Source organism: Colwellia sp. MB02u-6, from assembly GCF_014077095.1.
In the GTDB taxonomy this organism is placed as follows: Bacteria; Pseudomonadota; Gammaproteobacteria; order Enterobacterales; family Alteromonadaceae; genus Cognaticolwellia.
In genome coordinates this window covers 1-57,671 of record NZ_JACGVG010000015.1, presented here as the reverse complement: position 1 = coordinate 57,671, position 57,671 = coordinate 1, and the positions used below count along the sequence as shown (strand labels likewise).

The following is a 57,671-nucleotide window of genomic DNA, read 5'->3' as shown; positions in this document are numbered from 1 at the left end:
AAGTGAGGCTAATGCAAGGGTTATTGAGACCGTAGCGCAGGTTTCTATTAACAGTATCAGCAGGCCAGAAAATGCTAGGGGATAAGTGAGTAAGCTGCCTTCAAACCAAATAAGGGCTGTGCCTATGGTGATAAATACACCCAAACTAAGCACTAACAAAACACGTGCTATAGGAGAGGTGTAGTTAATTTGATAAGTATCACTTTGAAACAGAAGCACGCTAGCACCTGCCAACAAAGCGCCAGCTTGGAATGCACCACCAGGCTGATGGGCACCCGCCCAAAGTAAATAGCCGGCAAAAATAACCACAGCGGGTGCAATCCAACACTGCAGTGCCGATAGCACCAAATTTTGTTTATTTACTTCGATGCGTTTAAAGAATGGAGTATGGTGATCACGCGTTGGTAAAATAGCCAGCACAACCACTAGTAGCACGGCGATTTCAAGCAAGGTGTCGTAGGCGCGAAAGTTGAGTAACACAGCGGTAACTGGGTTAGTAACACCACTAAGCTCAATATTCTGAGTAATTACAGTGGCTAGGCCAGTGTTATGTCCCTTATCGCTAAGTACTATTGTTATCGTTACGGCTAATAAAAGCCCGGCAACCAATACTGAGGCAATTAAACTTAATGCACTTTTATCGACTGGGGGGCCGTCATATTCAATATCTAATTTGTTAAACATGCTCTTTAGTATCCTTTTGACTTGTCTTAGCGTTAGTCAGATTTGGCTCAATTGCTTTTGTGCGATGAGGCCTAATTCGATTCCATGCAGCCAGCAATAAAGCGCCAGTGATGCCTGCACCAATAGCGGCTTCGGCAATAGCGACGTCAAAGGCCCCAAGCTGTCCCCAAGCAATAGCGGCTAAAAGGCCTAAACAAACAAAAAATACGATACAGCGAAAAAGTGACAGAGAAAAAATACTCATCCAGCCAAGGGTGAGCATACTGAAGATTAACAGAGCATCAAAAATCACCACTAGGTTCACAATTTACTCTCAACTGAAGGTGGTACTGGTGTTTTTAAGGATTGCTCGTTAATTACTTGAGAGGCGATTAAATAGCTGCAAGCGGCACTGGAGAATATAACCAAGCCCCAAACAAGCACTAACTTAAAGCCATCAGTAAGTGAAGACAGTTGTGGTAATAATCCAATGACCATTAATCCAAGACCAAGATTGTCAGCCTTGGTTAGTGCATGTAGGCGACTGAGTACATCGGGGAATCGTATTAAACCAACCGTGCCAGCAAAGAAAAAAAATAGCCCGGCTAAGCTAAATATCACACTAAAAATATCCGCTAAATTCATTGAGATTTACCTCTAAGTTGGGTGAAAGTTACAATCGTTATCGACGTTAACAACGCAAGTACTAAGGCGACATCAAGCAGATAAGGCTGATCTTGAATAACCGACAGAAGTGCCAATATAGCAACACCGATAGTACCCACTAGCTGCGTTGTCAAAATACAATCTGCGTAACTTGGTGCGCGCAAGACAAACAGCAAACTTAACAGCAGTAAAATAGCTAACACTATGGTGGCAATTACTAATAGGGTTATCATCACTTTTCACCATCAATAAGCGGTTGAACACTAGTGCCTAAAAGCTGTTTAATACGTATTTGGCAATCGTCTATTTCGGCCTGATTAAAGGTGTTCATATCCAGCACATGAATGGTGAGTTCTTGAGCATTTTGTCTAGCACTTACGGTACCGGGCAATAAACTTAGTACCTGCATAAAGGTAAACACTTGCGAGTCATTGGCTAAATCTGTGTGATATTTTATAAAGCCAGGCGAAAGCTTTAGCTTGGGGCTAAGTGCCAGTTTAGTGATAGACCATCCGCCTCGCAGAGACTGAACATAGAAGTAATATAAAAATGATAGAATACTGAATGGTTTTTTTAGCCACTGATGTCGTTTTTTTTGTTGTGGCGCTAAATAGAGGCTAAGCACGCTAGCCATGGCAATAAAAACAATACCTAGGCCAAGAGAATTTTGCTGCCAACGGGTAAGTAAGCCCCAAAATAGGCTAAATAAAGCGAACCGAATCAAGAATTTCCAGCTGAATATTGAGCGAAAGTTGAACGCAGATGGTGAACTAGACAATTCATTATTTTGCTTGATAATTTTCATTTCTTCCCTAAATATCTAAGTCAATATTCACTTTATAAAAAGTTACGTTCAAGTTTATAATAGGTTGATATAAAGTTAATGTAGCGTTTATTTCAGATACATTGATAAAAATGCAGTTTCGGTCACAGAAGAGAAAATAAAAAGTCGAATTAAACGACATATTAAGTCGGATTTATCGAGTAAGAGTATTGCAACTGAAATTAATGCAGCAGTGAGGTGTTAAATAACAGCGTTAAAATTAAGTCTTAGTTGTAACTAATTATTGTCGCCTCAGATGAAATTAACTTGGCTATTCATATTTGGCGCATCAGGTTTTAAGGGGCAGTTGTTAGTAAAGTAGCTATTAGCTTTCAGTTAAAAGCAACAACTCAAAGTTTACTTTGTCTTTTGGTTTTTTTGCATCAAGTTATGCGTTGCTTGACCAATGTAGGGTGGACTTTAGTCCATAAGATTAAATGAAATTTAACTGGTTTTGGTCTAAATGGTGAACGAAAAAATAATAGCGCGCTGAAAATTATTTTTGACCCATAGCCTTAACCATTAGGCTACACGGTTTTCGGGCTACAAAGGGCCAAAAAAGGCCTATAAAAAAAGAGTTTTTATTGAGATAGAATAAATAAGGGATGGTGATTACAATTAAGCACATTATTGGACAGGCACAAGCTTTGAACAATGTTACTTAATTAGTCAATATGTACTCCAACTTGAAGTAGCACCGCTATTAGTAAAGCTTAATAACGGAAGATGCAGGTTCTTGCCGTTTTACAAATAGCTAAAACGGCAGGGTGGCTGACTTTACGCTCGGCCGAAATCGCATAAAACCTATGTTTTACATCATCAGTTTGGCCAATAATTTGCACACCAAAGTTCTGACAAACCTCATCGGCTATTGCTGTCGGCATAAAGAAAACACCAAGACCTCGTTGGCCGAATGACTTTATTAAAGCACTGTCATCAAACTGGCCAACAACATTAGGAAATATCTTCTGCTTATGTATCCACTGATCAAATAACTGCCTGATGCCAAATTGTGTTGTGGGTAGTAACATTGGCGCGTGGTGCAGAGATTTTGGAAAGTTTGGTGCTAAGCTTTCTTTCAATTCAGGTGCGCCAAAAAACGTCAAGCCAGATTCGCCAAGGTAATGATTAAAAACACTAGTTCCCAAGGTATTGTTAGTCGGAGCATCACTGATAACCATGTCTAATTTGTGCATAGACAGGTCAGCCAATAGACTTAAAACAGGACCTTCTGTGCTGATTAAGTTAAGACCACCAGGTATCAGCAATGCGGGTTCAATAATTTTACAGACAATAGTTTTAGGTAGCGAACTGGCGACACCGACCATAAACTCAGTCTGGTTACATGAAGCAGAACTTCGCATCACACCACCGAGCTCATGGCCTAATTTAAAAATTTCATCAGCGTATTTCAGCGCGGTTCTACCCGGTTCTGTTAACACCAAATTTCTGCCCTGTTTTTCAAACAAGGCGCAGCCCATGCGAGCCTCTAATAGTGAGAGTTGGCCACTAATGGTATGAGGTGTTATATGTAAGCGTTTACTTGCCTTAGCTATACTGCCTTCATGTGCTACAGCCCAGAAGTAACGCAAATGTTTATAGTTAATAAGCTCAGACAAAAGTAAAACACCTCAAGGCTTTTAATAGTGAAAATTGCAATATAACCAGCGCGATGACAAGGCTATTGTTAATTTAATAATAACTTATACTAAGGCTTCTATATTACAAAGTTTTAATTTTTATAAACTTAAATTTTCTTAACAAAATATGGCGGTTACTAAGACCTTAAATAATACATAAAACAAATCATTAGAAAATCTATATTAAATAGTTTGGGTTAATTTTTCCTTTAAAAGTCCTAGTATGACGCTAATTTTTTCTTAACATAAGCCATTTTTTGTGGCTCATGTTAACGATTTAACTCAGGACGCCTAAGGCTTTTTCTCCGCCATTATAGCACTCAAAAAGGTGGTGAAAATGCTAGCCTAGCTAAAGCCATTTCATTGTAGTAATAATCACGAATCTACTGGAGCTAGGTCTTTTAAATAACGTTGACCATTTTCAACATAGTGCATAGCTGATTTAGTGAACATTTCTTGGGTTGACTCATCAAGCACTTTAATGACTTTAGCCGGCGAGCCTAAAACGAGATGTCCGTCAGGCACTTGCATGTTCTCAGTAACCAAGCTGTTAGCCCCAATTAAGCAATTTTTGCCAATGTTAGCACCATTGAGTACCACCGCATTCATTCCCACTAGGGTATTTTCTCCTATGGTGCAACCATGCAACATCACTTTGTGGCCCACAGTAACATTGCGCCCTACGGTCATTGGGAATTGAGCGTCAACATGTAAAATTGAGCCGTCTTGAATATTGGTATTCTCACCAATGTTAATGCTAGCAACATCAGCACGAATGACCACGTTAAACCAAATACTAGTACTTTCGCCTAGGGTAACGTCGCCTATTAGTGTGGCATTGGGGGCTATAAAATTACTCTTATTTAAGTTGGGTACTAAGTCAGCCAATCGATAAATCATCTGTTTTTCCTTTTTTCGAATTTATCCCTTTATATTAATCTATTCCCGTTAGAGAGCAAATTAGACCTTTAAGCGATAATTATAATGCTTACGTTATACTAAAAATAACCCAGCTTGATGTATGAAGATTAAGCAATTAATGGTAAAACATTACAAGTAGTTAGTAATAATAATAATTTTAACGTCCAGTCGGATGAGATACTTAACAAATAAGCTCAACAGATAAGACTATGTGCTGAGTTTATTATTAGGTGTTCCATGTCTAAATAAAGGTGATATATGATTATTGGTATACCGAAAGAAACATTGTCAGGTGAAAACCGAGTCGCTAGTGCCCCAACTGCAGTTGTGTCATTACTCAAGCTTGGTTTTGAGGTGAAAATACAAAAAGGTTGTGGTACTAAAGCAAGCTTTACGGATCAAGAATTTATTGACGCCGGTGCCAGTGTTGCGGTTAAGAAGAATGTTTGGCAGTCTGATATTATCTTTAAAGTAAATCCTCCTACACTTGACGAAATTGCTGCAATGAAGGAGGGGGCTTATCTCGTTGGTTTTATTGTGCCTGCACAAAATGAGGATATTTTAGCGGCGTTAAAAGATAAAAAAATCACCACCTTAGCCATGGAGATGGTGCCAAGAATGACCCGCAGTCAATCAATGGATGCGTTAAGCTCGATGGCCAACATTGCTGGTTATCGTGCCGTTATTGAAGCGACACATCAGTTTGGCCGTTTTTTAACTGGTCAAATAACCGCTGCTGGTAAAATGCCACCCGCTAAAGTCATGATTATTGGTGCTGGTGTCGCCGGTTTAGCTGCCATAGGGACAGCAAGTAGCTTAGGGGCGATTGTGCGAGCATTTGACACCCGCCCCGAAGTTAAAGAACAAATAGAAAGCATGGGTGCTGAGTTTCTTGAGCTTGATTATGAAGAGCCGGAAGACACAGGCTCTGGTGATGGTTATGCAAAAGAGATGAGCACAGCTTTTATTGATGCAGAAATGGCCTTGTTTGCTGAGCAAGCAAAAGATGTTGATATCATTATTACCACCGCTATGATCCCAGGCAAACCCGCGCCTAAGCTTATTACAACTGCAATGGTTGAATCGATGAAAACGGGCAGTATTATTGTTGATTTAGCAGCAGCTGGCGGCGGTAATTGTGAATTAACCCAAGCAGGTAAAGTAGTTAATGAAAAAGGTGTGAAAATAATTGGTTACACCGATCTAGTTTCTCGCTTACCGAATCAAGCATCACAGTTATATGCGAATAATTTAGTCAGCTTAGCAAAACTCTTGTGTAAAGAAAAAGACGGTACGCTTAATATTAATTTTGACGATGTCGTTATTCGCAATATGACCGTTGTTAAAGCAAATGAAATTACTTTTCCACCACCTCCTATTCAAGTTAGCGCTGCGCCTGTTAAACCTAAAGCTGAAGCAGTTAAAGCGCCTGAAGTTAAAGTTAAAGAACCGGTAAGCCCAGTAAAAAAATATAGCCTGATGGCTGCTGGTGCTTTGCTTTTTGCTTGGGTTGCCAGTGTGGCTCCTGCGGATTTTCTTTCTCATTTTACCGTCTTTGTTTTGGCCTGTGTTATTGGTTACAACGTGGTGTGGAATGTTAGCCATTCGCTGCATACACCCCTGATGAGTGTAACCAATGCCATTTCTGGCATTATTATTGTTGGCGCAATTCTACAGGTGGGCAATAGTAATCCACTAATACAAGTGCTCGCCGGTGTCGCAATACTTATTGCCACTATCAACATTGTTGGTGGCTTTGTTGTCACTAAACGTATGTTAAAAATGTTTAGAAAATAAGGGACACTTTAATGGAATTTTCTCAAGGTTTAATCAGTGCAGCTTACATTATTGCTGCGTTATTGTTCATTTTTAGCTTGGCAGGACTCAGTAAACAACAAACGGCTGAAACAGGCAATTGGTATGGTATTGTCGGTATGGCCATCGCGCTTATTGCGACCATTGCCGATCCTCGTGTCGACAATGTTTGGATTATTTTAGTGACTATGGTGATCGGCGCTATCATTGGCTTGCGGCTAGCGAAAAAAGTTGAAATGACCCAAATGCCAGAATTAGTGGCCATACTGCACAGTTTTGTTGGTTTAGCGGCGGTATTAGTTGGCTTTAATAGCTATTTTGAAATGGGCCATTCGGTAATGACCACCTTTAGTGACAGTCAACAAATGGCGGTTAATATTCATTTAGTGGAAGTGTTTCTTGGGGTATTTATTGGCTCGGTCACCTTTACCGGTTCAATTGTCGCATTTGCCAAGTTGCGAGGTATCATTAACTCAGCCGCACTCATGTTACCTCAGCGACATAAGTTAAATTTAGTGGCGGGCATCATAGCCATTGTTTTGCTAGTGACTTTTGTTCAACAAGGGGGTGGTGATAACACATTATATCTGATGACCTTCATTGCCCTAGTTTTTGGTTGGCATTTAGTCGCCTCCATTGGCGGTGCAGATATGCCAGTGGTGGTGTCTATGCTCAATTCATACTCAGGTTGGGCAGCCGCAGCGGCAGGCTTTATGCTTAATAATGATTTGTTAATTGTGACCGGCGCATTAGTGGGTTCATCAGGGGCTATTCTTTCTTACATTATGTGTAAAGCCATGAACCGCTCTTTTATCAGTGTTATCGCTGGGGGGTTTGGTACCAATGTCGTTATAGACACAGAGACTGATTACGGTGATCACATTGAAATTAACGCAGAATCGGTAGCCGATATGTTGAACGGGGCAAAGTCGGTTATTATTACACCAGGTTACGGTATGGCAGTAGCGCAAGCACAGTATCCGGTTTATGAAATGACTCAAGCTTTAAAGGCTAAAGGTATTGATGTGCGCTTTGCTATTCACCCGGTGGCAGGACGCTTACCTGGGCATATGAATGTGTTATTAGCCGAAGCTAAAGTGCCTTACGATATTGTGCTTAGCATGGATGAAATTAATGATGACTTTGCTAAAACTGATGTGGTTTTAGTGATAGGTGCAAACGATACGGTAAATCCAGCAGCGGCTGAAGATCCAACTAGCCCGATTGCGGGTATGCCGGTACTAGAAGTTTGGCACGCGAAAAATGTTATTGTCTTTAAGCGCTCAATGAACACAGGTTATGCTGGCGTACAAAATCCATTGTTTTTTAAAGACAACACTCAAATGTTGTTTGGCGATGCAAAAGACTCGGTTGAACAAATATTTAAGGCTTTGTAATTTGCTAGATTAAAGCGTCAATAAACAAGTGATGTTAAAAATGCCGATAAGCGATTATCGGCATTTTTTATGGATACGACCCAGTCCAACAATATAAAACATGCTAAAAACTGACCTTAGCTACAAGGTTACTAGCCATAAACTACTTTCTACGATACGAGTTGCCCTTGGTTTTAGTCGCTATGCTAATGATAAAGTTATATATCTCACAGATAATTTTGTTAAGCTACTGAAGATAAAAGCCATTACTCAGTTCATTTTGAGTTAATCAAGCGCTTTAGTTTTTTTATCGACTAATGATTAGCCTGCGTTGATGCTTTAGTATTAAATTCTTAAGCGATAGCTAATATTTACCTTATTAGCGTTATCTCAGAAGAAAAATTTATCTAAATAATAAAAATTTTCTTCCAACAATAAACAATTAATAGCAATTTTAATATAGCTAAACCTAAGCAGAGTGAATAGCTTTCGGTTATTCAATCTGCGCTATTACTAACCATAGAACCTTCGGAGAATAATGTGGTAGAAGCAAGTGTAATTGCACCCAGTGTCATTGAATTATGGGTCGGCACTATTAACGGTTATTTATGGGGCAGTATTTTAATTTATCTGCTGAGTGCTTGTGGGATCTGGTTTACGTTTCGTTTGAAAGGGCTACAAATCACGCGGTTTTTTCACATGTTTACTATTCTAAAAACCAGTCGTAAAAGCTCTAGCCAGGGTATTTCTTCTTTTCAAGCGCTGTGCACATCGTTGGCGGCGCGGGTTGGTACGGGCAACTTAATGGGCGTAGCCGTGGCTATTTCACTGGGTGGTGCCGGTGCTGTTTTTTGGATGTGGTTAATTGCTTTAGTCGGTATGGCAACAGCATTCGCTGAAAGTGCTCTAGGGCAGCTCTATAAAGAACGCGACAGCTTAGGTAATTTTCGTGGTGGCCCCGCGTATTATATGAGTAAAGGTTTAAAGAATAAAAAATTAGCTATCACCTTCTCACTTTGTTTATTTTTTGGTTATGGCTTTGTTTTTAGTGCTGTGCAGGCGAATTCTATTACCAGTGCATTTAATGGCTCGTACGGCTTTAATCCACTTTACACGGGTATCGTTATTACTATTGCCGCGGCTTTTATTATTTTTGGCGGACTAAAAAATATTGCCCGTTTTGCTGAGCTCACCGTGCCTTTTATGGGCTTACTTTATTTATTGGTTTGCTTTAGTGTTATTGGCTTAAATATCGAAAAAGTGCCGATGATTATTAGTGATATTTTCGCCTCAGCATTAGGTTTAAAAGAAGCTGGTAGTGGTCTGGTGGGTGCGGCGATAGTACAAGGGGTTAAACGTGGCTTGTATTCTAATGAAGCCGGTATGGGTAGCGCGCCTAATGCTGCCGCTGCTGCAGAGCCTTTTCCTCCGCATCCTGTTTCACAAGGTTATATTCAAATGTTGGCCGTATTCTTTGACACGATTGTCATATGTTCATGTACGGCAATTTTGATCTTACTTTTTAAAGATACTGGCAGCCAAGCGCAAGGCATTCAATTAACGCAACAAGCCCTTAGCCATCAAGTAGGGGCTTGGGGAAGCGACTTTATTACTATCGCCATATTGCTGTTTGCCTTTACCTCGATAGTGGCAAATTTCGCCTATGCCGATAATAATTTAAAGTATTTAAATATGGATAATTTTCTTGGACGATGGTTTTTACGTATTGGTTTTCTGTTAATGTTGGTCTTTGGCTCTGTAGCGACCTTACCTGAGGTGATCGCTTTAGCCGACTTGTCGACAGGATTAATGACCATTTTTAATGTTACGGCGTTATTTATGCTTTCTAAAGTGGTGGTGCAAATAACCAAAGATTATCACAACCAACAAGATAAAGGCCTATTACCCACTTACCAGCCTGATGAAGAGGAGCAACAACGCTTTAATTTAACCAAAGGCATTTGGCATGAAAAGTAGCTGAAAAAATTGGTATTGATTTAATACAGGCAAGTGTTAATAAAGCTGCTATACTGCGCGACTTAATATTTTGGCGTACTGCTTTATAGCAGGTGCGTTTTTACGATAATACAGAAATGGTGATGTGATGAGTGTGGATGCAATAGGTTTATCGGCTAACTTACTAAAAGCGGTAAAAGCATGCGGTTATAAAAATTTAACGCCGATTCAACAACAAGCTATTCCTGTTATTCGTACCGGTGTTGATGTTTTAGCCAGTGCTCAAACAGGGACCGGGAAAACAGCGGCTTTTACTTTGCCTATCCTTGATAGTTTAGCGAAAAAAGTGAAGCCTAATGTTGATGGATTTGACACTACAACGACTGTTAAAGCGCTCATTTTAACGCCTACACGTGAGTTGGCTGCACAAATTGCAAAAAATGTAGAAACCTATGGTGAGTTTTTACCCTTGCGCTCGGGTGTCGTTTTTGGTGGTGTTAATATGCCACCGCAAACTAAAATGCTTAAAAGTGGTGTCGATGTCTTAGTGGCAACACCAGGACGTTTAATTGAGCATCTTGAACAGCGCAACTTAGATTTGTCTCAAGTGCAGTTTCTTGTGCTTGATGAAGCAGACCGTATGCTTGATATGGGCTTTTATAACGACATAGAACGTATTGTGGCAATGATCAAGGCAAAACATCAAACCTTGATGTTTTCTGCGACATTTTCAAATAAAGTTAAAACGTTAGCAAAGAAAATTCTGAAAACACCAAAAACCATCGAAGTAGCACGTCAAAACTCTACTTCAGGTAAAGTAAAGCAATCGGTTTACTGGGTTTCTGAAACCCGTAAAGCTGAACTATTGTCGGAGCTTATTGGAGTTAACAATTGGCAGCAGGTATTAGTTTTTGCTGGCACTAAAGAAAGTGCGAATATTTTAGCGAATGAGTTGAAACTTGACGGTATAAAAACTGCCTTATGTCATGGTGATAAAACTCAAGGTGCGCGTAATAAAGCACTAGAGCAATTTGTTGATGGCAGTGTTCGGGTTTTAGTCGCTACTGATGTCGCTGCGCGTGGCCTTGATATTGTTAATTTACCTTATGTAGTTAACTATCATTTACCTTTTTTGCCTGAAGATTATGTACATCGTATTGGTCGCACAGGCCGAGCAGGTAAATCAGGTACCGCTATATCCTTAGTTAGCCCTAAAGATGAGCAGTTTCTTGATAATATTGAAGCGTTAATTGAGCGTAAGTTTGAGCGTATTGTCGTACCTGGTTATGAATTAGACCGACCTTTACCTGCACATTATGAGGGTAAAGAAGATGCGCCATTAAAGAAAAGCCGTTATAAAGCCACACAAGATAAGAATCAATTACTGGCGCGTAAAAAGGCTGAAGCCACACCAGCAGCTAAGCGCAGAGCAAAAGAGAAAACTAAAACTCAAAAAAATGCTCCAGTAAGTAAAACAGCAAATAAAAGACGTAAATAGTATTTTTAAGTGCTTTGATAATAACGTAGGTTAGTATTTATGCAGTTTGATAACACTGATATCGACGTCCCCTTTAACTATCGACATCACTGCTGGTTTTGTGCTGAGCCAGCAGGGCACTCTTTCACTTTCCCCCATTCAAAGCATTTAGTTTTTGACTGCTCGCATGACCCATTGACTTTACCTAGTTGTGCAGAATGCGCGCGTGCGGCTAACCAAGCCGAAGTGCGTAGCATTTGGCAAGTTGAAAAAATTGTCAAAGTGTATTTAATTGAAAAGTATCGTAAAGATCTCGCTATTGGACTGAATTGGACACAAGACGAATTAGCGAATGCTGGCTTTGAAGAGGGCAGCTTTGCAGGATTTCAAAAAAGCGCTTGGTTTATGTATGAAGTAGCAAGAGACCGAGTGAATTTTCATGGCTGGCCGTTAGCGCTTAATGGCATTGAATTGGTTAACGAAGATGTAGACCTAGCGTTTTGTTTTGATGGTGTGAGTTATCCTAGTATCGATCAGGCGATGGAACATTATAGTGTTAATTTTGCACTTGATTTGGCGTTTTTACGCCGAGTAATGGCAAAAGTTGGCCCAAAAAGTTTTGCTAAAGCAGTAAGGTTTTGCCGCTTATATGTGGGTGCAACAGCCAATGAAAAGTCACTTGCGTTACGTGAATTTAGTTAGTAGTTTTATGACTATTATTACTCAGGTAGTACTGATTTTATAGTGAGTATCCGTTAGCCCCCCAACCTAGACCTTTCCACTTCAAGCCGAGCGAATAAAATACTGAGATTAGCCTTTGAAAGCGAAACTAAAATTTTTGCGCATATAACGCCTGATCTGCACGCAGAAAAAAACGGTTTACACCGTCAGCTCTGTTCATAAAAGCTAAGCCTAGGCTACCGGCTACATTATACTTTGTTAATAATATATTTTTAGCCATGGCGCGTTTAATTTGTTCGTCAAAACTACGACGGCTACCTAACTGAGTTAAACTATCCTGCATCGCTTGATGATATTTACCGCGTTACTTAAAGGGTTGATTAATAAGTCATGCAGTTCACTCAAGACTTTATCATTAGTCATACTGATGGGAATGTTAACTGCATAAGTGATTATACCAAAAAATTGATCATTAAGTTTTAATTCAAACTGACGCTTTGCTTTAGTCTGTCGGCTATCTCTAGCTGTCGTATTTATATCAGGATATTTAAAATAAATACTTTTAAAATCAAGGTTTTTTTCTACTTCAACCGCAAAAATATTGATAAGTTATTTTACATTTAACGTGGTTTGTAATTGTTTAAGCAAGGCTAAATTACCTTGTCTCTCTTGTTTACTTTTTTAAAATAATGTAAGGACATTAAATGTAGAGTTAGGGTGATTAACAACATTAACTGTGGCGATAGTTTTCTTTGCTAATTTTGACATTAAACTTTTATTTTTATATTTGTAATTATCTCAACGCCAAAATCATACTTACTATGTAAATTAACAAATATTTTATTGATAGTTTAATGGATATTGTCAATTTACGTCGTTTCTAGCCATAGCTAGTTAATGCGATTGTAAAAAAATTAAAAATTAAAAAATAAGTTAAGTAACAGTTTTTAAGCGTTTTTTTACAAAAATATAATAAAATACTTTAGACAAAACAACCTACACAAGGCTACACTTAGTAGGAAAATACGATGTAAACGCTTTCAGTTTGTTCTATTTTGCGTTTCATAGCAGCCTCATTTGAATGTGCTGGGTATTAATTATAATTTCAACCAGTGCAATTCTGCAACTTTCAGTTTCATCACCTTCGAAGGAATACATGTGACAGGTCACCTTGAATTACTCGCTATATTGTCCAGTGCCGTTTTAATTGTTTGGCTTTTTCGACGCTTGCAATTGCCAGCGATTTTGGCGTATTTAGTGGCAGGTGTGCTGGTGGGTGACCATGGCTTAGCTATTGCTCAAGAACATGTTAATTATGAACATTTTGCTGAACTTGGTATTGTATTTCTACTTTTTACCCTTGGGCTTGAATTTTCATTACCTAAATTAGTTTCTATGCGGCATCTGGTGGTTACTGTGGGTAGCTTACAAGTGATTATTTCACTTGTGTTATTTATGTTGGTGGCGATGTTTTTAGGGCAAAGCCTAGATGCGGCAATAACCATTGGCGGTATATTAGCACTCTCTTCTACCGCTATTGTTATTCGCCAGTTAAGTGAAAGTGGCGGCATGAAGAAAAAGTCAGGCCAATTATCCGTGGCAGTGCTGCTGTTTCAAGATGTTGCTGTGGTGCCATTGTTAATTATTATCCCTTTATTAGCCCAAGGCGGCGATTCTTCTTTTATTATGGCGTTATTATTTGCATTAGTTAAAGGGGTATTTGTTGTTTCACTATTATTATTTGCTGGTAAATGGTTATTACCTAGATTATTCAATTTAGTGGCTCAAGTTAGAACTGATGAATTATTTGTCTTAACCACATTACTCGTGACTCTGGTGGCATCAGCATTAACACAATGGTTTGGCCTTTCGATGGCGTTAGGAGCATTTTTAGCGGGTATGATGTTAGGAGAGAGCCAATATAAACATCAGCTTGAAGCTGACATTAGACCCTATCGTGATATTTTATTGGGGTTATTTTTTGTCACTGTGGGCATGAAGCTCAATATCAATGTGGTTTTTTCTTCTCCTTTGATCATTATTTCGCTGTTAGTCTGTTTTATGGTGATTAAAGTGCTGGTGATTGTTTTACTAGCAAAACGTGCTGGAGAGTCTTCTAAAGATGCTTGGGCTGCCGGTATTATGTTGGCGCAAATGGGTGAATTTGGTTTTGTTTTAATTGCGTTAGCTAGCCAAGTTGAAGTGTTACCTGAAACCACGGCATCTATTTTACTGGGTACGGGTGTGCTGAGTATGGCAATAACGCCTTATATGATCAGTCATGCACGCAGCTGGGCACTTTGGTTGAGCCGTGAAAAACCACTGGACAGCCAAGCGTTAGAAGAATTACCTCAAAGTACAACACTCAGTGACCATGTTATTATTTGCGGCTTTGGCCGTATTGGACAAACCGTTAGTCGCTTCTTAAAACAAGAGTCGATCGACTTTGTCGCTATCGATATTGACCCCTTACGGACAAGCAAAGCCAGAGAAGCAGGTGAAAACGTGCTTTTTGGCTCTTCTAGGCAGGCTGAATTGTTGCATGCTGCAAAGTTATCAAAAGCTAAGCTGGTTGTTATCGCTTTTGGTGAAGATAAACAATCACTTGATGTTATTCAAAAAGTACGCTCTTTATCGCCTAACGTGCCTATTTTAGTGCGTACACGCAACGACGATCAGTTAGACGAATTACATGCGGCGGGTGCAAATGAAGTGGTTCCAGAGAGCCTAGAAGGCAGTTTAATGCTAGTGTCTCAAGTTTTGTCATTATCAGGCGTACCTTTTTCTAGAATTGTTCGCCGTGTGCAAAAAGAGCGTAAGAACCACTACAATCATTTGCATGGCTTCTTTCAAGGCGAGCATACTGATATGAGCCCTGATAGTATTGACCGTATTGAATTTGCGCATGCGATTATATTAGCCGATGATTCTTTTGCTAATGGCCATTCAATTGGTTCATTAAAACTACATGAGCGCCGTGTTATTGTGGTCGCATTACGTCGCAATAACATTGAAAGCGAAGAACCTGACGTTGGCACGATATTACAATCACAAGATACCCTAATTGTGCGTGGCAAACCTAGACGGGTAGAGCGGGCTGAACGTTTTGTCCAAGAAGGGCATTAGCTTATTTGATGGTATGAATGAGTTGATAAAGCAAAAAGCTTGTTTAAGGCTTTTAATTAACATAGCTTAGATATCAAGAAATTGGCGAATTTTAGTTTCTTGCTCAAGCGCGTCATTAAAGCCAAGGTCTATTAGTTCTTTACAATAGTTTTTTTCAAACAATAAGTAGCTGACTAAGCTAGATTCCGCATCATTGCTAATCCCCATGCTGCGTAATAATAGTCGAATCGACAAAGGCAGTTTATCGTAATACTTCACCGCAATACTGTTAAAGTTATGACTAGGATTAAGCAGGTAGGATTCAATGTTTTTTAAACCAGAAATATTTTTTTTCTTTTCATCTGGTATTAGCGATAAGGTGTTGTTAACCCTCTCCATGCGTTCAATATCACTTTGCAGGGTATCTGAGAAAACAGAATCAAGTAGGTGACTTGCGATTGCCGCTGTTGTTGGTGGATGTGGGTTATTTTCAACCGCATGAAGTGGTTCTTTTGGTTGCTCGACACCAACAATAAATATTTTCTCTGCTCCTAAGTGGATAGCAGGACTTAACGGAGACAATTGGTGAACTGAACCATCGCCTAAATGATGGCGTTGTATTCTTTCTGACGGAAACACCAATGGAATAGCCGCTGATGCCATTAAATGTTGGCTGTTTAATTGCGTAGGCTCGCCCCTTCGCTTTGATCTAAACCAAGGCGAAATAGACGCTTCTGATTGAAAAAAACTAATCGAGTCACCGCTGGAATAACTTGATGCTGTCACCGATACTGCGGAGAGATAACCGCGTCTAATATTGGTATCTATTCGGCTAAAATCTACTACAGTTTCAAATAGTTGCCTAAGCGGCGCGTTGTTTAATAAGCTTCGGGCACTTTTATTGGCATAATCTGCCTGAAAGTTACCTAAAACACCACCGATTAAGTGACTAAACACACGTATGGGGTCCGTATGATAAATTCTTTCAGGATCGAGATTTTTCCAGACCCACTCCAATTTCTTGACCGCCAACTGAAAACAGGAGGCGTAACAAGCTAACGCGGTTGAGTTGATAGCACCTGCTGAAGTACCACAAATGATTGGAAAAGGTACGCCATGATTACGTGGCATAAATTTAGCTATTGCAGACAAAACACCAACCTGATAAGCGGCACGTGCGCCTCCACCGGTTAATACTAAAGCGTTATTACTGTTGATGTAGCTACGTTTATTCGTCATTAATTAAACCGATGTTATTAAAGTCAAACGTGATTTTAATCAGTTTTTTATAGGGTGGCTAGTTGAAATGAATAATACTTGCTTGCCAGTGAGGGTTAATAGAAAAAAGGCCAACAAATGTTGGACTTTTAATGACACAAGAATTATTGACTAGTAAAACATTGAACTTATAGTCATTGATATAAAGCATTTCTCATGTACTTAATTCAAAAGCTATTACTTTAAGTATAAACGACTACAGGAAAATAAACGTCTAACCACTAACCCGTGCGTTTGCGGCGTCGATTAATGGTTGTGAGCCATGTTGAATAAGTGGCAAGTTTTCAGAAACAACGCTCTTTGGTAATTTACTAATCATCAAAGAGCCTGTCTCAACTGAACCCTTGGTAGCAGCAAATTCTAACAAGTTTTCACCATTACATTTGATCTCTGGAAAGATATTACGAATTTTTAATCTCTTCACCTTTAAGAATGAACGCATACGTCTTTTGTCGTCTGCAGCAATATACTCACATATACTTAGTGCAATGCCAGCGGCTTGCGCCTGCGGCGTTGATACAATAGATGTCATTGTCAAAGCAGTGATGGTAGTAACTAGTAATAATTTGTTCATTTTAATAACCTTTTACAGTACAAATAGAGTTAATAAAAGAAAAACCACAGGATGTATCTAATAACACGGAGACTCCGCTGCCATAGATAAAGATAGTATTATCCTTAGACCGGTGGTTTTGCGTAACACGTTTTCGCGTGTGTTGCCTTTTCTTTGTCAGTGTAATTATCACTAAACTTATAGTTAATTGCAACCCAATGGGTGAAACACTATTTTTGGCTTAGATCGTGATAAATATTTATCACGTATCAATAGAAGCGATGACAATGAGTGTGATTTCGGCTAATTATAATTCCAAACTGAATGTAAAGATAGGGGCCGCAGCCCCTTGTTTTATATGTTTTAATTCATTATCAACTGCTTGTTATCACTTTATAATTGCATCTCAGGCACGTCGCCTTCAACAACAAGTTCACCTTCAGTTAATGATATTATTTCTGCGACTGACACGCCAGGTGCACGTTCTAATAAGTAAAATTTACCATTTTTTATTTCAATAAAAGCCAGATCAGTTAACACTCTTTTAATACAGCCTTTACCGGTTAACGGCAGCGTACAATTACTTAACAACTTAGACACACCATGTTTAGAGGCATGGGTCATCGTCACAATAATATTGTCTGCACCGGCGACTAAATCCATCGCACCGCCCATACCTTTAATTAACTTACCAGGGATCATGTAAGAGGCAATATTACCATTTATATCAACCTCAAAGGCGCCTAAAACGGTTAAATCAACGTGACCACCTCTAATCATGGCAAATGATTGTGCTGAATCAAAAATTGATGCGCCTTTTGCCATTGTCACTGTTTGTTTACCCGCATTGATCAGATCGGCGTCAATTTCTGCTTCGGTGGGAAATTGTCCCATGCCTAGTAAGCCGTTTTCAGACTGCAGCATGACTTCGATCCCTTCAGGAATATAGTTTGCCACTAAGGTTGGAATACCTATACCTAAGTTAACGTAGTACCCGTCTTGTAATTCTTGTGCTACCCGCTGTGCTAGTTGTTCTCTTGTTAAAGCCATAAATTACTCCTTACTAACACTGATTATTCTGAGTCGCTACGAACAGTGCGCTGTTCAATGCGTTTTTCAAATGTACCTAAGATTAAGCGATTAACATAAATGCCTGGCGTATGAATGTGATCAGGGTCTAATTCGCCTGGTTCCACAATCTCTTCTACTTCTACTACGGTTATTTTACCTGCGGTTGCCGCCATAGGATTGAAGTTACGCGCGGTTTTTCTAAACACTAAGTTGCCATAACGATCGGCTTTCCATGCTTTTACAATAGCAAAATCGCCTTTAATTGCCGGTTCTAAAATGTAATGCCGACCATCAAACTCGCGTTCTTCTTTGCCTTCAGCTACTGGTGTGCCATAGCCTGTCGCTGTAAAGAAAGCCGGAATACCAGCACCGCCAGCACGCATTTTCTCTGCTAAGGTGCCTTGTGGTGTCAATTCAACTTCGAGCTCACCGTTCATCATCTGACGTTCAAACTCAGCATTTTCACCAACGTAAGAGGCAATAATTTTTTTGATTTGACGGTTAGGCAGTAAAATGCCAAGACCAAAATCGTCTACACCGCAGTTATTTGAAACCAGGGTTAAGCCTTTAGTACCTTTACGCTGAATTTCGCGTATTAAATTTTCAGGAATACCACATAAACCAAAACCACCAGCAATTACGGTCATATTGTCTTTAAGACCGGCCATTGCTTCTTCATAGCTTGACACTACTTTGTCAAATCCTGCCATTATTTGCTCCTCAATATTAATGTTTAATTTATATTTTATTCGCTGATCTAGGTAATGCTCACGATCAACGCCAGGTAATTCTTTAGTTAACTTTTTAGTTTATATCTTAGATTATTTTGCACGACAGGCTATCGAGACTTTTGATAACGGCGCCTTGCCTAATTTGTCGCTAATAAACCATCCTGCAGCCAGTAATTTTTCAAAATCAATATTAGTTTTTATACCTAAGCCATTGAGCATATATAACACGTCTTCAGTGGCGACATTGCCTGATGCCCCCTTAGCATATGGGCAACCACCAAGACCTGCAATAGCACTATCGACTACCTTTACGCCCATAGCAAGCGCCGCGTAAATGTTGGTCAAAGCCTGTCCATAGGTATCATGAAAGTGCACAGCCAACTTATCAACGGGGACTTTAGCACTAACAGCCTGTAACATTTTTTGGACACTGGCTGGCGTACCAACACCAATAGTGTCGCCAAGTGATATTTCGTAACAGCCCATTTTATATAACTTTTCTGCCACTTCTGCTACTTGTTCTGCTGCAATATCACCATCGTAAGGACAACCAACGACACAAGACACATAGCCACGCACACGAATGTTAGCGGCTTTTGCCGCTTGCATAATGGATTCAAAACGTTGCAAACTTTCATCAATCGAGCAATTAATATTTTTCTGACTAAAGGCTTCTGATGCCGCGCCAAAAATAGCGATTTCATTGGCATTCACCGCCATTGCTGCTTCAAAGCCTTTCATATTTGGCGTTAATGCGGCGTATGTAACACCGCTTTTGCGCTTAATCCCTTTGAAAACATCACTAGAAGTGGCCATTTGTGGCACCCATTTAGGTGAGACAAAACTGCCGCTTTCAATGTAGCTGACACCGGCGTCGGCTAACCTTTCAATTAACGCTATTTTATCTTCTGCGCTAATCTGTAGCTTTTCATTTTGTAGACCATCGCGTGGCCCCACTTCAACTATTTTTACTGAATTTGGTAATGAAAATTGAGCAATATCAGTCATTATGCCTCCTCTGCGGTAAAGGCAATTAATTCAGCACCGCCGTCAACCATATCACCATCTTTATAATATAGAGCATCTACAACACCATTACTTGGCGCGCGAATGGTATGTTCCATCTTCATTGCCTCCATGATCATCAAGGGTTGATTTGCAATCACATTATCACCGGCTTTTATTAATACTGACACCATGGTGCCGTTCATGGGCGCAACCAAGCCACCATGGTTATCATCAGTACTATTGTCGCCACAGTCAGGCAATATATGAATAAAATTAAACACACCATTTTGATGAAAAAGGCTAATTTGGTTAGCATTTTTTGCAATCGTTGCATGACTGCGGTAGCCGTCAATACTGGCGTATAAAGTCTCGTTTTCAATACGACCTTGGCAGTCAACGGTTTGGCCATCAACCGAGATTAAGTAATAACTACCACTACCTTGACGTTTTTGCTCGACTATAATCGGGTATTCTGTGCCATTATGAGCTAATACCATGTGATGAATATTCGCTTCATTTAAGCGCCAGGCATTCGTCATATTCCAAGGTGAGAATGGGTCGTTGGTTTTTGCGGCTTTTGCTCGTGCTTGCTTTGCTTGTGACAACACTAAATAAAGCGCCGCCATTGGCAGTTCGCCAGCAAGGGATTGTTCGTTGTCATGAAATATTATTGCTTGGTTTGTTTCAATAAAACTGGTGTCAATATCCGCATTAACAAATGGCGCACAAGTGGCTAAGTTATAAAGAAAATCAATATTGGTTGTTACACCACTAATACGATACTCCGACAAGGCTTTCGCTAGACGCTGTAAGGCTTTTTCACGGCTTTCATCCCAAACAATTAATTTTGCAATCATAGGATCGTAAAACACGCTCACTTCGTCACCCTGGCGTACACCGGTATCAACACGAACAAATTCACTTTCAACGGGGGGTTGTAAAAAGTCTAATATGCCAGTGGCAGGTAAAAAGTCATTATTGGGATCTTCAGCGTAAATACGGGCTTCAAAAGCATGGCCGTTAATTTTCAGTTCGTGTTGAGCTTTAGGTAATATTTCACCTGCCGCAACACGTAATTGCCATTCCACCAGATCTTGACCGGTAATTAATTCAGTCACGGGGTGCTCTACTTGTAAGCGAGTATTCATTTCCATAAAGTAAAATGAACTGTCAACATCAAGTAAAAACTCAACCGTACCAGCACCTTGATAACCAATAGCTTGTGCAGATTTTATAGCTGACTCACCCATTTGGGTACGTAGCTCTTCGCTCATACTAAAGGCTGGCGCTTCTTCAATTACTTTTTGATGACGACGTTGTACTGAACAGTCGCGCTCAAAAAGATAAACCGCGTTTTGATGATTATCACAAAACACTTGAATTTCAACATGGCGAGGTTGAGTTAAGTACTTTTCAACTAACATTCTATCATCACCAAAAGATGATTTTGCTTCGCGCTTAGCCGCGGCAAATCCTTCAGCAAATTCATTTTCATGCCAAACTTGCCGCATACCTTTACCACCGCCGCCAGCGGTAGCTTTGAGTAATACCGGATAGCCCATATCATCAGCGGCTTTTTTGATTACAGCCTCTGATTGGTCATCACCATGATAACCTGGCACTAAAGGCACTTGGGCCTTCTCCATAATATTTTTAGCAGCAGACTTTGAACCCATAGCTTCAATAGCAGCAACCGGTGGGCCAATAAAGGTAATACCTTCTTTGGTACACATACGACAAAATTCAGCATTTTCAGATAGAAAGCCGTAACCGGGATGAATAGCTTGTGCGCCGGTACGTTTCGCGGCTTCAATTACTTTCTCTGACAATAAGTAACTTTCGCGTGAAGGTGAGCCACCAATATGGATCGCTTCATCGGCCATATTGACGTGCAATGATTCAGCATCAGCATCAGAATAAACGGCGACTGTTAATATGCCCATTTTGCGTGCGGTTTTAATAACACGACAAGCGATTTCACCACGGTTGGCAATTAGTATTTTAGTAAACATAAATTTTATCCTTCGCCTTTATTTGTTGATGTTTTTGACTTGGCTTGCCAAGCAGGTCGGCGTTTTTCAAAAAATGCCGTGAGGCCTTCTTGACCTTCTGCGGAAACACGAATGGCTGCAATACGCTCACAGGTGTTTTTAATCAGTGCTTCGTCAATATCTTGGTAAGCTACATCAAAGGCTAGCTGCTTTGCTTGTCGCACGGCTAATGGCCCATTGGCTAATAGTGTGTTTACCATTTCAGTAACCGCGCTATCTAATGCGGTTAACGGGTATATTTCATCGACTAAACCAAGTTGCTGTGCTTTGTCAGCAAAAAATCGCTCAGCAGTTTGAAAATAACGTCTGCTGGATTTCTGGCCGATCGCGTTAACCACATAAGGGCTAATAGTGGCAGGAATTAAGCCTAATTTTACTTCACTTAAACAAAAACTCGCTTTGTCGCTGGCAAGAACGATGTCGCAACAACTTGCGAGCCCAACAGCGCCGCCAAAGGCAGCACCTTGCACTTTAGCAATGGTAGGCTGTGGTAAGAAGTTAAGGTTTTTCAACATTTGGGCGAGGGCGTTAGCGTCCGATAAATTTTCTTCATAAGAGTAAGATGCCATGCGCTGCATCCAAGCTAAATCAGCGCCAGCAGAAAAGTTTTTTCCGGTTGACGCCAGTACCATGACATTAATGTCATGGCATTGTGCTATTGCCTGAAACAGTTGATTTAGTGCAAAAATAATACTGTCATCAAAGGCATTATGCTTTTCAGGATTATTTAAGGTAACCGTTGCTACGCCGTGGCAATCAACATCGAACAATACTTGTTCACTAGGACTTTTTATTTGGTTATATGAAAACATCATCAATTTTCCCCTTACATTCTAAAGAGACCAAACTTGGTCTCTTTTATAGGTTTATTAAGTGATGCTGAAATGGCCAAACCAAGTACTTGACGCGTATCGGCAGGGTCAATCACGCCATCGTCCCATAAACGTGCTGAGGCATAATATGGATGACCTTGATGTTCGTAATTATCGATGATGGGTTGTTTGAAGTTTGCTTCTTCTTCTGCGCTCCATTGTTCACCACGAAGATCTTTTTGATCTCGTTTAACTTGGGCTAATACGCCAGCCGCTTGTTCGCCACCCATCACTGAAATACGCGAGTTTGGCCACATAAATAGAAAGCGTGGGTCGTAAGCACGGCCACACATGCCATAGTTACCTGCACCAAAACTACCACCAATTAAAATGGTAAATTTAGGCACTTGTGCGGTTGCAACCGCGGTGACCATTTTTGCGCCATGTTTTGCGATACCGCCTGCTTCATATTGTTGACCTACCATGAAACCGGTAATGTTTTGTAAAAATACTAATGGAATTTTTCGTTGGGCACACAGCTCAATAAAGTGCGCGCCTTTTTGTGCTGATTCGCCAAACAAAATGCCATTATTGGCAATAATGCCGACTTGGTAACCATAAATACGGGCAAAGCCACAAACTAAGGTGGTGCCATAAAGCGCTTTAAATTCATCAAATTCACTGCCGTCAACCACACGGGCGATAATTTCACGCACATCATAAGGTTGACGAGAGTCTTTGGGTACAATGCCATAGACTTCTTCTGTGGCATAAGCGGGTTCAACAACTTCTTTAATGGCCATTTGTACGGGTTTAACCCGATTTAAATTACCAATAGCGCTACGAGCAATTTCTAAAGCATGGTGATCATTTTGCGCATAGTGGTCGGCAACACCTGAGGTACGACAATGCACATCAGCGCCACCTAAATCTTCAGCACTGACTACTTCACCGGTTGCGGCTTTAACTAATGGCGGGCCTGCAAGGAAGATAGTACCTTGTTCTTTTACGATAATAGATTCGTCAGCCATAGCTGGAACATAAGCACCACCAGCGGTACATGAACCCATCACTACCGCTATTTGTGGAATGCTTTGCGCTGACATATTGGCTTGGTTGAAAAAAATACGACCAAAATGTTCTTTATCCGGAAAAACGTCATCTTGATTCGGTAAGTTTGCACCACCTGAATCGACTAAATAGATACAAGGTAAGTTGTTTTCTTGCGCGATAGCTTGGGCACGCAAATGCTTTTTCACCGTTAACGGGAAATAAGTACCTCCCTTTACGGTCGCGTCATTGGCAATAATAAGACATTCTTGACCACCCACACGGCCAATACCTGTGATGATACCTGCAGCGGGAACGTTATCATCATAAACTTTAAAGGCGGCTAATTGTGATAATTCAAGAAATGCAGAGCCGGGGTCGAGTAGGGCATAAACTCGATCTCTAGGTAATAATTTACCACGTGATAAATGACGTTCTCGACTGCGTTCACCACCACCCAATTTGATCTCTTCTAACTTAACTTTTAAATCATCAACTTGTAGTTGCATATGGGCAGCATTTTCGATGAAATCAGGGCTGCGGGGATTAATTTTTGATATTATCTTAGCCACGGTATAACCTTATGTTTTGTTAAACTCTTGCTTTGTCAGCGCATATTGATATTGTTTTCGATTCACTAATATTAAATCTGTGCTTAATGAGTGATGAGTATTCAATAGCAATAGTCACTGAAGTATTTTATAGCTTGTTCTTTTTTTGAGCATCGAGCTAATCTCGAAGCCAATAGCGCAAGTGCAATAAAAAACACCTAGCATAGTTGCCTATCTGGGTGTTTTTATGTAGAAATCGCGTCATTAGCAACGAAAAAGCGAAAGTGAGCTTTAAACTGATTCGTTAAACAGTTCGCGGCCGATTAGCATACGGCGAATTTCTGAGGTACCAGCACCAATTTCATATAACTTAGCATCACGTAACAAACGTCCAGCAGGGAATTCATTAATGTAACCGTTGCCGCCAAGTAATTGAATGGCGTCTAAAGCCATTTTTGTGGCTAGTTCTGCTGAATATAAAATAACACCCGCGGCATCTTTACGAGTTGTTTCACCGCGATCGGCTGCCATTGCACACAAGTAAGCATAAGATTTAGCCGCATTCATTTGGGTGTACATGTCGGCAATTTTTCCTTGAATTAATTGAAATTCACCAATGGCTTGACCAAATTGCTTTCTGTCATGAATGTAAGGTACAACTAAGTCCATACAAGCGTCCATAATACCTAGCGGGCCGCCAGTTAATACGATGCGTTCATAATCTAAGCCTGACATTAATACCCGAACGCCTTTGCCTTCGCCGCCTAAAATGTTTTCAGCGGGCACCTCACAATCTTGGAAGACTAATTCACAGGTATTAGAGCCGCGCATACCTAATTTATCTAATTTTTGATGACGTGAAAAACCTGGATAGTCACGTTCAACGATAAAGGCAGTAATACCTTTAGAACCTGCACTAGTATCAGTTTTTGCATAGATAATAAAAACATTGGCATCAGGACCGTTAGTGATCCACATTTTGTTGCCATTAAGAATGTATTTATCACCTTGTTTCTTAGCGGTAAGTTTCATACTGACTACATCAGAGCCGGCGTTTGGCTCTGACATGGCTAGCGCACCAATATGTTCACCTGAACAAAGTTTAGGTAAATATTTTTCTTTTTGTTCATGGTTACCATTTTTGTTTAATTGGTTTAAACAAAGGTTAGACATGGCACCATAACTTAGGCCTACAGAGGCAGAAGCACGAGAGATTTCTTGCATAGCCACCATGTGTGCTAAGTAACCTAAACCAGAACCACCGTATTGCTCATCTACTGTCATGCCTAACAAACCTAGGTCGCCAAATTTACGCCATAAGTCCATGGGGAATTCGTTATCTTTATCGACCTGTGCCGCACGAGGGGCAATTTCATCACGAGAAAAAGCGTTCACCGTGGTGCGGATCATGTCAACAGTTTCACCTAGGTTAAAATTCATTGATGAGAAAGTAGAAATCATAGTAGTACCCTTAATAATGGTTTGTCGTGTTAACGCTTTTATTATCACGTTAACTTTTACTTTATTTGTTACGCGACTTAGCGCTTTTATCTATTGCTGCTTATTGACTTACTAACGGTCATTTTTCGATAAGCGCCAAGGTATTTTGGCAATTTTTTTCTAAACCAGTTAATTCAATCAACACCGCCTTAATATCTTCTAACTGCTGATTTAAGTCGTTCTTTTTGTTGGAAATTAATTCCATGATTTGTATTAATTGCGTTGCACTTGAAGTGTCAGCATCGTAAAGCTCAAACAAGCGACCCGTTTCTGCTAATGAAAAACCTAAACGTTTACCACGTAGAATTAACCTTAGTCTAACTCTATCTCTCTGGTTATATATTCTTGTTTGTCCTTTGCGATTTGGTAGTATCAGGCCTTGGTCTTCGTAAAAACGAATACTGCGGGTGGTAATATCAAACTCTCTTGCTAACTCGCCGATAGAGAAGGTGATTGGGTTCTTATCGCTCATTATGGTTACTCATTCTTGTTGCTCTAAGTTAACGCGCTTTTTATTTATGGGATACTTTACAATAAGTTTACGTTAACGTAAAGTGCGAGTGTAAAGTTAGCTAACTGAAGTGCTTTTACATGATAGATAATAGCGGTGCGCAGTTTAAGTCAATGGTGTTATTTAAAGCATAACTGAGCGCATGATTTTGCTTTAAATAACGATAGCAAGTCTTGTAAATACTAGCGTTATTATATTAAAAATTTATAAATTTTACGTTTGTGAAAACTAAATTTACGTTAACCTAATTTGTAATTCTTATCGAGTATTGAAAAATTATCTAACCAACAAATGTCGAAAAAATATCGAGCAAATGTTAAACAACACTTTATCGGAGAACCCTATGTCTACTCAAGATCCAATCGTTATCGTTGCTGCAAAACGTACCCCTATGGGTGGTTTTATGGGCGGCTTATCAGCAGTTAGTGCTACCACTTTAGGTGCAACTGCCATTCGTGGTGCTATGGTGGCCGCTAATTTATCTAATGATCAAGTTGATGAGGTGATCATGGGTTGTGTATTACCTGCGGGCTTAAAACAAGCACCTGCACGTCAAGCGGCATTAGAAGCTGATTTAGCTTTATCAACAGCCTGTACCACTATTAATAAAGTTTGTGGCTCAGGTATGAAAGCGGCTATGCAAGCACATGACGCTCTATTAGCTGGCTCTATTGATGTTGCTGTTGCTGGTGGCATGGAAAGCATGACAAACGCACCACATTTATTACCTAAAGGCAGAGCCGGTATTAAAATGGGTCAAGGCCTAGTACTTGACCACATGATGACCGACGGTTTAGAAAATGCCTACGACGGTATTGCCATGGGGTGTTTTGCACAAACAACGGCTGATGAGTCTGCCTTTACTCGTGAAGATATGGACGCCTATGCTATTCGTTCATTAGCACGTGCTAATGCTGCCATTGCTGATGGCGCATTTGTTAATGAAATTTCACCAGTGACGATTAAATCTCGCCGCGGTGATTCAGTATTTGATATTGATGAACAACCCGGTAATGCTCGTCCAGATAAAATTCCTAGTTTACGTCCTGCGTTTAAAAAAGACGGTACCATTACTGCTGCTAATTCAAGCTCTATTTCTGATGGCGCGGCTGCCTTAGTGATGATGAAATTATCAACAGCACAAAAACAGGGTTTAACACCCTTGTGTAAGATAGTTGCTCATGCGACGAACGCACAAAAACCTGAAGAATTTACCGTTGCGCCAGTCGGTGCGATGCAAAAAGTTCTGGCTAAAGCTAACTGGACAGTAGCTGATGTTGACTTGTTTGAAATCAACGAAGCCTTTGCTATGGTGACTATGTTAGGTATTAAAGCCTTAGACTTAGATGTTGAGAAAGTGAATGTTAATGGCGGTGCTTGTGCATTAGGTCACCCGTTAGGCGCTAGTGGCGCACGTATTATGGTGACGTTAATCCATGCATTGAAAAACAGAAGTTTAAGTAAAGGTGTTGCTTCGTTATGCATCGGTGGCGGTGAAGCAACTGCGATTGCTATTGAAATGATGTAACCAGCACTTAGATTGAAAGCCTACTTATTTGTGGGCTTTTTTGATCTTAATGCTTGTTCTAATGATTAAATAAATAACGCAGTAATTGGTTATTTTAACCAGTAAAATGATCAGATAATTAGTAAGATTGGTATTATCATTGCATTTGTCTATTTAGCTGTATTGGCTAAAGTATTAATGGTTTAGATATTAAACAAGATTTAAATGCTTTAACGGTAACTCGGTTTTATAGCAAATTTGTTTAAGTGAAAAACTGCTTTTTATTAGGCTAATGCCTTCCATATCAGTAACTTTATCTAAAAATATTTGATAACTCATGAGGTCAGGTACGGCCACTCGAATAAGGTAATCAAAATCGCCCGCCATTAGATAACACTCCATTACCTCAGAAAATTGGCTTATGTTATTTTCAAAAACTTCTAAGTTTTTCTTTTCTTGCCTGCTTAATGTTATTTGAATAAAGACATTAACGGGTAAGCCAACCGCTTTTGGATCTAATAAGGTCACTCTACCACGGAAAAAACCTGCGTTTTCTAATAACTTTACACGCCTAGAACAAGGAGAGGGTGAGAGAGAGATCTTGTCAGCTAATTCTAAATTTGAAATGCCAGCATCAAGTTGTAATGCCATTAATATCTCGATATCAATTTTGTCTAGCGTGAAATTAAGCATAAAGTGTTACAGCCTTTGTTTTTAATTAATTGTTAAATGTTAAAGATAATAACCAATTTAGCATTAATTTTTGGTGTTTAAAGCCAATAGTTGTTCATTTAAAGTGTTATTTTGGCATGACTACTTAGTGATTGTCATGCTATATTTCGTCTATAACTTAACCGCGTCAGTATCATTGTCACGGTTCTATATCTAACTTTCTTAATGCTATGTAGAGAACAAGCGTGTTAAAATTACGTTGACTGAACTAACACTGCTGGTTTATCGCTGATAAAAGTAATGGTAAATCAAGCTAAAGCTTTATTTTTCTAAATAGCGGCTGATTGTTGAACAATTAAATAAATAGGTATTAAAGGAAGAAAATGACTATAAAAATTAACCCTCTCAAGCCCGAAAAGCGTCAATCTTGTCCTGAAGAGTTCAGCTTTGGTGTAACATTTTCTGACCATATGTTCACCCAAGAATTTGACGAAGGCAAGGGGTGGCATGATGCACTGATCAGTCCTTATCATTCCTTATTACTTGCACCGTCAGCCGCTGTTTTTCACTATAGTCAGGAAATATTTGAAGGGCTAAAAGCGTATCGGAAACCAAGTGGCGGTATTAATTTATTTCGCCCCCAAGAAAATGTTAAACGTTTTAATCGCTCAGCCAAGCGTATGGTTATGCCTGAAATTGAGGAAGACTTTCATCTAGAGGCGATTAAATCATTAGTCAATCTTGATCAAAATTGGGTACCTGATAAAGAAGGCTCTTCTTTATATATCCGTCCAACGATGATTGCGACTAGCCCTAAACTTGGCCTGGGTGCGAGTTCAAGTTATACCCATTTTATTATTGCTGGTCCCGCAGGTTCTTACTTTAAAGAAGGCTTAAGTCCTATTTCTGTTTATGTGGCTGACGAGTATCGTCGCGCCGTTAAAGGTGGTGTCGGTGAAGCTAAAACCGGTGGCAATTATGCTGCAAGCCTTTATGCCTCTGAAGACGTTATTAAGTTGGGTTACTCACAAGTTTTATGGTTAGACGCCATTGAAGGTCGTTTTATAGAAGAAGTGGGTGCTATGAATATATGCTTTGTTTATGAAGGCACACATATCTATACACCATCACTTAGCGGCAGTATTTTACCTGGAATTACGCGTGATTCTATTTTAAAATTAGCCCCCACACTTGGCTATGAAATATCTGAGCAGCGTTTAGATATTGAACAAATATTAGCGGATATTGACAGTGGAAAAATAACCGAAGTTTTTGGTTGTGGTACTGCAGCGGTTATAGCTCCTGTTGGGAAACTTAGTTTTAAAAGTAAAGAGTACGTTATTAATAATAATCAAGCGGGAGAAGTTGCTAAGCGTTTACATGATGAATTAACCGGCATTCAATATGGCACCCGTGAAGATAAATTTGGTTGGATAGAATCAATTTAATTAAAAATATCACTCGATAGTTTGTTTATGTTTAATCGTTAGGTATTGGTTATCGTCAAGCGGCATAAGACACATTTATTGTGGACTGTTCAAGTCAATTTTAGAGCAGTCGCCGTTTGATGTATGTAACTTGATCTGATGATAATATCTGATAAGCATCAACATCTTCTTTTATACCATAGGGTGTTGAATGATAAAGACCTAATAGCCATTCATTTTCAAACTACCAAAGAACTGCTCAACTACAGCGTTATCCCAACACGCAACAGAGTCACTTATCGAGGCAGTAATATGGTTATTCTTTAGCTGCTATTGAACAAGATGACTCGTATATTCTGAGCCTCTATCATTATGAAATATCATCTCTTTAGTTGGTTGCCTAAGGTTCAGTGCCATTGCATTACCCGCTCAACTAACAATATTACCTAGTTAACTGCCTAGTCTAATAGCGCAATAATTTGTGCACCATAAAGCTCAAGCTTTGTTTTACCTATGCCATTAACCTCTAACAGTTGATTTGAATTTTTGGGATTTCTTTGTGCTATATCCATCAAGGTAGCATCATGAAAAATAACAAATGATGGCACACCTTTTTCTTTAGCCCATAAGGCTCTTTGTTGCCTAAGTTTTTCAAAGTTAGCTTGTTCTTCTGAGGATAAATCACTCTCAATAGCGGGTTTTGAGGGTTGAGTTTGTTTTGATTTTTTATACTTTTGTACTTTAAGTTGTATCGTACATTCACCTTTTAATAGAGGTCGTGCTTTTTCGGTTAATTTTAACACGCCATAATCCATTTCAACGGCTAAATAGCCCATTGAAATAAGCTGTCTAAATACCGTTTGCCATTCAGTTCCAGTAAGTTCGCTACCAATATTATAGGTTGAGAGTTTATCGTGGTTAAGGCTGGTTATTTTTGGTGTTTTTTTACCAGTAAGTACATCAATTTGATGGCCAACGCCAAACCTTTGGCCTGTTCTATAAACCGTAGATAGCGCTTTTCTAGCGGCACTTGTGCCATCCCAAGTCAGAGGAGGATTCAAACAGTTATCACAATTACCACAAGGTTCTGTTAATGTTTCACCAAAATAATTTAATAGCACTTGTCTGCGGCATGAGCTAACTTCACAATAACCCAGTAAGGCATCTATTTTGCGCTGTGTGAGATATTTAAACTGTTCATTGCCATCACTTTGACTGGCCATTTGTTTCAGTTTAATCACATCTTGCATACCATAAGCTAACCAAGTGTTAGCTGGCATACCATCTCGACCGGCTCGTCCAGTTTCTTGATAATAGGCCTCGATACTTTTAGGTAAATTTAAATGTGCAACAAATCGCACGTCGGGCTTGTCAATGCCCATACCAAAGGCAATGGTGGCTACAATAATAATGCCATCTTCTCTAAGGAACCGCTGTTGGTTATTATCTTTAATATAACTGGCTAAACCAGCATGATAGGGCAGGGCAACTTTGCCTTGTTCAGATAACCACTGGGCGGTTGTTTCTACCGACTTTCTCGACAGACAATAAACAATACCCGCATCATTGGTATGCTCGGCATTAATAAACTGCAGCAGCTTTTCTTTGCTATTTTTCTGTTCACTAATCCTATACTGAATATTAGGTCGGTCGAAACTGTGTATAAAAGTTTTAGCGCCTGTTAAATTTAAAACCTGAACGATTTCATCTCGGGTTTTCATATCAGCGGTAGCGGTTAAGGCAATTTTAGGCGTGTTTGGGTATCTATGACCTATGATGGAAAGTTTTTGATATTCAGGTCTAAAATCATGGCCCCATTGCGAAACACAATGAGCCTCGTCAAAGGCAAATAATGCAATAGTGACTTTATCAATAAGGCTAAGAAAATAATCACCTAATAATCTTTCAGGCGCAACATATAACAAGTCGATGTTACCTGACATTATTAGCTGCTCTACACGCCTTTGTTCTTCATAATCTTGTGATGAATTTAAGAATTCAGCTTTCACCCCTTGCAGCTTTAAGGCATCGACTTGATCTTTCATTAAAGCGATCAGTGGCGATACAACGATACCAACACCATCTAAAACTATCGCCGGTATTTGATAACATAATGATTTACCGCCACCCGTTGGCATCAGGGTGAAAACATCGGTGCCACTGATTAATTCACTAATGATATTTGCTTGTTGATGGCGAAAGTCAGCGTAACCAAAGGTGTTTTGTAAAACTGATTTTGCCGTATTGATATCCAAATTAAGTTCCTTGATAAAACTAGATCATATTAAGTCAGCATATTTTTAAGTACAGGGGGTTATAAACAGCCTAGAGAAAAAATTTAACACCCCGAAATCTAATAGACTTTACATTGATGATATTGATTGTTTATTCGTCAATATAGATTTTTTGAGGGTTGTGCATTCGGTGAAGATAGCATTAATGGCGACATAAATGAACACAAGGCAAGTGGATGTTGGTGACTGGTCGTCGTAGCGGACATTTATGGGTATTAGCTCAAACTTAAACTACCACCTTGGCTTTATAGGTTTTGATCAAGACTGACAGTCGGAAAAGCCAAAAAGTGGTCGTTCGTCATAAAAATGCTAATGTTACCTTTGTGCGCATTGAAGACATAAGTCACAAATTATTTGCCGTATATTTTCTAATAAATAATTTATGCATATTACTGAGACTTCTCAGTAATATCCCAGTTATGATAAAAATAAAACATTTATCTTTTCTAAAGCCTTGAAATTATGGGATATTAATAAGGATTAATTAAAGATTATGGGATGAACATTGCTGAGAAGTCTCCATAATAAGCTGTTATGCTATTTAAATTTAACCGAGCATTTGAAGCTCATAATTACAAAAAGGAAATAAAATGAATAAAATTTTAGCTGCTGTTTTAGTCACTGCGTCACTAATGGGCGGGTGTACTAGTGTGCCAATGGAGTCAAAAGAAAAGAGTGAACAAGCAAAACAGTTTAACTCGCCATCTGAAGGTATGGCTGGTTTATATGTTTATAGATCAGGAAGTTTTGGTGGAGTATTGAAAAAAGATGTCTGGTTGGACGGAAAATGTATTGGCGAAACAGCCCCGAATATGTTTTTTTATGAAGAAATAAATGCTGATAGTGAGCACAAGGTTTCAACATAATCAGAATTCTCACCAAACGATCTAATTGTGCAAACGGAAAAAGGTAAAAATTATTTCGTAAGCCAATATATCAAAATGGGTGTTTTTGTTGGTGGTGCTGGTGTGGAACTAGTCGATGAAAAGAAAGGGAAAAAAGAAATATCGAAATTAGACATGGCTATAAAAGGTACGTGTAGCCAATAGCATAACAAGTTGCTCAAACGGACATAAAACAAGTTGGCCGTGCTCATTCTTCGCAAGTATAGCCAACCATTTTATGCCGCTTACCAAAGCGTTATGTTTTCAGGGAATCTATGGCACATTTATCAGAACTATTATTCCATACGGAAGAATTTTTTAAGAGGCATTGGTGGTGTCCTGACGAAACGACTTCGCCTCTTTGGAAATACAATTGAGCTGTGCCTTATCATGATCTTGGTGGTGTTTACGCTCTAATCAATGAACATCAAGAGATTGTTTATATAGGGTTAGGCTCTTCAATAGGGGGACGAAAATACAAAGAACATGGAATATCAAGGCGCTTATTGAAACATGTAATTAAAAGTGATCTATGGAGGGTGCCTAAGAGGTAACTAGTCGTTGGGAGGGGCGTATTAACTACTTAAAAGGCGAAGTAAAAGGTAGTATGATTCATAAAGAAACGCCCTTATAAGACGTTACTTATTATAGACGCGCCAGCTTGAGTGGCTCGTAACCCTATACAAGGAAAAGAAATACGTAAATTAAAAGCCCAAGTAAAGCCCTTAGAGATCGAGCGTGAGATATTAAAAAAAGCGACGGTCTTCTTTGCAAATGAAACGAAGTAAAATATTCGTTTATTACCCATCATAAGAAGATCTGGCCTGTGGTAATTATGTGCCGAATATTGGGTGTAAAAAGCAATAACTATTATAGTTATCAAAAGCGTAAATTAGATAGACCAAGTGATTCAACACACCAAGTGATTCAACACACCAAGTGATTCAACACACCAAGTATTGTGTACTTATTAATACCAGTAATTAGTAGTTTACGATGCATTCCCATTCCTGATGTTTTAAACAGCCTTTTTTAAAAATAGAATACGTCTTGTTATTTACATCAATGAGTTGACTATAATATTTACCTGATCTATATTCAGAAAAACCGGAATAAACCGAAAATTCAGAATTGAATTTAAATTTTACAAATATTATGTAAAAATTATCGGGTATTATCTAATTCAGACTCATCATATTAGTCTGAAGCTGAAAGGTTCAAAATTAGAATACATCAGGGGCACCGTCGATTTTACTTGGATCCAACAAAATTTTTAAGAACAAGCTCAATATTGCGTATTTTATTTTTAATTCAGATGATAGAAGTAAAATAATCTTGAATGATTTATGCTTACTTAATAACGTTATTCAAAAAAACATGAAGAAAATCTAAAAAAAGTGAGCCAATAATTTAGTTTAGGCTGATAAAGAAATTCTCATCACAAAAAGTTTAGAATAATAGTCAAACCAAATAAATGAACTGGATTAAATTAATAGTTAGGCTAAATTTGTGCATCTGAAAGTACATTTGAGACAGGATTTAGTATATAAAGTACTTTGGGATTATTTACAAACATAAATTTTTGCTACGTGACATAGTAGTAAATTATATCAAGGACTCAGTGATTTAGACGGAACGAATTATAAATCTTGATGAAATTAGTTAGCTCTAATAAGAATATAATGAGCGTTTATGACTAATATGAAATTTAATATGACAACAATGTTATGAATCTGTTTCCTGTTATAAAACTGATATGCCAGTGTTGTAAAGAGGTTATAAAATGTGGATAGATAATGATTATTATAATGAGTTAGTCAATGTACTTAGTAGTTTTGCTGAGAACCGAGTAGATTTTGATAAAAAGCGTTTTGAACCTTTTCAAGATGAAAAGTACAACAAAATAACAAGCATTTTAAAAGATATAACAGCCAACACAAAATCCCATATAAATACTAACATTAAAATAATGACTTCTTTAGAAGACGGTAGTTACGAAAAAATTGATGAAACTGCCATTAAAGATAATGACTTTAAAACATTCTATGAAAAATATAATTTATTGGTTAAGCATCACGATAGAATCTCACGCCATATCCTAAGAGTTCAGCACTCTATTACAGAAAAGGGCAAAATTGATTCAAGGCTCGATGTTGATGAAGTCTGCGGAAAGTGGTTTGACATTATTGCTAATGTAAATTTAATACTCGAGTCCTTATCTACTCCAATTGAAGAAATTGCCACAGTTATTAATAGCGTTGCCATTGGCAAGTTAAATACAAAAATGCGTACTAAAATAGATAATTATGAAATTAGTGGCGACTTTTTGAACATTGCAACAACGATTAACACTATGGTAGATCAACTTGCAACCTTCGCTTCAGAAGTAACCCGTGTTGCTAGAGATGTTGGAACAGAAGGGGTACTTGGTGGGCAAGCAAAAGTTGAGGGGGTTTCGGGTACCTGGCTAGAGTTAACTAATAATGTTAATGGTATGGCTGATAACCTGACCGCTCAGGTGAGAAACATTACAGAGGTGACAACGGCTGTTGCTAAGGGTAATTTAACAAAAAAAATCACTGTTGAAGCCAAAGGTGAGATGCTTGAACTTAAGGGTACTATCAACACTATGGTTGAACAGCTTAATGCTTTTTGTTCAGAGGTAACTCGTGTTGCTAAGGAAGTGGGTAATGAAGGTGTGCTTGGTGGTCAAGCGAAAGTTGAAGGTGTTTCAGGTACCTGGTTAGAATTAACAAATAATGTTAACGGTATGGCAGATAACCTGACCGCCCAGGTGAGGAATATTGCGGAGGTAACAACGGCCGTTGCAAATGGAGATTTAACGAAAAAGATCACTGTTGAAGCCAAAGGAGAAATTCTTAAACTTAAAGGCACTATCAATACCATGGTTGAACAGCTTAATGCTTTTTCCTCAGAGGTAACTCGTGTTGCTAAAGACGTCGGCACTGAAGGTGTTCTAGGTGGGCAGGCGAAAGTTGAAGGGGCTTCTGGTGCTTGGCTTGATTTAACTAATAATGTTAATGGTATGGCGGATAACCTTACCGCTCAGGTAAGAAACATAGCTGAAGTAACTACAGCTGTTGCTAACGGTGATTTGACAAAAATGATCACCGTTGAAGCGAAGGGAGAAATCCTCGAATTAAAAGGAACCATTAATAAGATGGTTGCACAGCTTAACGCTTTTTCTTCTGAGGTGACCCGTGTTGCTAAGGATGTTGGAACAGACGGTATTCTGGGTGGACAAGCGAAAGTGGAAGGTGTAGCGGGAACATGGCTTGATTTAACCAATAATGTTAACGGTATGGCGGATAACCTTACTGCTCAAGTCAGGAACATTGCTGAGGTAACAACGGCCGTTGCAAATGGTGATTTAACAAAAAAGATCACTGTTGAAGCCGAAGGTGAGATCCTTGAACTCAAAGGTACTATCAATACCATGGTTGAACAACTTAATGCTTTTTCTTCAGAGGTAACTCGTGTTGCTAAGGATGTTGGCACTGAGGGCGTGCTAGGTGGGCAGGCGAAAGTTGAAGGAGCTTCTGGTGCTTGGCTTGACTTAACTAATAATGTTAACGGTATGGCGGATAACCTAACTGCTCAGGTAAGAAACATTGCAGAGGTGACTACGGCCGTTGCTAACGGTGATTTAACAACAATGATCACTGTGGAAGCCAAGGGAGAGATCCTTGAACTTAAAGGTACCATTAATAAGATGGTTGCACAGCTTAATGCTTTTTCTTCAGAGGTAACCCGTGTTGCCAAAGACGTCGGCACTGAGGGTGTGCTAGGTGGGCTAGCGAAAGTTGAAGGAGCCTCTGGTGCTTGGCTTGATTTAACTAATAATGTTAATGGTATGGCGGATAACCTGACTGCTCAGGTAAGAAACATAGCTGAAGTGACTACAGCTGTTGCTAATGGAGATTTAACGAAAAAAATCACTGTTGAAGCCAAAGGAGAGATCCTTGAACTTAAAGGTACTATCAATACCATGGTTGAGCAGCTTAATGCTTTTTCTTCAGAAGTAACGCGTGTTGCCAAGGAAGTGGGTAATGATGGTGTTCTAGGTGGGCAGGCAAAAGTTGAAGGGGCCTCTGGTGCTTGGCTTGATTTAACTAATAATGTTAATGGTATGGCGGATAACCTGACCGCTCAGGTAAGAAACATAGCTGAAGTGACTACAGCTGTTGCTAACGGTGATTTGACAAAAATGATCACTGTTGAAGCTAAGGGGGAGATCCTCGAACTAAAAGGAACCATTAATAAGATGGTTGCACAGCTTAACGCTTTTTCTTCAGAGGTAACCCGTGTTGCTAAAGACGTGGGTACAGAGGGTATTCTTGGCGGACAAGCGAAAGTTGAGGGAGCCTCTGGTGCTTGGCTTGACTTGACTAATAATGTTAACGGTATGGCGGATAACCTGACTGCTCAGGTAAGAAACATAGCGGAGGTGACTACGGCCGTTGCTAACGGTGATTTAACAACAATGATCACTGTGGAAGCCAAGGGAGAGATCCTTGAGCTTAAAGGGACCATTAATAAGATGGTTGCACAGCTGAATGCTTTTTCTTCAGAGGTAACCCGTGTTGCTAAAGACGTAGGTACAGATGGTATTCTTGGTGGACAAGCGAAAGTTGAAGGTGTGTCGGGTACCTGGCTTAAATTAACTAATAACGTGAATGGTATGGCTGATAATCTTACTGTTCAGGTAAGAAACATAACCGAGGTGGTAACCGCGGTTGCCACAGGAGATCTCACTCGTTTAATCGATATTGACACAAAGGGAGAATTTCTTGAGTTGAAAAATAATATCAACAGAATGATTAATGTGCTTTATGCAGCTGACGAGGAAAATAAAAACCAAAACTGGGTTAAAGATGGCGTATCGCTACTCAACACTCGAGTGTTAGACAATGATAAATTGGTCGATCAAATTGAAACTTCAATTAAAGAAGTATCGCGTTATGTCAATGCTGGCATAGGAGCACTCTACATTTATGATAAAGAAAATGAAATTTTAAATCTTAAAGGCTCTTATGCTTACGTAAAAAGAGATGATGTTGCCAATGTTTTTAAATTAGGAGAAGGAGTTGTAGGCCAAGTCGCTTATGAAAAAAAACCTATTCTATTAACGAATGTTCCAGATGTATCTACTATTCAAAGTGGAACAACTAAAGCTAAAGCATTAAACGTTTATACCTATCCTCTTGTTTTTAAAGAAGAGCTTATTGGTGTAGTTGAAGTCGCTTCATATGAAAAATTCAACGCAATAATACTTGAATATATTGATTCGGCCCTAATTACACTCGCTGGCTCGCTTTATGTTTCTATACAAGCAAGCGCCACCAGTAATCTTCTAGTTCAATCTCAAACCCAATCAGTAGAGTTAGAGGAACAATCACTTAAACTGAAGTCACAAAATAATGAGCTAGAAGAGCAACGTCAATCTATGGACTTGCAGCGTTACGAACTGGAAGTAAAAAATAGTGACTTAGAGTTAGCACAAGTTGAAGTGAACCAAAGAGCTAAGGATTTAGAAGATGCCAACCGTTATAAATCTGAGTTTTTAGCAAATATGTCACATGAACTCAGAACACCACTCAACTCAATGTTACTGCTTTCAAGTTCACTCTCTAAAGTCAAAGACATCGAACCAAGCAAATTAAACAAACAAGCGTCAACCATATACGATGCAGGTAGCAGCCTGTTGAGTTTGATCAATGATATTTTAGATTTATCTAAGATAGAAGCTAATCTTATGACGCTTAATATTGAAGAGGTAAACGTAAGTTCTTTATTATACGAGCTTAAAGAACTTTTTATGCCTCAAGCAGAAGCTAAAAATATCCAACTAGAATCAACCATAGATGCTTCTGCTCTAAGAGCTTTTTCAAGTGATAAAATTAAATTAACTCAGGTCCTTAGAAACTTCCTCTCCAATGCTATTAAGTTCACTGGTAATAAAGGCAGCATTTCAATTGAGGTCACAACTAATGCAGAGAAAGATAAAGAACTTAGACCTATTGTTATTTCAGTCGTTGATAATGGCATCGGTATTGAAGAAAAAAATATAGGTCTTGTTTTTGAAGCCTTTAAACAAGCAGATGGAGGTACAAGTAGACAATATGGTGGTACAGGATTAGGCCTTAGTATCTCGAAAGAGTTAACGGCTCTGTTAGGTGGTCGAATTGTTGTGAAGTCAATTGTGAACAAAGGGTCGTCTTTTTCTATATTTCTTCCAATTAAAATTGATACTAATTTAATTGATGACCGGCTAATAGAACATGTTGCATATGAAAATAAAGTGTCGAATATCCTGAAAATAGAAGAACAAACGTTAATATTTGATGATAGAGAAAAAATAAAAAATCACGATAACGTTATTTTAGTTATTGATGATGACAAAAAATTTGTCAATATCGTTGTAGAAGAAATCCATAAGCTAGGGTATAAAGCGATAGTCGTTTCGGATGGAAACGCAGCTATATTCATGGTTAGGGAATATATGCCTACTGCCATTATACTTGATATTATGTTGCCCATTTTAAACGGTATGGAAGTACTCAGGATTTTGAAATCGGATATAAATATACGACATATCCCTATTAAAATTTTATCTTGTACTGAGCCACTTACAATAGCTAAGAAATTAGGAGCTATTGATTTTATTAAAAAGCCTATTCAAATAAATGAACTTAATAAACTGCTCATTAATTTGGTAGAATTTAGTCAAGACAAAGAAAAACACATCCTAATAATCGAAGACGATCAATTACAATCTGAATACTTAGAGGCACTTTTAACGGACAAAAATATTTCTGTCAAAACCGTTGGTACGCCGAAGAATGGATTAAAAGAATTAATAAGTAATAAATACAGCTGTGTAATTGTGGATATTAATCTGGCTGATATGAATTGTTTTAAACTTTTAGATTTAATCTCAGGAAAAAATATAAATTTACCTATTATTATTTATGCACCAAGAGATTTAACGAGTACTGAGCTGATTAAAATTAGAGAACAGAGCGATACAGTTGTCATAAAAACAGCCTCTTCAAATGCAAGGCTGATAGAAGAAGTATCCTTATTCTTGCATCGTGCAAAAAGCACTTTAAATAAGGATAATCAGCAACTCCTTACCCAGGCAATGGATACTGATATAGGGCTAGAAGGTAAGAAAATATTGATGGTAGATGACGACATTAGAAACTTATATGCCCTTTCTTCTGTGCTCGAAGGTAAGGGATTAGATATAACTTCAGCTCAAAATGGTCGAGAGGCGTTAGTACTGCTTAAAAATACTAAAAATAAATTTGATATTATTCTTATGGATATAATGATGCCAGTAATGGATGGTTATGAAGCGATGAGAGAAATTAGAAAAGATAATAAAATAAATAATATTCCAATAATCGCGCTTACGGCTAAAGCTCAAGCAGAAGATAAACAAATGTGTCTTGATGCGGGAGCAAATGACTATATGTCTAAACCTATTGACCATGAACAGCTTTTATTACTCCTAAACGTTTGGGTGAAATCTCAACATAATATTCAATAATATGTTTAAAATTGAATTAAACCATTATTAGGTTAAGTACATATGATTTTAAGCAATACCTTTGACGCATAATTTTTTGAATATAAAGTATTTAATATTTATTGATTTTAAAAAAATTCAATAATCTTCAAGTTAACTACTTAAAATTCTATAGTTTATTAATGTCATTATTGATTGGTAATAGTGAAAAAATTTAACAAAATGTTATCTATTACCGAGGCAAAATTAATAAAACATTAAGCTACCAAAACAATTAAGGTAGATTACTCAATGGAAAAATTTAAAATACTAATTATTGATGACATTGAACAAAATATTTTTGCACTTACTACTGTTTTAGAAAAAAATTTAAATTTTAAAATAAAGGGTATTTCTAGCGCTATTGAAGCGCTGAGTTACATAGACCAGCAAGCTGTTGATCTGATTTTGTGTGATGTTCAAATGCCAAATATGGACGGATTTGAATTTGTTTCCATTATAAGACTGAGAAAAAAAACAGCAAATATTCCCGTTATGTTTGTTAGTGCACATCACAAAGAAGATGCTTTTTTTCAGAGAGCCAGAGAACTAGGAACGATAGATTATATTGTTAAACCAATCGATGAAGAAAAACTTTTGCATCGCCTCAACACTTATTACACTTTTGCCCTACGAGAGCATGAAAAAATAAAAGAATTAGATACCTTGAATAATAAACTTTCACTAAATAAATTATTCTCAGAATCTTTAGAAAAAAAAGTCAAAGAGCGAACACGCGAATTAGACAGTATATTAACGTTAAGTCCAGATGGATTTGTATTAGAGAATGTTGATAATAATATTATTTACATTAACCCTGCTTTGTTAAATATGACGGGGTTTACAGAAGAAAAATTCATCGGTAAAAGTACTGCGATTTTTAGTGACGCGATGGCAAGTTTATATAATTCAGATTTCATGAAAGAAACCAACATTATTCGTAATGAAGACTGTGAGTATACCATTTATCTTTCACGTCCTAAATTACGTATTATTAATTGTAAGCAAATAATAATGTATGGTTTGACGGGCGAAAAAGAAGGACAAGTACTCTATTTTAGAGATATAACCCATGAAAAAGAAGTTGATAAAATGAAAAGTGATTTTTTATCAACAGCTGCTCATGAGCTTCGTACACCATTAGCCAGTATATATGGATTTTCTGAATTACTAATGAATCGTGACTATGATAAAAAAACGTCATCTGAAATTTTTGAAACTATTCATCGTCAGTCACAAAATCTAAAAAAACTATTAGATGAGTTACTTGATTTGTCACGTATCGAGGCAAGAGCGGGTAAAGATTTCTATATGCATAATCATTCACTTGAAAAACTTATAAAACAGTCATGTGATGAAGTGGAAGGAGCATTTAAGGGACGCAAAGTTGATATTCAATCAACAGGTCTTTGGCCAATAATATCTTGTGATATTGATAAAATACGGCAAGTGTTTAACAATTTATTAAGTAATAGTTTTAAATATTCTCCTGAAAATGAAAATGTATTGTTGCAAACAAGCGAAAGAGAACAAAACGGAATTAGGCATTTTGGTATCAGTATTATTGATAAAGGCATAGGCATGACACCACAACAACTTTCTCGTATTGGAGAACGTTTTTACCGGGCAGACGACTCAGGTGTAACACCTGGTACTGGCTTAGGTGTGTCACTAGTTAAAGAAATAGTCTCGATCCATGATGGCGATGTTGACTTTGTTAGTGACATCGGTGCAGGAATGTTAGTAACTGTATGGTTACCTATCGTTAGCAGTTAATATGATGAGGAATGAACCATGAGTCAAAAAAGAATTTTAATTGTTGACGATCAAGGTGAATTAAGAAAATTAATCCGAATGACGCTTGATTTTGGTGATTATGAATTACATGAAGCAGAAGATGGCCAACGTGCATTGGCTTTAGCAAAAGTGATCCAACCCGACTTAGTTATTCTAGATGTAATGATGCCTGGTGAACTTGATGGTTATCAGGTCTGTGAACAACTAAAACAAGACAGTAGTGTAAAAATTCCATATGTGATGTTGTTAACAGCACGAGGGCAAAAATCTGACCTTGATGAAGGAGAACGTGTTGGGGCAGACAGCTACCTTATTAAACCCTTCAGCCCATTGGAATTAATACAAAAAGTTAATATTGCATTAATTTAACTATAAATATGTCTAATAGAGAATAATCAAATGTCAGTTAATCATTTTATTGGTAATGAAATGGATTCGCTTGTTAAAAAACTTGCTGCAAGGTCGACAGACATAAATCTTGTCTGGGACGTTGTTAAAGTTATGGAGACAGAAAAAGAAGACTTACAAGCTCAGCTTTTTTGTTATGCACAAGACATTCAAAAACTACTTGTTGAGCGCGATATAGCGGCAATGAATGAAAATGAAAAAAATGCTGCCTATAAACAATTAGAGCGATTCAATCAGGATTTTATGATTTTGATGGCGCAGAAAGAAAAATCATATCAAGCGCTTGAATCATCTCATCTTGATACCATAAGACGTTTAGCGACAGCGGCAGAATTTAAAGATGACGATACCGGCGCTCACATCCTTAGAATGAGCCGTTTTTCTTCAATGATCGCGTGTGCTTGTGGCCAAGATGAAAAATTTTGTTATCTACTTGAGCAAGCTAGTCCTATGCACGATATAGGAAAAATAGGTATACCTGATGATATCTTGAAAAAACCGGGTAAATTAACTGAAGCAGAATGGGTATTAATGCGTAAGCACCCCGAGTATGGCGCTAATATTTTAAGTGGCTCAGACGTTCCTGTCTTACAAATGGCGGAAGAAGTTGCTTTAGCACACCATGAGAAATTTGACGGTAGTGGATACCCCTTAAATTTACAGGGTGAGCAAATTCCTTTAAGTGCTCGCATTGTTGCTTTGGCAGATTTTTTTGATGCCCTAACCATGGATAGATGTTATCGCCCGGCATTCTCTGATGAAAAAGCACTTGCTATGGTGAAAGAAGGCAGCGGCACTCATTTTGATCCCAATGTTGTTAAAGCTTTTTTCTCTGTGAGTAACGACATTATTAATGAACGCGATAGAATTAATAAGGGAAATTAAGCTTTATTTGAGCCTGTAATTTTTATATTTGGCTGTTTTTTTTCCTATAAAGTAGATTCCCTCACCAACAAAACTGTTATAAATTAACAGTTTTTTATCAGCGACAGAGAACACAAAAAAATCTGATAGCAGCGAAATCTGAGTAACACAATCTTGGGTTGTTTTAACCATAGGTTACTCTTAAAAGTTGACTCTTGTCAGTGCTTAGTATACATTTTATATATACGGAAAATACGGAAAATTCAGAATAAACAGAAGGGAGCAAGATTGAATGCAGCAAGTCACTCATTTAAAAGTGAAACACTGTACCTCAAAACAAGCAGCTAGTTTGTTAGAGGTAACAACACGTACGATTCAGCTTTGGTCAGACTCAGGGATATTAAAGGCTTGGAAGACAGTAGGTGGACACAGGCGCTTTAATCTAGAGGATATTGAAGCGCTTAAGGCTGAACTTAAACAAGAGAATAACGCTGCTGTCGAGAAAAAATCAGTACGTATTTTAGTGATAGAAGATGAGCCTGATTTAATTATGTTGTATAAAATGACTATTGAAGGTTGGAAATTACCTATTATTTTACAAACGGCTAGCGATGGTTTTCAGGGCTTAATACAAATAGGTGCATGGAAGCCTGATATTGTTATTACCGATATTCAAATGCCAAATGTAAATGGTATTCATATGTTAAAAAGCCTGGTCAAAATGGAAGAATTTAACGACATGGTGGTTATGGCGGTATCAGGATTATCAAAAGCAGAGATTACTCAGAAAGGTGGCTTACCGGCAGGGATACCTATTTTCACTAAACCCATTCCATTTGATGAAATTGAAAAAATCGTCAAACAGCAATGTAAAACACTGTTGGGTAGTTAATCACTATGAATAAATTATTTGTGAAACTTTTATCCCAACTTAATGATGGCATTGTGATGTTTGATATAACAGGTAAAGTATTTTTTAGTAATTTAAAAAAATTAGGTTTTGAAGGTGTTGTTGTTGGCAATCAAATAGCCAATAACCGTGTTATGGAAGCCGTAGCTGAAATGCACACGAGTGAACTAGAGCAAGTAAAAGACATAAAGTTAAATGGCATTGGGCAGGTTGAAAACAATAACCATACGGTTATCTTTCATGATGAAAATATGTTTTGTCTATATATTAGAAAGGAGCTTGAAAGAGTAAAGTATGAGGGACTACAAGATAATATGTTTAAACTAATTAATCATGAATTACGTACCCCTATGCAAGCCTTTACAGAGGGAGCATTTTTTCTTTCTGAGCGGCTTAACACAGACGAAATCAAGGAAAAAAATCTTGATTCTCTGATTGAATTAACCATTAACAGTGCTAAAGAAGTAACAAGCAAAATGAAAAAACTGCTTGAGTTGTCCGAAACTTATGGTGATGACCCCATGCGTAACAAAGAACGTATAAGCTTGGTTGAAGTGACTCGTAGCGCCATTAACTCACTTAGCGAAATGATCGCAAGTAAAAATATTGTTATTCGACTCAAGCAAAAAGGCGAGATTATTGGCAATTTATACGGTAGTTTTGGCTGGCTACAACGTGCCATTACAGAATGTGTGCAAAACAGTATTGAACATAGCCATAAGGGCAGTGAAATTCATTTGCAGCTTAAGCAAAGTAGTCATTTTGCCCATATAACGATTCGTGATTTTGGACGAGGGATTTCACCAAAAGTAAAAAATACATTATTTGAACCCTTCATAGGTGGCGGTGATAAAGAGAGATCTAGCAATCAAGGTCTAGGTATTGGATTAAGTTTAGCTAAAACCATTATTAAAAATCATGGTGGCAATATAAAAAATGTCAATATAAAAAATGCCGTACAATTTCATATTGAATTGCCGACCGGTGGTGAAAAATCGTCGAGTAATGATTTGGATATACGCCAATCACAACTATATGCCCGCGATATGGCTTTACTGATGAACAGAGATAAGTCATAAACTTAAAGTGTGACAAGAGCGGGAGCGAATCATCATTAAGTTCAACTTCCACATTTGGTTCAAGAGCAGTCATTATAACGTGATTTACATAGTTAACTATTTACCGGAATTATTTTCTTCGTCAGTGGTTTGTTTTGTATCTCCACTGCACACGAAAATTTAATATCTGATTTTACTGATGATTATGAAGTATCAAATTGGGTTGTAGATAACAGCCAAGGAGGGTCTGTAGATTTATCCAACAGCCCACTTACCGTTAGTCTGATTGAACCTAACTCAAGCGGGAGCAATACAGAAGTTACCTTCCTTACAGTAGCCTTAACTGATTTTTTTGTCTCTTTTGACTGGTCATATGACACAAGTTTTGATGCTTGTTGTTCGTCAATTCGTTTTCATGGCGCAGCTGGTGGACCAGTTACTGTTGCTTCAGGTGCTGATTTCTCGGGTAGTGTTGGCATGGGTACTTCAAGTTTTTCAAGATTAAGCGGTACGTCATTTGGTTGGGGAAATAGTAGCACTGACTCAATATTGGGCGCTAATATACTTGAAATATCTAACGTAACATTTGATGTACCAGAACCATCTACACTTGCTATTTTTGCATTCGGAATAATTGGTTTAGCATCACGTCGATTTAATAAACAATCTGTATAAGTAAGTTTTTTATTAAAATTAATCATTGACGACGGCATGCCTGAATAACCCTTTGTAACTCAATGTTGTCTACAACCGTCAAAAAGCATTTGCCAATTAGGTAAATGTTTTTTTTTGCATATTATGCTGAGTCATTCTAGCGATTTGTAATTATAGGCATGGATCAGTGTGATAGCTTCCCCATTAGCAAAGGGATTATCATATACCGTAGCATCACCATTAAGGAAGGCTTTTCATCTCCACGAGATCAATGGTATTTTTAGCCGCAGTATACGTTTATGTTTGCATGATTGAGGCTTGTGAAGGGAAGTATTCAAGGATGATGTTGAGGTCGCTGGTGCATTGATAGTAGACACTTATACCACTGACGCGATTAACATCACACCGGCATAAATTTTGAGTTTCTTTTGGGAAGCCCTATTAACTTGTGTAAGCTTCATCACTTACTTAAATAAAAGAATGCGACACAGCAAGAATACTAGCGGATCAATTGACGCTTCGATCAAATGACCGCAACGCTTTTTTTTGTCTAACAGGTTTAGTTAAACTCTGGCATTTAAAGGCGTAAGATCAAGTTTGAGCTACTACAATTTATGCTTAAGTATCACCATATTTTTATCATGTAATTTAGTTAATCAACAGGGCAGTTAATAGCTATTATACCTGCGCTAAGGCGCTAAGGCGCTAATGAACTATGACGAGAATCACGATATTGCTTTGGTGAAATACCCACTAACTTTTTAAACAAGCGCGAAAAATAATAAGGGTCGCTATAGCCTAAGTCGCTAGCAATGTCTTTAATCGCAATATCGCTATTATCTAGCTGTAAACAGGCATGTTGAATTTTCATATTAATAAAATGCTGAATAGGCGAGCTATCGGTTAATTCTTTGAATTTTTTTGCGAAGTGAAATTTTGATAGTTGGCTATAATGCGCTAGCGTATCTAGGCTTAGCTCTTGGTGTAAACTGTTGCGCATTAACGCCTCCACCGCTTCCAAATCAAAACTTGAGCTATTATTAAACATGGTTAAACGCAATTGCAGGGCAAGAAAACTCAAAGCTTGTTGCAAAGTATGCACGGCGTGAATAACGTTTGTCGCAGTATAACCTCGAGCACCCAATGCTAGTAAATGATCAAAGTCGCTAACAATAGTTTTCAATACACCCACATGTGCTTTGCCACTGTCCATTTTCATTAACAGTCGCTCTGCAAAGTCTTGTGCTAATGTGCCGGTAAAATTAATCCAATAGACAATATTGTCAGCTGATTTGCTGTCACGACTGGTCAGTTGTTTATCACTTTGGTTGTGACTTTTTACTGAACCATGAGTTTTATTAAGGGTAAAAGTAAATGCGGCATTAGGATTGATAATAACAAGATCGCCACGTTCTATAACTCTCTCTTTACCTTGGTAAGCTAATTTACCCGCCCCCGACAAGCAGTAAATCAAGGTATGGCATTGGTTGTTTTCTTGTTGTAATTTATAGTTGTTATTTGCTTGTGTGATGCCTAATGAAACGGGATATAAACCGTCAGTTAAGCGATGCTTTGATAACTTTTGTAATAAAAAAACTGGGATGAATAAGCGAATGTCGGCTGATGTATTAAGCTTGATATTTGCCATATTATCCTATCGAGTTAAAGATTTATGTTAGCTGGTCTAATCACAATATAGTCCATTAAATTGACAATAAAATCAATGTTAATTACATTTTTAGTGTGGTCTAATTTTACTATTAAGTTTACATGATCAACTTTTACGACCAAAACTAGTGCTTTAGCACTTTTAAGTCTTGATGACTAAAATAATTATTGTTTCATGATGGCGAGTTTTTTCATTACAACGGCTTGAACCGAGGGTGAAAAAATCATTGTGAAAAAAATTTTGATACATAAGAGAGTATGAGATGAATACACCAAGATATCAGTTAAAAAACAAAATCCGTATTGTTACCGCGGCCTCTTTGTTTGATGGTCACGACGCCGCTATTAATATTATGCGCCGAATTTTACAATCAAGTGGTGCAGAAGTTATTCATCTTGGCCATGACCGCAGTGTTGAAGAAGTGGTTAATACCGCTATTCAAGAAGACGCCAACGCGATTGCCATGACCTCTTATCAAGGCGGTCATAATGAATATTTTAAGTATATGTATGACCTATTAAAAGAACGCGGTTGCGAGCATATTCGTATTGTTGGTGGCGGCGGCGGCGTGATATTACCTGACGAAATTAAAATGCTACAAGATTACGGCATTACTCGTATTTACTCGCCAGATGACGGTCGTGCATTAGGCTTGTTAGGTATGATTGACGACATGTTAGAACGCTGTGATTTTAAAACTGGCGTTAATGTTAAAAAAGACGATGTCGCTAATTTAAAGAAAGACGTGCCACTGCAAGATAAAAAACAAGCTATTGCGCGCTTGATTTCAGCCGCAGAAAACGCACCAGCAGAAAATAAAAGTAACCTTGATAAAATTCGTAAGATTGCCGCTGTCAGTAAAACCCCAGTATTGGGTATTACCGGTACCGGTGGTGCAGGTAAATCATCATTAGTTGATGAACTTATTCGACGCTTTTTAATGGCCAGTAATGACAGTAAAATTGCTATTGTGTCAGTTGACCCGTCTAAACGTAAAACGGGTGGCGCATTATTAGGTGACCGTATTCGAATGAACGCGGTGAATAATGACCGAGTTTATATGCGCTCGTTAGCAACACGTCAATCAAACTTAGCCTTGTCTGTGTATGTTCATGACACATTAGATATCTTAAAAGCGACCGATTTTGATTTAATTATTTTAGAAACTTCAGGTATTGGCCAGTCAGATACCGAAATTGAAGAGCATTCTGATGTCTCTTTATATGTCATGACACCAGAATACGGCGCGGCAACACAACTAGAAAAAATCGACATGCTCGATTTTGCTGACATTATTGCCTTAAATAAATTTGATAAACGTGGCGCTCTTGATGCTTTACGTGATGTGAAAAAACAATATAAACGTAACCGTGGCATGTTTGAAGCCGGTGATGATGAAGTACCTGTTTACGGCACCATCGCGTCACAATTTAACGACCGTGGCATGACCGAGTTATATAACGCGGTGATCACGGCGTTAAACACTCAAGTTGGCTTAGTGGTAGGCGATATTTTGTCTACTGAAGGAACATTAGCTAATAAAAGTAGCGTTATTCCAGGTAATCGTATTCGTTATTTATCTGAAATATCTGAAAATAACCGCGGTTATGACGCTTGGGTTGAAAAGCAAACAACCGTTGCCCAAAAGCTTTATGGTATTCATCAAGCGATTGCAACGGCAAAAGACACTGACACAGAGGTTTCTACTGATTTAGTGACACAGCTTGAAGCCTTATATGCTCATGTAGAGCTAGATTTAGATCCTAAAAACAAAGTATTACTTGAGCAATGGGCTGCCAAAGTTCAACGTTATAAAGACCCCGAATTTAAATTCAAAGTTCGTGATAAAGAACTATCGATAGCGACGCATTCAAAATCATTATCGGGCAGCGATATTCCAAAAATTAGTATGCCTAAATATCAAGGTTGGGGCGATATCTTAAAGTGGAATTTACAAGAGAATGTGCCAGGTGAATTTCCATATACTGCCGGTTTATTCCCATTCAAACGTGAAGGCGAAGACCCTACACGTATGTTCGCGGGTGAAGGCGGCCCAGAGCGAACTAACCGTCGTTTTCATTATGTTTCTAAAGGTATGCCGGCGAAACGTTTATCAACGGCGTTTGATTCAGTAACCTTATACGGTAACGATCCAGCGATTCGTCCTGATATTTACGGAAAAATTGGTAACGCGGGTGTCTCTATTTGTTGTTTAGACGATGCGAAGAAACTTTATTCTGGTTTCGATTTAGCCCATGCCATGACTTCAGTTTCAATGACCATTAATGGTCCTGCGCCCATGTTGTTAGGCTTTTTCTTGAATACCGCCATTGATCAACAATGTGAGCGTTTTATCACTAAAAATGGTTTAGAAAAAGAAGTGGCGGCAACGATTGCTAAAATTTACAAAGACAAAGGCTGTGAACGCCCAAGCTATCAAGGTGAATTACCGGATGGCAACGACGGTTTAGGCTTAATGCTATTAGGTGTAACCGGCGATCAAGTTTTACCACTCGAAGTTTACCAAGCGATAAAAGCGAAAACCTTAACGCAAGTTCGCGGTACAGTTCAAGCCGATATATTAAAAGAAGATCAAGCGCAAAATACCTGTATTTTCTCTACTGAATTTGCTTTGCGTTTAATGGGTGATGTGCAAGAGTATTTCATCGATAAAGGTGTACGTAACTTTTATTCAGTGTCTATTTCTGGCTATCATATCGCTGAAGCTGGCGCGAACCCGATCACTCAGTTGGCGTTAACCTTAGCGAACGGTTTTACCTTTGTAGAATATTACTTAAGCCGTGGTATGGACATTAACGAGTTTGGTCCTAACTTATCGTTTTTCTTCTCAAATGGTATCGACCCTGAATATGCTGTTATTGGCCGTGTGGCTCGTCGTATTTGGTCAAAAGCGATGAGAAACAAATATGGCGCCAATGCTCGTGCACAAATGTTGAAATACCATATTCAAACATCAGGTCGTTCATTGCATGCGCAAGAAATTGATTTCAATGATATTCGTACCACATTACAAGCACTTTATGCGATAAACGATAATTGTAACTCTTTGCATACTAATGCTTACGACGAAGCGATTACCACGCCGACTGAAGACAGTGTTCGTCGTGCGATGGCCATTCAATTAATTATTAACCGTGAATTAGGACTTTCTAAAAATGAAAACCCAATTCAAGGGGCTTTTATTATTGAAGAATTAACTGACTTAGTCGAAGAAGCAGTATTAACTGAATTTGATCGCATCAATGAACGTGGTGGTGTGCTTGGCGCAATGGAAACTATGTACCAACGTGGCAAAATTCAAGAAGAAAGTATGTACTATGAACACTTAAAACATTCAGGTGAATACCCAATTATTGGCGTTAATACTTTCCTCAGTTCAACAGGATCACCAACCGTGATACCTGAAGAAGTTATTCGCGCCACAGAAGAAGAGAAAAATTATCAAATTGAGATGCTAGCTAGTTTAAATAAAGCTAATGATGCAGAAGTACAAGTATTACTTAAGCGTTTACAAACGGCTGCTATTAAACAGGATAATATTTTTGAATTGATGATGGATGCTTGTAAGGTTTGTTCGTTAGGACAAATTGTTAATTCATTATTTGAAGCGGGTGGACAGTATCGTCGTAACATGTAATACGTGTTCAATTTATATAAGTAACCTGATAGGTATGAATGATGAGTAATTATCAAGCGCCAATGCGTGATATGCAGTTTTTATTACATGAAGTATTTAATGCTGAAAAATTATGGTCAACCATGCCGGCAGTGGCTGAACTTATTGATCAAGACACCGCAGATGCGATTTTATCAGAAGGGGCAAAATTAACCGCTGGTGTTATCGCGCCTTTGAATCGTAATAGTGACGAACAAGGTGCTAGTTGGACTAACGGCGAGGTAACAACGCCTGATGGATTTGCTAAAGCGTACCAAATGTATTGTGAAGGTGGTTGGGGAGCATTGAGTGGCGATCCTGAACATGGCGGTATGGGTATGCCAAAAATGTTGCAATCGTTTGTTGAAGAAATGACTCAGTCTGCTTCTATCTCATTCGCGCTTTATCCGATGTTAACCGCTGGCGCTAGTTTGGCACTGAGTGCACACGCGAGTGAAGACATGAAGCAAACTTATCTGGAAAACATGTATTCAGGTAAGTGGGCCGGCACTATGTGTTTAACCGAGCCTCATGCCGGTAGCGATTTAGGCATAATGACCGCAAAAGCTGAAGCGTTATCCGACGGCAGTTTTGCCTTATCGGGCACTAAAATATTCATTACCGGTGGTGAGCAAGACCTAACTGAGAATATTATACATTTAGTATTGGCGAAAATACCTGGCGCGCCGGAAGGCCCTCGTGGCATTTCTATGTTTGTTGTGCCTAAATTTTTATTACTTGATGATGGTAGTTTAGGCGCTAGAAATACCGTTAGTTGTGGTTCAATTGAACACAAAATGGGCATTAAAGGCTCAGCAACCTGTGTGATGAACTTTGACAGCGCAAAAGGCTTTTTAGTTGGTGAGCAAAATAAAGGCTTAAACTACATGTTCACTATGATGAACTATGAACGTTTAGGTATGGGCATTCAGGGGGTTGGTGCGGCTGAAACCTCATATCAACAAGCGGTAGAATATGCCCTTGATCGTATTCAAGGTCGCAGTGCTACGGGTGTAAAATCGGTCAATAAAAAAGCAGACTCACTTATCGTTCATCCCGATGTCAGAAAAATGCTATTAACCATGCGTGCGTTAAACGAAGGGGGGCGCTGTTTCTCCACTTATGTTGCTAAACAACTCGACATTGTTAAATTCTCTGCTGACAAAGCCGAAGTACAACAAGCCGAGCAGTTAGTTGCGCTGTTAACACCAGTGGCAAAAGCGTTTATGACCGATATGGCCTTTGAAAGTTGTAGCTTGGGGCAAATGGTTTTTGGTGGCCACGGTTATGTCCGTGAATGGGGCCAAGAGCAACTGGTGCGTGACGTGCGCATTGCCCAAATTTATGAAGGCACCAATGGTATTCAGGCGCTTGATCTACTGGGTCGTAAAGTTGTTGCCAATAAAGGTCAATTTCTTGAGGTTTATTTTACTGAAATAAATTTATTCATTGAAAAAAACGCTCATAAACCAGTGCTAGCGGAATTTGTGCAACCTTTGGCCGGCGCTTTAGCAAAGTTAAAAGCGGTTACTGGGGTGATCATTGCCGAGCAAGCGCATGATAAAAATATGGTTGGTGCCTCAGCTACTGATTATTTGGCCGCATTTGGTCTAGTAAGTTATGCCTATATGTGGGCCTTGATGGCAGAAAAAGCTTCAGACCAATCTGAGCAAGACTTCTATCAAGCAAAACTTTATGTTGGTGGTTTTTTCATCGAACGATTACTACCAAGAATTGACGGTCATATTCATGCGATTGAAGCCGGCAGTAAAACCTTGATGGCCATGCCAGAAAATCTCTTTAATTATAATCACTGATAGAGTCATTAAGCTATTAACAGCAGCGGGTAAGGCATAAATCTTTAGCATTATTTTTGCTGCCCATCTTGTTTAAAGTGAGGTGAGGCAGCGTAATACTATTTATTAGCGGCTAAGTCTGACTTCTCCGCTTAGCCGTTAAAATAAGTAATAGAGAGGGTATTATCATGTCAACAGTTCCTGAAAAATTTACTGCATTTCGTATCCATAAAAACGATAAAACCATTACCAGTGGTTTTGAGCAAATTAGTTTAAACGACTTAACTGATGGTGAAGTGGTTATTAAAGTTGCTTATTCCGATATTAATTATAAAGATGCATTAGCTGCCACAGGTAAAGGGCGTATTTTAAGAACCTATCCACTGGTCGGTGGTATTGATTTGTCAGGTGTTGTTGTTAGCTCTGAAGACTCGCGTTTTCAAACAGGTGATAAAGTACTAGTTTGTGGGGCACAATTATCTGAACTTTATGATGGTGGTTATGCCGAGTATGCCCGGGTAAAAGCTGATTCCGTGGTTAATTTACCCCAGGGTATGAGTCTACGTGATGTGATGGCTTTGGGTACTGCTGGTTATACCGCGGCCCTTGCAATACAAAGAATGGAAGACAATGGCCAAGTCCCTGAGCGCGGGCCTATTGTAGTGACAGGGGCAACAGGCGGTGTGGGTAGTTTTGCTATTAATATGTTGTCGAATATCGGTTATGAAGTGATTGCGTTTACCGGTAAAATCGAACAAGAACCTTATTTAAAAGCACTGGGTGCAAGCCAATTAATTAATCGTAATAATATTGAAATGGGCACCAAACCTTTAGAAAATGCCCAATGGGGCGGTGCAGTCGACAATGTGGGTGGTGATACTTTATCTTGGCTCACTCGTACTACTTGCGTGTGGGGTAATATTGCATCCATTGGCTTGGCCGGAGGCATTAAATTGGATTCGACCGTTATGCCCTTTATTTTAAGAGGTGTGAGTTTATTGGGTATCAATTCAGTGGAAATGCCGATATCAGTTCGTACCCAAGGCTGGCAGCGATTATCAACTGACTTGAAACCAACAAAACTTGCTTTAATTTCTCCGACAACCATCGAGTTTAAAGACTTAGCTAACGCATTCGACGCTTATGTCGATGGCACAGTTACCGGGCGAACCGTTGTGGCTATTGATGCAACATTATAATTGTTTATTATATAGCGAAACTAAATAACAAAATTATCCACTGAAATAGCGGGAACAAAACTGAATGAGTGATGTGATATTTACAGAGTTAAGCTGTACAAATAATAAAAAAATAGCCATAGCAGAACTTAATGCGCCTAAATCGCTTAATGCATTAAATCTTTCGATGATTAAATTGCTAACTCAACAGCTAACGACTTGGCAACAAGATGACAGTATCGCTGTGGTTATTTTACAAGGCGCGGGTGAAAAAGCCTTTTGTGCCGGGGGTGATGTTGTTAGTCTTTATCACTACCTAAACGAACTAGTGATACCGATAGATGATCAAGTCATTAAAACCGGTTTCGCTCATGACTTTTTTGGCCAAGAATATGTCCTTGATCAATTAATTCATAACTTTAGAAAGCCCATTATGATCTGGGGCGATGGTTATGTCATGGGAGGGGGAGTAGGTTTGTTTGCGGGTGCAAGTCATCGTATTACAACTGAGCGTACTTTGATGGCAATGCCTGAAATAACCATAGGCTTATACCCGGATGTAGGCTCGAGTTGGTTTTTAAATAAAGCTCCTGGTGAACTAGGGCTATTTTTAGGCATCACAGGTGCTGTTTTTAATGCCGCAGATGCTAAATATATTGGCTTGTCGGATTATACTATTGATAGTTTATCTAAAAAGGATATTTTTGATCATTTATTAACAGTGCACTGGCAAGACAATAATAAAAATTATCAATTGCTAGATCAAACCTTATTGGGGTTTGCTAATGATTTTGAGCATCACTTGCATTCTGAGTTAAAAGCAAATGAAGCTAATATAGCCAAATTACTGGCTTTCGATAACATTGTTGATATTCACACAGCGATTCTAAATGTAAAAACAGATAATAAGTGGCTGACTCAGGCAAAAAATAAATTGCAGGCGGGTAGCCCTCTTAGTGCTTGTATTATATATAGACAACTACAAACGACTAAAGCACTGAGCTTAAGTGAATGTTTTGCCTCAGAGTTAAATTTAATCTTACGTTGTTGTCAATATTCTGAAACTTGTGAAGGGATTAGAGCGTTATTAGTCGATAAAGACAAAAATCCAAATTGGTCTTTTTCAAATATTAGTGATGTTGACAGTAAATTAGTTGATTGGTTTTTTAGCCCAATCAACTAGATAATATAATAGAGATAAAGGAAAAATAATGGATTTGAATAATAAAGTCATCGTAATCACCGGTGGTGGACAGGGTCTAGGCCGTTCGATGGCAATTAATTTAGCAACCCAGGGCGCTAAGCTGGCGTTAATTGATTTAAATGAAGCGCTTTTACAAGAAACGGTTAAATTAGTTGTAGAAGCGGGTTCAAGTGCAAAATACTATATTGCCAATGTCACAGATGAAGCTGATGTTGAAAAAACCTTTAGTCAAATTAATAGCGACTTTGATGGTATTGATGGTTTGATTAACAATGCCGGCATATTGCGTGATGGTATGTTTGTTAAAGCTAAAGATGGCGTGGTGAGTAAAAAAATGTCACTGGATCAATTTCAATCGGTAATTGATGTCAATCTAACGGGCGTATTTTTATGTGGTCGAGAAGCGGCGGTTCATATGATAGAAGGTAAGCGCAAAGGCGTTATTATCAATATGTCGTCCATTGCCCGCGGTGGTAATATGGGGCAAACCAATTATGCGGCTTCAAAAGCTGGCGTAGTTGCCATGACAGTTACCTGGGCAAGAGAGCTTGGTCGCCATGGCATTCGGGTGGGTGCTATTGCTCCCGGTGTTATTCACACCGCAATGACAGATGCAATGAAACCTGAAATGCGTGAACGCTTAGAAAAAATGAAGCCAGTAGGGCGCTTAGGTGAAGCCGATGAAATAGCCCATACCGTTAAATATATCTTTGAAAATGAATTCTTCACTGGGCGAGTTATCGAAATTGATGGCGGTCTTTGTATGTAATTTTGATAAGCTATTATCGAAATTACAGTAAGTAAAAAAGACGAGATAATCTCGTCTTTTTCTTTTATATAAGTACAAGTGCCGAGCATCAGTAAATAGTCGAGCACAGGTATAAGTAGAGTAAAATGAAAAAAGCACTTTTTCTAGATAGAGATGGCATCATCAATATCGACCATGGCTATGTACACAAAATTGAAGACTTTGAGTTTATTGATGGTATTTTTGAGCTATGCCGATTAGCAATAGCTAAAGGTTATCAAATTTTTGTTATCACTAACCAAGCGGGTATTGCTAGAGGTTATTATGATCAAGCAACCTTTGAGGCATTATCGCAATGGATGGTTAACGCGTTTGCAGAGCAAGCAATAACTATTGCTAAAGTTTACTATTGTCCGCATCATCCAACGAAAGGTGTAAATGAATTTGTTATGTCATGCAACTGTCGCAAGCCAGAGCCCGGTATGATCATACAAGCAGAAAAGGAATTTTCGCTGACTTTAGCTGAAAGTGTTTTTATTGGTGATAAAGTCTCTGATATGCAAGCCGCTGGTAATGCTGGTATCAAATGCAGAATACTTGTTAATAGCCGTTACACTGATAAGGCTTCTTCAGGACAGATTGAAGGTGTAAATCGCGTTAATAAGCTTGAGCAAGCCAGTCAGTTTATAAAATAAGTTTGTTTTATCATCGTATTGTATGATTAAAAGGCAAACAAACAGGTAATCGCAATTTAATGCTAATTAGGTGTTGACGTGAAGCGAGAAATCTCTAGAATGCGCTCCAGTTCCAAGGGGTAAGCCCAAAGAGCTGTTTTAATAGGTTATCTTATGCAGTTCAAGCTGATTTGATTAACTTAACGTAATAAAACGAGTTGTTTGAAAGTTAAAGAAACTTTTAAAATAAAACGAAATAAGCGTTGACATTAAAACAGAGTTGCGTAGAATATGCATCTCGCTTCAGGCAAGGCCTGCAGCAACGAAACAAAGCGAATGAGATTTTGTTTCGGTTAGTTTTCTCCTCAGAGATAAACTAGCTTTCTTTAACAATTAGTTATCATGCAATTTGTGTGGA

General features: G+C 38.6%; 44 protein-coding genes and 1 riboswitch (1 of these 45 running past the window's edge). Of the genes, 23 read left to right on the top strand and 21 right to left on the bottom strand.

What is annotated here, in order from left to right; genetic code table 11:
• From H4J46_RS00485 to H4J46_RS00455, 7 genes are all read right to left on the bottom strand, one after another.
• Positions 1-684 carry the 5' portion of an MnhB domain-containing protein gene (locus H4J46_RS00485; protein WP_182231641.1) on the bottom strand. The gene continues 66 nt to the left of window position 1, outside the view, so the window shows 684 of its 750 coding nt (coding positions 1-684); its start codon is at positions 682-684; its stop codon lies beyond the left edge, outside the window.
• A complete protein-coding gene (locus H4J46_RS00480; RefSeq protein ID WP_310650186.1) occupies positions 677-988 on the bottom strand; it encodes a hydrogenase subunit MbhD domain-containing protein in 312 nt (103 codons plus the stop codon). The genes H4J46_RS00485 and H4J46_RS00480 overlap by 8 nt, the downstream gene beginning before the upstream one ends.
• A complete protein-coding gene (locus H4J46_RS00475) occupies positions 985-1,308 on the bottom strand; it encodes a monovalent cation/H(+) antiporter subunit G (RefSeq protein WP_182231640.1) in 324 nt (107 codons plus the stop codon). Before H4J46_RS00475 ends, H4J46_RS00480 begins: the two co-directional genes overlap by 4 nt.
• A complete protein-coding gene (locus tag H4J46_RS00470) occupies positions 1,305-1,562 on the bottom strand; it encodes a monovalent cation/H+ antiporter complex subunit F (RefSeq protein ID WP_182190842.1) in 258 nt (85 codons plus the stop codon). Before H4J46_RS00470 ends, H4J46_RS00475 begins: the two co-directional genes overlap by 4 nt.
• Positions 1,562-2,134 carry a Na+/H+ antiporter subunit E gene (locus H4J46_RS00465; RefSeq protein ID WP_182231639.1) on the bottom strand — a complete coding sequence of 191 codons (573 nt, stop codon included), beginning with the start codon at positions 2,132-2,134 and terminating at the stop codon, positions 1,562-1,564. Before H4J46_RS00465 ends, H4J46_RS00470 begins: the two co-directional genes overlap by 1 nt.
• 731 nt (positions 2,135-2,865) lie before the next feature.
• A complete protein-coding gene (gene nhaR, locus H4J46_RS00460) occupies positions 2,866-3,771 on the bottom strand; it encodes a transcriptional activator NhaR (protein ID WP_182231638.1) in 906 nt (301 codons plus the stop codon).
• A 396-nt stretch (positions 3,772-4,167) separates the two neighbouring features.
• Entirely contained in the window at positions 4,168-4,692 is a 525-nt protein-coding gene (locus H4J46_RS00455) for a gamma carbonic anhydrase family protein (RefSeq protein WP_182231637.1), read from the bottom strand.
• Between the two features lie 279 nt (positions 4,693-4,971).
• On the opposite strand from H4J46_RS00455, the gene H4J46_RS00450 reads away from it, so the two are divergent.
• From H4J46_RS00450 to H4J46_RS00430, 5 genes are all read left to right on the top strand, one after another.
• The gene (locus H4J46_RS00450; protein WP_182231636.1) at positions 4,972-6,510 is read left to right on the top strand and encodes a Re/Si-specific NAD(P)(+) transhydrogenase subunit alpha; all 1,539 of its coding nucleotides are present in this window, start codon (positions 4,972-4,974) and stop codon (positions 6,508-6,510) included.
• A gap of 11 nt (positions 6,511-6,521) precedes the next feature.
• On the top strand, positions 6,522-7,925 hold the full coding sequence (pntB, locus tag H4J46_RS00445) for a Re/Si-specific NAD(P)(+) transhydrogenase subunit beta (protein ID WP_182231635.1): 1,404 nt from the start codon (positions 6,522-6,524) through the stop codon (positions 7,923-7,925).
• A gap of 519 nt (positions 7,926-8,444) precedes the next feature.
• Positions 8,445-9,881, top strand: a complete 1,437-nt coding sequence (locus tag H4J46_RS00440) for an alanine/glycine:cation symporter family protein (RefSeq protein WP_310650185.1) — start codon at positions 8,445-8,447, stop codon at positions 9,879-9,881.
• 127 nt (positions 9,882-10,008) lie between these two features.
• Positions 10,009-11,358 (top strand): DEAD/DEAH box helicase, encoded by a 1,350-nt coding sequence (locus tag H4J46_RS00435; RefSeq protein ID WP_182231634.1) that lies wholly within the window; start codon positions 10,009-10,011, stop codon positions 11,356-11,358.
• A 39-nt stretch (positions 11,359-11,397) separates the two neighbouring features.
• On the top strand, positions 11,398-12,039 hold the full coding sequence (locus tag H4J46_RS00430; RefSeq protein WP_182231633.1) for a hypothetical protein: 642 nt from the start codon (positions 11,398-11,400) through the stop codon (positions 12,037-12,039).
• Positions 12,040-12,166: 127 nt separating this feature from the next.
• Here the strand turns inward: H4J46_RS00430 and H4J46_RS00425 are convergent, their stop codons facing one another.
• Positions 12,167-12,361, bottom strand: coding sequence for a hypothetical protein (locus tag H4J46_RS00425; protein ID WP_182231632.1), 195 nt, complete (start codon positions 12,359-12,361; stop codon positions 12,167-12,169).
• Between the two features lie 815 nt (positions 12,362-13,176).
• On the opposite strand from H4J46_RS00425, the gene H4J46_RS00420 reads away from it, so the two are divergent.
• Positions 13,177-15,144: a monovalent cation:proton antiporter family protein gene (locus H4J46_RS00420; RefSeq protein ID WP_182231631.1), complete on the top strand. Its 1,968-nt coding sequence runs from the start codon at positions 13,177-13,179 to the stop codon at positions 15,142-15,144.
• A 66-nt stretch (positions 15,145-15,210) separates the two neighbouring features.
• Here the strand turns inward: H4J46_RS00420 and H4J46_RS00415 are convergent, their stop codons facing one another.
• The 10 genes from H4J46_RS00415 to H4J46_RS00370 form a co-directional block, all read right to left on the bottom strand.
• On the bottom strand, positions 15,211-16,362 hold the full coding sequence (locus H4J46_RS00415) for a patatin-like phospholipase family protein (RefSeq protein ID WP_182231630.1): 1,152 nt from the start codon (positions 16,360-16,362) through the stop codon (positions 15,211-15,213).
• Between the two features lie 253 nt (positions 16,363-16,615).
• The gene (locus tag H4J46_RS00410) at positions 16,616-16,933 is read right to left on the bottom strand and encodes a DUF3718 domain-containing protein (protein ID WP_259365617.1); all 318 of its coding nucleotides are present in this window, start codon (positions 16,931-16,933) and stop codon (positions 16,616-16,618) included.
• Between the two features lie 106 nt (positions 16,934-17,039).
• A riboswitch (cyclic di-GMP riboswitch) is annotated at positions 17,040-17,132 on the bottom strand.
• Positions 17,133-17,347: 215 nt separating this feature from the next.
• Positions 17,348-18,004 carry a 3-oxoacid CoA-transferase subunit B gene (locus tag H4J46_RS00405; protein WP_182231628.1) on the bottom strand — a complete coding sequence of 219 codons (657 nt, stop codon included), beginning with the start codon at positions 18,002-18,004 and terminating at the stop codon, positions 17,348-17,350.
• 23 nt (positions 18,005-18,027) lie between these two features.
• Complete coding sequence (locus H4J46_RS00400; protein WP_182231627.1) at positions 18,028-18,735, bottom strand: CoA transferase subunit A; 708 nt, start codon at positions 18,733-18,735, stop codon at positions 18,028-18,030.
• A 111-nt stretch (positions 18,736-18,846) separates the two neighbouring features.
• Entirely contained in the window at positions 18,847-19,764 is a 918-nt protein-coding gene (locus H4J46_RS00395) for a hydroxymethylglutaryl-CoA lyase (RefSeq protein ID WP_182231626.1), read from the bottom strand.
• Positions 19,764-21,776 carry an acetyl/propionyl/methylcrotonyl-CoA carboxylase subunit alpha gene (locus tag H4J46_RS00390; protein ID WP_182231625.1) on the bottom strand — a complete coding sequence of 671 codons (2,013 nt, stop codon included), beginning with the start codon at positions 21,774-21,776 and terminating at the stop codon, positions 19,764-19,766. Before H4J46_RS00390 ends, H4J46_RS00395 begins: the two co-directional genes overlap by 1 nt.
• Before the next feature lie 5 nt (positions 21,777-21,781).
• The gene (locus H4J46_RS00385) at positions 21,782-22,630 is read right to left on the bottom strand and encodes an enoyl-CoA hydratase/isomerase family protein (RefSeq protein ID WP_182231624.1); all 849 of its coding nucleotides are present in this window, start codon (positions 22,628-22,630) and stop codon (positions 21,782-21,784) included.
• A gap of 11 nt (positions 22,631-22,641) precedes the next feature.
• Positions 22,642-24,249: a carboxyl transferase domain-containing protein gene (locus tag H4J46_RS00380; RefSeq protein ID WP_182136396.1), complete on the bottom strand. Its 1,608-nt coding sequence runs from the start codon at positions 24,247-24,249 to the stop codon at positions 22,642-22,644.
• Between the two features lie 270 nt (positions 24,250-24,519).
• Positions 24,520-25,689, bottom strand: a complete 1,170-nt coding sequence (locus tag H4J46_RS00375) for an isovaleryl-CoA dehydrogenase (protein ID WP_182231623.1) — start codon at positions 25,687-25,689, stop codon at positions 24,520-24,522.
• 118 nt (positions 25,690-25,807) lie between these two features.
• Positions 25,808-26,200 carry a MerR family DNA-binding transcriptional regulator gene (locus H4J46_RS00370; RefSeq protein ID WP_182136398.1) on the bottom strand — a complete coding sequence of 131 codons (393 nt, stop codon included), beginning with the start codon at positions 26,198-26,200 and terminating at the stop codon, positions 25,808-25,810.
• A 382-nt stretch (positions 26,201-26,582) separates the two neighbouring features.
• Between H4J46_RS00370 and H4J46_RS00365 the strand changes: the two genes are divergently transcribed.
• The gene (locus H4J46_RS00365) at positions 26,583-27,767 is read left to right on the top strand and encodes an acetyl-CoA C-acyltransferase (RefSeq protein WP_182231622.1); all 1,185 of its coding nucleotides are present in this window, start codon (positions 26,583-26,585) and stop codon (positions 27,765-27,767) included.
• 189 nt (positions 27,768-27,956) lie between these two features.
• Here H4J46_RS00365 and H4J46_RS00360 read toward each other — a convergent pair whose 3' ends face one another.
• The gene (locus H4J46_RS00360) at positions 27,957-28,439 is read right to left on the bottom strand and encodes an Lrp/AsnC family transcriptional regulator (protein ID WP_182231621.1); all 483 of its coding nucleotides are present in this window, start codon (positions 28,437-28,439) and stop codon (positions 27,957-27,959) included.
• 362 nt (positions 28,440-28,801) lie between these two features.
• Between H4J46_RS00360 and H4J46_RS00355 the strand changes: the two genes are divergently transcribed.
• On the top strand, positions 28,802-29,866 hold the full coding sequence (locus H4J46_RS00355; protein ID WP_182231620.1) for a branched-chain amino acid aminotransferase: 1,065 nt from the start codon (positions 28,802-28,804) through the stop codon (positions 29,864-29,866).
• Positions 29,867-30,303: 437 nt separating this feature from the next.
• Here the strand turns inward: H4J46_RS00355 and recQ are convergent, their stop codons facing one another.
• Positions 30,304-32,100: a DNA helicase RecQ gene (recQ, locus tag H4J46_RS00350; RefSeq protein WP_182231619.1), complete on the bottom strand. Its 1,797-nt coding sequence runs from the start codon at positions 32,098-32,100 to the stop codon at positions 30,304-30,306.
• Positions 32,101-32,729: 629 nt separating this feature from the next.
• On the opposite strand from recQ, the gene H4J46_RS16985 reads away from it, so the two are divergent.
• The 9 genes from H4J46_RS16985 (at position 32,730) to H4J46_RS16970 (ending at position 46,329) form a co-directional block, all read left to right on the top strand.
• On the top strand, positions 32,730-33,005 hold the full coding sequence (locus H4J46_RS16985) for a DUF2846 domain-containing protein (RefSeq protein WP_259365616.1): 276 nt from the start codon (positions 32,730-32,732) through the stop codon (positions 33,003-33,005).
• A 27-nt stretch (positions 33,006-33,032) separates the two neighbouring features.
• The gene (locus H4J46_RS16980) at positions 33,033-33,188 is read left to right on the top strand and encodes a DUF2846 domain-containing protein (RefSeq protein ID WP_259365615.1); all 156 of its coding nucleotides are present in this window, start codon (positions 33,033-33,035) and stop codon (positions 33,186-33,188) included.
• 1,618 nt (positions 33,189-34,806) lie between these two features.
• The gene (locus H4J46_RS00340) at positions 34,807-40,599 is read left to right on the top strand and encodes a HAMP domain-containing protein (protein WP_182231618.1); all 5,793 of its coding nucleotides are present in this window, start codon (positions 34,807-34,809) and stop codon (positions 40,597-40,599) included.
• A gap of 270 nt (positions 40,600-40,869) precedes the next feature.
• Positions 40,870-42,393 carry a response regulator gene (locus tag H4J46_RS00335; RefSeq protein WP_182231617.1) on the top strand — a complete coding sequence of 508 codons (1,524 nt, stop codon included), beginning with the start codon at positions 40,870-40,872 and terminating at the stop codon, positions 42,391-42,393.
• An 18-nt stretch (positions 42,394-42,411) separates the two neighbouring features.
• Positions 42,412-42,783: a PleD family two-component system response regulator gene (locus tag H4J46_RS00330; RefSeq protein ID WP_182231616.1), complete on the top strand. Its 372-nt coding sequence runs from the start codon at positions 42,412-42,414 to the stop codon at positions 42,781-42,783.
• Between the two features lie 30 nt (positions 42,784-42,813).
• Positions 42,814-43,707 (top strand): HD-GYP domain-containing protein, encoded by an 894-nt coding sequence (locus H4J46_RS00325; RefSeq protein ID WP_182231615.1) that lies wholly within the window; start codon positions 42,814-42,816, stop codon positions 43,705-43,707.
• A gap of 271 nt (positions 43,708-43,978) precedes the next feature.
• Complete coding sequence (locus H4J46_RS00320; protein WP_182231614.1) at positions 43,979-44,578, top strand: response regulator; 600 nt, start codon at positions 43,979-43,981, stop codon at positions 44,576-44,578.
• A gap of 5 nt (positions 44,579-44,583) precedes the next feature.
• Positions 44,584-45,675, top strand: coding sequence for a sensor histidine kinase KdpD (locus H4J46_RS00315; protein WP_182231613.1), 1,092 nt, complete (start codon positions 44,584-44,586; stop codon positions 45,673-45,675).
• 129 nt (positions 45,676-45,804) lie between these two features.
• The gene (locus H4J46_RS16970; RefSeq protein WP_259365614.1) at positions 45,805-46,329 is read left to right on the top strand and encodes a PEP-CTERM sorting domain-containing protein; all 525 of its coding nucleotides are present in this window, start codon (positions 45,805-45,807) and stop codon (positions 46,327-46,329) included.
• A 676-nt stretch (positions 46,330-47,005) separates the two neighbouring features.
• Here H4J46_RS16970 and H4J46_RS00305 read toward each other — a convergent pair.
• Positions 47,006-47,956: an AraC family transcriptional regulator gene (locus H4J46_RS00305; RefSeq protein ID WP_182231612.1), complete on the bottom strand. Its 951-nt coding sequence runs from the start codon at positions 47,954-47,956 to the stop codon at positions 47,006-47,008.
• 283 nt (positions 47,957-48,239) lie between these two features.
• Between H4J46_RS00305 and H4J46_RS00300 the strand changes: the two genes are divergently transcribed.
• The 6 genes from H4J46_RS00300 to gmhB all read left to right on the top strand — a co-directional run bounded on the left by H4J46_RS00300 (position 48,240) and on the right by gmhB (position 57,274).
• Complete coding sequence (locus H4J46_RS00300; RefSeq protein WP_182231611.1) at positions 48,240-51,635, top strand: methylmalonyl-CoA mutase family protein; 3,396 nt, start codon at positions 48,240-48,242, stop codon at positions 51,633-51,635.
• 41 nt (positions 51,636-51,676) lie between these two features.
• Positions 51,677-53,470 carry an acyl-CoA dehydrogenase C-terminal domain-containing protein gene (locus H4J46_RS00295; protein ID WP_182231610.1) on the top strand — a complete coding sequence of 598 codons (1,794 nt, stop codon included), beginning with the start codon at positions 51,677-51,679 and terminating at the stop codon, positions 53,468-53,470.
• A gap of 167 nt (positions 53,471-53,637) precedes the next feature.
• Positions 53,638-54,648, top strand: coding sequence for an oxidoreductase (locus H4J46_RS00290; RefSeq protein WP_182231609.1), 1,011 nt, complete (start codon positions 53,638-53,640; stop codon positions 54,646-54,648).
• Between the two features lie 64 nt (positions 54,649-54,712).
• Positions 54,713-55,810: an enoyl-CoA hydratase/isomerase family protein gene (locus H4J46_RS00285; protein WP_182231608.1), complete on the top strand. Its 1,098-nt coding sequence runs from the start codon at positions 54,713-54,715 to the stop codon at positions 55,808-55,810.
• Between the two features lie 28 nt (positions 55,811-55,838).
• Positions 55,839-56,600 (top strand): SDR family oxidoreductase, encoded by a 762-nt coding sequence (locus H4J46_RS00280; protein ID WP_182136412.1) that lies wholly within the window; start codon positions 55,839-55,841, stop codon positions 56,598-56,600.
• A 125-nt stretch (positions 56,601-56,725) separates the two neighbouring features.
• The gene (gmhB, locus tag H4J46_RS00275; RefSeq protein WP_182231607.1) at positions 56,726-57,274 is read left to right on the top strand and encodes a D-glycero-beta-D-manno-heptose 1,7-bisphosphate 7-phosphatase; all 549 of its coding nucleotides are present in this window, start codon (positions 56,726-56,728) and stop codon (positions 57,272-57,274) included.
• Positions 57,275-57,671 lie beyond the last annotated feature (397 nt).

Excerpts from the sequence above, each read along its gene's own strand:
- H4J46_RS00475 (WP_182231640.1), bottom strand. The coding sequence starts at position 1,308 with ATGAATTTAGCGGATATTTTTAGTGTGATATTTAGCTTAGCCGGGCTA.
- H4J46_RS00470 (WP_182190842.1), bottom strand. The coding sequence starts at position 1,562 with ATGATAACCCTATTAGTAATTGCCACCATAGTGTTAGCTATTTTACTG.
- H4J46_RS00465 (WP_182231639.1), bottom strand. The coding sequence starts at position 2,134 with ATGAAAATTATCAAGCAAAATAATGAATTGTCTAGTTCACCATCTGCG.
- H4J46_RS00455 (WP_182231637.1), bottom strand. The coding sequence starts at position 4,692 with ATGATTTATCGATTGGCTGACTTAGTACCCAACTTAAATAAGAGTAAT.
- H4J46_RS00450 (WP_182231636.1), top strand. The coding sequence starts at position 4,972 with ATGATTATTGGTATACCGAAAGAAACATTGTCAGGTGAAAACCGAGTC.
- pntB (WP_182231635.1), top strand. The coding sequence starts at position 6,522 with ATGGAATTTTCTCAAGGTTTAATCAGTGCAGCTTACATTATTGCTGCG.
- H4J46_RS00435 (WP_182231634.1), top strand. The coding sequence starts at position 10,009 with ATGAGTGTGGATGCAATAGGTTTATCGGCTAACTTACTAAAAGCGGTA.
- H4J46_RS00430 (WP_182231633.1), top strand. The coding sequence starts at position 11,398 with ATGCAGTTTGATAACACTGATATCGACGTCCCCTTTAACTATCGACAT.
- H4J46_RS00425 (WP_182231632.1), bottom strand. The coding sequence starts at position 12,361 with ATGCAGGATAGTTTAACTCAGTTAGGTAGCCGTCGTAGTTTTGACGAA.
- H4J46_RS00415 (WP_182231630.1), bottom strand. The coding sequence starts at position 16,362 with ATGACGAATAAACGTAGCTACATCAACAGTAATAACGCTTTAGTATTA.
- H4J46_RS00410 (WP_259365617.1), bottom strand. The coding sequence starts at position 16,933 with ATGACATCTATTGTATCAACGCCGCAGGCGCAAGCCGCTGGCATTGCA.
- H4J46_RS00405 (WP_182231628.1), bottom strand. The coding sequence starts at position 18,004 with ATGGCTTTAACAAGAGAACAACTAGCACAGCGGGTAGCACAAGAATTA.
- H4J46_RS00400 (WP_182231627.1), bottom strand. The coding sequence starts at position 18,735 with ATGGCAGGATTTGACAAAGTAGTGTCAAGCTATGAAGAAGCAATGGCC.
- H4J46_RS00395 (WP_182231626.1), bottom strand. The coding sequence starts at position 19,764 with ATGACTGATATTGCTCAATTTTCATTACCAAATTCAGTAAAAATAGTT.
- H4J46_RS00390 (WP_182231625.1), bottom strand. The coding sequence starts at position 21,776 with ATGTTTACTAAAATACTAATTGCCAACCGTGGTGAAATCGCTTGTCGT.
- H4J46_RS00385 (WP_182231624.1), bottom strand. The coding sequence starts at position 22,630 with ATGATGTTTTCATATAACCAAATAAAAAGTCCTAGTGAACAAGTATTG.
- H4J46_RS00375 (WP_182231623.1), bottom strand. The coding sequence starts at position 25,689 with ATGATTTCTACTTTCTCATCAATGAATTTTAACCTAGGTGAAACTGTT.
- H4J46_RS00370 (WP_182136398.1), bottom strand. The coding sequence starts at position 26,200 with ATGAGCGATAAGAACCCAATCACCTTCTCTATCGGCGAGTTAGCAAGA.
- H4J46_RS00365 (WP_182231622.1), top strand. The coding sequence starts at position 26,583 with ATGTCTACTCAAGATCCAATCGTTATCGTTGCTGCAAAACGTACCCCT.
- H4J46_RS00360 (WP_182231621.1), bottom strand. The coding sequence starts at position 28,439 with ATGCTTAATTTCACGCTAGACAAAATTGATATCGAGATATTAATGGCA.
- H4J46_RS00355 (WP_182231620.1), top strand. The coding sequence starts at position 28,802 with ATGACTATAAAAATTAACCCTCTCAAGCCCGAAAAGCGTCAATCTTGT.
- H4J46_RS16985 (WP_259365616.1), top strand. The coding sequence starts at position 32,730 with ATGAATAAAATTTTAGCTGCTGTTTTAGTCACTGCGTCACTAATGGGC.
- H4J46_RS00340 (WP_182231618.1), top strand. The coding sequence starts at position 34,807 with ATGTGGATAGATAATGATTATTATAATGAGTTAGTCAATGTACTTAGT.
- H4J46_RS00335 (WP_182231617.1), top strand. The coding sequence starts at position 40,870 with ATGGAAAAATTTAAAATACTAATTATTGATGACATTGAACAAAATATT.
- H4J46_RS00330 (WP_182231616.1), top strand. The coding sequence starts at position 42,412 with ATGAGTCAAAAAAGAATTTTAATTGTTGACGATCAAGGTGAATTAAGA.
- H4J46_RS00325 (WP_182231615.1), top strand. The coding sequence starts at position 42,814 with ATGTCAGTTAATCATTTTATTGGTAATGAAATGGATTCGCTTGTTAAA.
- H4J46_RS00320 (WP_182231614.1), top strand. The coding sequence starts at position 43,979 with ATGCAGCAAGTCACTCATTTAAAAGTGAAACACTGTACCTCAAAACAA.
- H4J46_RS00315 (WP_182231613.1), top strand. The coding sequence starts at position 44,584 with ATGAATAAATTATTTGTGAAACTTTTATCCCAACTTAATGATGGCATT.
- H4J46_RS00305 (WP_182231612.1), bottom strand. The coding sequence starts at position 47,956 with ATGGCAAATATCAAGCTTAATACATCAGCCGACATTCGCTTATTCATC.
- H4J46_RS00300 (WP_182231611.1), top strand. The coding sequence starts at position 48,240 with ATGAATACACCAAGATATCAGTTAAAAAACAAAATCCGTATTGTTACC.
- H4J46_RS00295 (WP_182231610.1), top strand. The coding sequence starts at position 51,677 with ATGAGTAATTATCAAGCGCCAATGCGTGATATGCAGTTTTTATTACAT.
- H4J46_RS00290 (WP_182231609.1), top strand. The coding sequence starts at position 53,638 with ATGTCAACAGTTCCTGAAAAATTTACTGCATTTCGTATCCATAAAAAC.
- H4J46_RS00285 (WP_182231608.1), top strand. The coding sequence starts at position 54,713 with ATGAGTGATGTGATATTTACAGAGTTAAGCTGTACAAATAATAAAAAA.
- H4J46_RS00280 (WP_182136412.1), top strand. The coding sequence starts at position 55,839 with ATGGATTTGAATAATAAAGTCATCGTAATCACCGGTGGTGGACAGGGT.
- gmhB (WP_182231607.1), top strand. The coding sequence starts at position 56,726 with ATGAAAAAAGCACTTTTTCTAGATAGAGATGGCATCATCAATATCGAC.